The 53753-nt window shown below is 68.4% G+C and carries 59 protein-coding genes and 5 tRNA genes (1 of these 64 cut by a window edge); 34 read left to right on the forward strand and 30 right to left on the reverse strand.

Going from position 1 to position 53753, the window contains the following annotated elements; genetic code table 11:
* Positions 1-162 precede the first annotated feature (162 nt).
* Both CQ393_RS01635 and CQ393_RS01640 read left to right on the forward strand, forming a co-directional pair.
* On the forward strand, positions 163-1716 hold the full coding sequence (locus CQ393_RS01635; RefSeq protein WP_153189893.1) for a YdiU family protein: 1554 nt from the start codon (positions 163-165) through the stop codon (positions 1714-1716).
* 22 nt (positions 1717-1738) lie between these two features.
* Positions 1739-2269 carry an adenine phosphoribosyltransferase gene (locus CQ393_RS01640; RefSeq protein ID WP_153189894.1) on the forward strand — a complete coding sequence of 177 codons (531 nt, stop codon included), beginning with the start codon at positions 1739-1741 and terminating at the stop codon, positions 2267-2269.
* 103 nt (positions 2270-2372) lie between these two features.
* Here the strand turns inward: CQ393_RS01640 and dbpA are convergent, their stop codons facing one another.
* Together dbpA and CQ393_RS01650 are read right to left on the reverse strand one after the other, a co-directional pair.
* Positions 2373-3749 (reverse strand): ATP-dependent RNA helicase DbpA, encoded by a 1377-nt coding sequence (gene dbpA / locus CQ393_RS01645; RefSeq protein ID WP_153189895.1) that lies wholly within the window; start codon positions 3747-3749, stop codon positions 2373-2375.
* A 109-nt stretch (positions 3750-3858) separates the two neighbouring features.
* Positions 3859-4911, reverse strand: a complete 1053-nt coding sequence (locus CQ393_RS01650) for a YeiH family protein (protein WP_153189896.1) — start codon at positions 4909-4911, stop codon at positions 3859-3861.
* A 97-nt stretch (positions 4912-5008) separates the two neighbouring features.
* Between CQ393_RS01650 and CQ393_RS01655 the strand changes: the two genes are divergently transcribed.
* The 3 genes from CQ393_RS01655 to CQ393_RS01665 all read left to right on the forward strand — a co-directional run bounded on the left by CQ393_RS01655 (position 5009) and on the right by CQ393_RS01665 (position 8386).
* Positions 5009-5914 carry a LysR family transcriptional regulator gene (locus CQ393_RS01655; protein WP_153189897.1) on the forward strand — a complete coding sequence of 302 codons (906 nt, stop codon included), beginning with the start codon at positions 5009-5011 and terminating at the stop codon, positions 5912-5914.
* 26 nt (positions 5915-5940) lie between these two features.
* Complete coding sequence (locus CQ393_RS01660; protein WP_153189898.1) at positions 5941-7836, forward strand: ATP-binding cassette domain-containing protein; 1896 nt, start codon at positions 5941-5943, stop codon at positions 7834-7836.
* A gap of 124 nt (positions 7837-7960) precedes the next feature.
* Positions 7961-8386: a VOC family protein gene (locus tag CQ393_RS01665; protein ID WP_228114221.1), complete on the forward strand. Its 426-nt coding sequence runs from the start codon at positions 7961-7963 to the stop codon at positions 8384-8386.
* Positions 8387-8398: 12 nt separating this feature from the next.
* Here the strand turns inward: CQ393_RS01665 and CQ393_RS01670 are convergent, their stop codons facing one another.
* Together CQ393_RS01670 and CQ393_RS01675 are read right to left on the reverse strand one after the other, a co-directional pair.
* Positions 8399-8842, reverse strand: coding sequence for a barstar family protein (locus CQ393_RS01670; RefSeq protein WP_153189900.1), 444 nt, complete (start codon positions 8840-8842; stop codon positions 8399-8401).
* Positions 8839-9297 carry a ribonuclease domain-containing protein gene (locus CQ393_RS01675; RefSeq protein WP_153189901.1) on the reverse strand — a complete coding sequence of 153 codons (459 nt, stop codon included), beginning with the start codon at positions 9295-9297 and terminating at the stop codon, positions 8839-8841. The genes CQ393_RS01670 and CQ393_RS01675 overlap by 4 nt, the downstream gene beginning before the upstream one ends.
* Before the next feature lie 294 nt (positions 9298-9591).
* Here CQ393_RS01675 and CQ393_RS01680 point away from each other — a divergent pair, with 294 nt between their 5' ends.
* A complete protein-coding gene (locus tag CQ393_RS01680) occupies positions 9592-10203 on the forward strand; it encodes a superoxide dismutase (RefSeq protein ID WP_153189902.1) in 612 nt (203 codons plus the stop codon).
* Here CQ393_RS01680 and CQ393_RS01685 read toward each other — a convergent pair.
* Together CQ393_RS01685 and CQ393_RS01690 are read right to left on the reverse strand one after the other, a co-directional pair.
* On the reverse strand, positions 10182-10430 hold the full coding sequence (locus CQ393_RS01685; RefSeq protein ID WP_153189903.1) for a hypothetical protein: 249 nt from the start codon (positions 10428-10430) through the stop codon (positions 10182-10184). The two genes, CQ393_RS01680 and CQ393_RS01685, sit on opposite strands and share 22 nt — an antisense overlap.
* Positions 10431-10475: 45 nt before the next feature.
* Complete coding sequence (locus tag CQ393_RS01690) at positions 10476-11288, reverse strand: endonuclease/exonuclease/phosphatase family protein (protein WP_153189904.1); 813 nt, start codon at positions 11286-11288, stop codon at positions 10476-10478.
* Positions 11289-11424: 136 nt separating this feature from the next.
* Here CQ393_RS01690 and CQ393_RS01695 point away from each other — a divergent pair, with 136 nt between their 5' ends.
* Both CQ393_RS01695 and CQ393_RS01700 read left to right on the forward strand, forming a co-directional pair.
* The gene (locus tag CQ393_RS01695) at positions 11425-13020 is read left to right on the forward strand and encodes an oligopeptide:H+ symporter (RefSeq protein WP_153189905.1); all 1596 of its coding nucleotides are present in this window, start codon (positions 11425-11427) and stop codon (positions 13018-13020) included.
* Positions 13021-13022: 2 nt separating this feature from the next.
* Entirely contained in the window at positions 13023-13643 is a 621-nt protein-coding gene (locus tag CQ393_RS01700; RefSeq protein WP_153189906.1) for a rhomboid family intramembrane serine protease, read from the forward strand.
* A gap of 15 nt (positions 13644-13658) precedes the next feature.
* Here the strand turns inward: CQ393_RS01700 and CQ393_RS17995 are convergent, their stop codons facing one another.
* Complete coding sequence (locus CQ393_RS17995; protein WP_194269547.1) at positions 13659-13826, reverse strand: hypothetical protein; 168 nt, start codon at positions 13824-13826, stop codon at positions 13659-13661.
* Between the two features lie 203 nt (positions 13827-14029).
* Between CQ393_RS17995 and CQ393_RS01705 the strand changes: the two genes are divergently transcribed.
* The 3 genes from CQ393_RS01705 to cfa are packed head-to-tail and all read left to right on the forward strand — an operon-like array spanning position 14030 to position 16345.
* A complete protein-coding gene (locus tag CQ393_RS01705; protein ID WP_153189907.1) occupies positions 14030-14323 on the forward strand; it encodes a GNAT family N-acetyltransferase in 294 nt (97 codons plus the stop codon).
* A gap of 56 nt (positions 14324-14379) precedes the next feature.
* Positions 14380-15213: a DUF3298 and DUF4163 domain-containing protein gene (locus CQ393_RS01710; protein ID WP_153189908.1), complete on the forward strand. Its 834-nt coding sequence runs from the start codon at positions 14380-14382 to the stop codon at positions 15211-15213.
* A gap of 16 nt (positions 15214-15229) precedes the next feature.
* Positions 15230-16345, forward strand: coding sequence for a cyclopropane fatty acyl phospholipid synthase (cfa, locus tag CQ393_RS01715; RefSeq protein ID WP_153189909.1), 1116 nt, complete (start codon positions 15230-15232; stop codon positions 16343-16345).
* Between the two features lie 146 nt (positions 16346-16491).
* On the opposite strand, the gene CQ393_RS01720 is transcribed toward cfa, so the two are convergent.
* Positions 16492-18660, reverse strand: a complete 2169-nt coding sequence (locus tag CQ393_RS01720) for a M3 family metallopeptidase (protein ID WP_153189910.1) — start codon at positions 18658-18660, stop codon at positions 16492-16494.
* 173 nt (positions 18661-18833) lie between these two features.
* On the opposite strand from CQ393_RS01720, the gene CQ393_RS01725 reads away from it, so the two are divergent.
* Positions 18834-19292, forward strand: a complete 459-nt coding sequence (locus tag CQ393_RS01725) for a glutathione peroxidase (protein WP_153190080.1) — start codon at positions 18834-18836, stop codon at positions 19290-19292.
* Position 19293: 1 nt separating this feature from the next.
* Here CQ393_RS01725 and CQ393_RS01730 read toward each other — a convergent pair whose 3' ends face one another.
* The 8 genes from CQ393_RS01730 to sigJ form a co-directional block, all read right to left on the reverse strand.
* Entirely contained in the window at positions 19294-19584 is a 291-nt protein-coding gene (locus tag CQ393_RS01730) for a HigA family addiction module antitoxin (protein WP_153189911.1), read from the reverse strand.
* Positions 19584-19862, reverse strand: coding sequence for a type II toxin-antitoxin system RelE/ParE family toxin (locus tag CQ393_RS01735; protein ID WP_153189912.1), 279 nt, complete (start codon positions 19860-19862; stop codon positions 19584-19586). Before CQ393_RS01735 ends, CQ393_RS01730 begins: the two co-directional genes overlap by 1 nt.
* Before the next feature lie 75 nt (positions 19863-19937).
* A complete protein-coding gene (locus CQ393_RS01740) occupies positions 19938-20720 on the reverse strand; it encodes a ferredoxin--NADP reductase (protein ID WP_153189913.1) in 783 nt (260 codons plus the stop codon).
* 82 nt (positions 20721-20802) lie between these two features.
* Positions 20803-22674 carry an ABC transporter ATP-binding protein gene (locus CQ393_RS01745; RefSeq protein ID WP_153189914.1) on the reverse strand — a complete coding sequence of 624 codons (1872 nt, stop codon included), beginning with the start codon at positions 22672-22674 and terminating at the stop codon, positions 20803-20805.
* 49 nt (positions 22675-22723) lie between these two features.
* Positions 22724-23041, reverse strand: coding sequence for a BON domain-containing protein (locus CQ393_RS01750; RefSeq protein ID WP_194269548.1), 318 nt, complete (start codon positions 23039-23041; stop codon positions 22724-22726).
* Positions 23042-23102: 61 nt separating this feature from the next.
* The gene (locus tag CQ393_RS01755) at positions 23103-23747 is read right to left on the reverse strand and encodes a trimeric intracellular cation channel family protein (protein ID WP_153189916.1); all 645 of its coding nucleotides are present in this window, start codon (positions 23745-23747) and stop codon (positions 23103-23105) included.
* A gap of 93 nt (positions 23748-23840) precedes the next feature.
* Positions 23841-24290, reverse strand: a complete 450-nt coding sequence (locus tag CQ393_RS01760) for a carboxymuconolactone decarboxylase family protein (RefSeq protein WP_153189917.1) — start codon at positions 24288-24290, stop codon at positions 23841-23843.
* Between the two features lie 36 nt (positions 24291-24326).
* Positions 24327-25226: an RNA polymerase sigma factor SigJ gene (gene sigJ / locus CQ393_RS01765; RefSeq protein ID WP_153189918.1), complete on the reverse strand. Its 900-nt coding sequence runs from the start codon at positions 25224-25226 to the stop codon at positions 24327-24329.
* A gap of 232 nt (positions 25227-25458) precedes the next feature.
* On the opposite strand from sigJ, the gene CQ393_RS01770 reads away from it, so the two are divergent.
* The 3 genes from CQ393_RS01770 (at position 25459) to CQ393_RS01780 (ending at position 28118) form a co-directional block, all read left to right on the forward strand.
* Entirely contained in the window at positions 25459-26976 is a 1518-nt protein-coding gene (locus CQ393_RS01770; protein WP_343199451.1) for a fumarate hydratase, read from the forward strand.
* A gap of 72 nt (positions 26977-27048) precedes the next feature.
* Positions 27049-27369, forward strand: a complete 321-nt coding sequence (locus tag CQ393_RS01775; RefSeq protein WP_153189920.1) for a hypothetical protein — start codon at positions 27049-27051, stop codon at positions 27367-27369.
* Between the two features lie 110 nt (positions 27370-27479).
* Positions 27480-28118 (forward strand): glutathione S-transferase family protein, encoded by a 639-nt coding sequence (locus CQ393_RS01780; RefSeq protein ID WP_153189921.1) that lies wholly within the window; start codon positions 27480-27482, stop codon positions 28116-28118.
* A 55-nt stretch (positions 28119-28173) separates the two neighbouring features.
* Here the strand turns inward: CQ393_RS01780 and CQ393_RS01785 are convergent, their stop codons facing one another.
* From CQ393_RS01785 to CQ393_RS01800, 4 genes are all read right to left on the reverse strand, one after another.
* On the reverse strand, positions 28174-29283 hold the full coding sequence (locus CQ393_RS01785) for a sterol desaturase family protein (protein WP_153189922.1): 1110 nt from the start codon (positions 29281-29283) through the stop codon (positions 28174-28176).
* Positions 29284-29458: 175 nt separating this feature from the next.
* Positions 29459-29806 (reverse strand): arsenate reductase (glutaredoxin), encoded by a 348-nt coding sequence (gene arsC / locus CQ393_RS01790; protein ID WP_194269549.1) that lies wholly within the window; start codon positions 29804-29806, stop codon positions 29459-29461.
* 5 nt (positions 29807-29811) lie between these two features.
* Positions 29812-30951 (reverse strand): phospholipase A, encoded by a 1140-nt coding sequence (locus tag CQ393_RS01795; RefSeq protein WP_153189924.1) that lies wholly within the window; start codon positions 30949-30951, stop codon positions 29812-29814.
* A 117-nt stretch (positions 30952-31068) separates the two neighbouring features.
* Positions 31069-31554 (reverse strand): DUF456 domain-containing protein, encoded by a 486-nt coding sequence (locus CQ393_RS01800; RefSeq protein WP_153189925.1) that lies wholly within the window; start codon positions 31552-31554, stop codon positions 31069-31071.
* Between the two features lie 232 nt (positions 31555-31786).
* On the opposite strand from CQ393_RS01800, the gene CQ393_RS01805 reads away from it, so the two are divergent.
* Complete coding sequence (locus CQ393_RS01805) at positions 31787-31996, forward strand: cold-shock protein (RefSeq protein WP_054665365.1); 210 nt, start codon at positions 31787-31789, stop codon at positions 31994-31996.
* A gap of 78 nt (positions 31997-32074) precedes the next feature.
* On the opposite strand, the gene CQ393_RS01810 is transcribed toward CQ393_RS01805, so the two are convergent.
* Together CQ393_RS01810 and CQ393_RS01815 are read right to left on the reverse strand one after the other, a co-directional pair.
* The gene (locus CQ393_RS01810) at positions 32075-32554 is read right to left on the reverse strand and encodes a glycine zipper 2TM domain-containing protein (protein ID WP_153189926.1); all 480 of its coding nucleotides are present in this window, start codon (positions 32552-32554) and stop codon (positions 32075-32077) included.
* A 109-nt stretch (positions 32555-32663) separates the two neighbouring features.
* On the reverse strand, positions 32664-33095 hold the full coding sequence (locus CQ393_RS01815; protein WP_153189927.1) for a cytochrome c: 432 nt from the start codon (positions 33093-33095) through the stop codon (positions 32664-32666).
* Between the two features lie 75 nt (positions 33096-33170).
* On the opposite strand from CQ393_RS01815, the gene CQ393_RS01820 reads away from it, so the two are divergent.
* Positions 33171-33965, forward strand: coding sequence for a tRNA threonylcarbamoyladenosine dehydratase (locus CQ393_RS01820; protein ID WP_153189928.1), 795 nt, complete (start codon positions 33171-33173; stop codon positions 33963-33965).
* Positions 33966-34071: 106 nt separating this feature from the next.
* Here the strand turns inward: CQ393_RS01820 and CQ393_RS01825 are convergent, their stop codons facing one another.
* Positions 34072-34851: a TatD family hydrolase gene (locus tag CQ393_RS01825; RefSeq protein ID WP_153189929.1), complete on the reverse strand. Its 780-nt coding sequence runs from the start codon at positions 34849-34851 to the stop codon at positions 34072-34074.
* 3 nt (positions 34852-34854) lie between these two features.
* A complete protein-coding gene (locus tag CQ393_RS01830) occupies positions 34855-35085 on the reverse strand; it encodes a DUF6116 family protein (RefSeq protein ID WP_153189930.1) in 231 nt (76 codons plus the stop codon).
* A gap of 157 nt (positions 35086-35242) precedes the next feature.
* Here CQ393_RS01830 and CQ393_RS01835 point away from each other — a divergent pair, with 157 nt between their 5' ends.
* Positions 35243-36073, forward strand: coding sequence for a glycine zipper 2TM domain-containing protein (locus tag CQ393_RS01835; RefSeq protein ID WP_153189931.1), 831 nt, complete (start codon positions 35243-35245; stop codon positions 36071-36073).
* Between the two features lie 184 nt (positions 36074-36257).
* Here the strand turns inward: CQ393_RS01835 and ppsA are convergent, their stop codons facing one another.
* A complete protein-coding gene (ppsA, locus tag CQ393_RS01840) occupies positions 36258-38636 on the reverse strand; it encodes a phosphoenolpyruvate synthase (RefSeq protein ID WP_153189932.1) in 2379 nt (792 codons plus the stop codon).
* 194 nt (positions 38637-38830) lie between these two features.
* On the opposite strand from ppsA, the gene CQ393_RS01845 reads away from it, so the two are divergent.
* The 10 genes from CQ393_RS01845 to CQ393_RS01890 all read left to right on the forward strand — a co-directional run bounded on the left by CQ393_RS01845 (position 38831) and on the right by CQ393_RS01890 (position 47419).
* Positions 38831-39652 carry a pyruvate, water dikinase regulatory protein gene (locus CQ393_RS01845; RefSeq protein ID WP_153189933.1) on the forward strand — a complete coding sequence of 274 codons (822 nt, stop codon included), beginning with the start codon at positions 38831-38833 and terminating at the stop codon, positions 39650-39652.
* A gap of 46 nt (positions 39653-39698) precedes the next feature.
* The gene (locus tag CQ393_RS01850) at positions 39699-40181 is read left to right on the forward strand and encodes a DUF1249 domain-containing protein (RefSeq protein WP_153189934.1); all 483 of its coding nucleotides are present in this window, start codon (positions 39699-39701) and stop codon (positions 40179-40181) included.
* 131 nt (positions 40182-40312) lie between these two features.
* Positions 40313-40801, forward strand: a complete 489-nt coding sequence (locus CQ393_RS01855; RefSeq protein ID WP_153189935.1) for an 8-oxo-dGTP diphosphatase — start codon at positions 40313-40315, stop codon at positions 40799-40801.
* A 148-nt stretch (positions 40802-40949) separates the two neighbouring features.
* Positions 40950-41564 (forward strand): CDP-alcohol phosphatidyltransferase family protein, encoded by a 615-nt coding sequence (locus CQ393_RS01860; protein WP_153189936.1) that lies wholly within the window; start codon positions 40950-40952, stop codon positions 41562-41564.
* A 60-nt stretch (positions 41565-41624) separates the two neighbouring features.
* A complete protein-coding gene (gene phaE, locus CQ393_RS01865; protein ID WP_343199452.1) occupies positions 41625-42659 on the forward strand; it encodes a class III poly(R)-hydroxyalkanoic acid synthase subunit PhaE in 1035 nt (344 codons plus the stop codon).
* Positions 42656-43720, forward strand: a complete 1065-nt coding sequence (gene phaC / locus CQ393_RS01870; RefSeq protein ID WP_343199453.1) for a class III poly(R)-hydroxyalkanoic acid synthase subunit PhaC — start codon at positions 42656-42658, stop codon at positions 43718-43720. The genes phaE and phaC overlap by 4 nt, the downstream gene beginning before the upstream one ends.
* Positions 43717-44088 (forward strand): DUF5329 domain-containing protein, encoded by a 372-nt coding sequence (locus CQ393_RS01875; protein WP_153189938.1) that lies wholly within the window; start codon positions 43717-43719, stop codon positions 44086-44088. The genes phaC and CQ393_RS01875 overlap by 4 nt, the downstream gene beginning before the upstream one ends.
* A gap of 30 nt (positions 44089-44118) precedes the next feature.
* A complete protein-coding gene (locus tag CQ393_RS01880) occupies positions 44119-44574 on the forward strand; it encodes a hypothetical protein (RefSeq protein WP_153189939.1) in 456 nt (151 codons plus the stop codon).
* Between the two features lie 167 nt (positions 44575-44741).
* Entirely contained in the window at positions 44742-44957 is a 216-nt protein-coding gene (locus tag CQ393_RS01885) for a hypothetical protein (RefSeq protein WP_153189940.1), read from the forward strand.
* Between the two features lie 116 nt (positions 44958-45073).
* The gene (locus CQ393_RS01890) at positions 45074-47419 is read left to right on the forward strand and encodes a Tex family protein (protein ID WP_153189941.1); all 2346 of its coding nucleotides are present in this window, start codon (positions 45074-45076) and stop codon (positions 47417-47419) included.
* 130 nt (positions 47420-47549) lie between these two features.
* On the opposite strand, the gene CQ393_RS01895 is transcribed toward CQ393_RS01890, so the two are convergent.
* Positions 47550-47636 (reverse strand) — tRNA-Leu (locus CQ393_RS01895).
* 121 nt (positions 47637-47757) lie between these two features.
* Between CQ393_RS01895 and CQ393_RS01900 the strand changes: the two genes are divergently transcribed.
* Positions 47758-48129, forward strand: coding sequence for a response regulator (locus CQ393_RS01900; protein ID WP_153189942.1), 372 nt, complete (start codon positions 47758-47760; stop codon positions 48127-48129).
* 87 nt (positions 48130-48216) lie between these two features.
* Here the strand turns inward: CQ393_RS01900 and CQ393_RS01905 are convergent.
* The 4 genes from CQ393_RS01905 to CQ393_RS01920 form a co-directional block, all read right to left on the reverse strand.
* Positions 48217-48292 (reverse strand) — tRNA-Glu (locus tag CQ393_RS01905).
* Between the two features lie 51 nt (positions 48293-48343).
* Positions 48344-48419: transfer RNA gene (locus CQ393_RS01910), tRNA-Ala, on the reverse strand.
* Between the two features lie 139 nt (positions 48420-48558).
* Positions 48559-48634: transfer RNA gene (locus CQ393_RS01915), tRNA-Glu, on the reverse strand.
* 52 nt (positions 48635-48686) lie between these two features.
* Positions 48687-48762: transfer RNA gene (locus tag CQ393_RS01920), tRNA-Ala, on the reverse strand.
* 968 nt (positions 48763-49730) lie between these two features.
* Between CQ393_RS01920 and CQ393_RS01925 the strand changes: the two genes are divergently transcribed.
* From CQ393_RS01925 to CQ393_RS01945, 5 genes are all read left to right on the forward strand, one after another.
* Positions 49731-49898 (forward strand): hypothetical protein, encoded by a 168-nt coding sequence (locus CQ393_RS01925; RefSeq protein WP_153189943.1) that lies wholly within the window; start codon positions 49731-49733, stop codon positions 49896-49898.
* Positions 49899-49952: 54 nt separating this feature from the next.
* On the forward strand, positions 49953-50414 hold the full coding sequence (locus tag CQ393_RS01930) for a low affinity iron permease family protein (RefSeq protein WP_153189944.1): 462 nt from the start codon (positions 49953-49955) through the stop codon (positions 50412-50414).
* Positions 50415-51344: 930 nt separating this feature from the next.
* Positions 51345-52343: a DNA topoisomerase IB gene (locus tag CQ393_RS01935; protein ID WP_153189945.1), complete on the forward strand. Its 999-nt coding sequence runs from the start codon at positions 51345-51347 to the stop codon at positions 52341-52343.
* An 8-nt stretch (positions 52344-52351) separates the two neighbouring features.
* Positions 52352-52699 carry a hypothetical protein gene (locus tag CQ393_RS18150; protein ID WP_228114222.1) on the forward strand — a complete coding sequence of 116 codons (348 nt, stop codon included), beginning with the start codon at positions 52352-52354 and terminating at the stop codon, positions 52697-52699.
* Positions 52700-52744: 45 nt separating this feature from the next.
* Positions 52745-53753: the 5' portion of an SDR family oxidoreductase gene (locus tag CQ393_RS01945; protein WP_153189946.1), read on the forward strand. Its footprint extends 26 nt past the window's final position; 1009 of the gene's 1035 nt are visible here — the first part of the coding sequence; its start codon is at positions 52745-52747; its stop codon lies beyond the right edge, outside the window.

Consider the following 53753-nt stretch of genomic DNA (forward strand, 5'->3'; position numbering starts at 1 on the left):
TCCGGTACCCGTCCCAACCCTCGCTCCGTGCATCCGTGCCCGCACCAGCGCCATGGACGCTCCCGCGCATACGCCTCGGCAGCACGCGACTGCGGCCTTCCCGGTGGGAAGGGGAGCGGGCAACGCGGGCGGCGTTTCAGCGATGCGGTCTATGCTTGAAGCATGACTCCCCCCGTATTCGACAACCGTTTCCTGCGCGACCTGCCCGGCGATGCCGAAACCGGATCGCGCCGCCGCGAGGTCCTGGGCGCGGCCTGGTCGCCGGTGACGCCGACCCCAGTGGCGGCGCCGACGCTGCTGGCGTATTCGCCCGAAGTAGCGGCGTTGCTGGGCTTTGATGCGGAAACCGTGCGCACGCCCGGTTTCGCCGAGGTATTCGGCGGCAACGCGTTGTATGCCGGCATGCAGCCGTGGGCGGCCAACTACGGCGGCCACCAGTTCGGGCATTGGGCCGGGCAGCTGGGCGACGGTCGCGCCATTTCGCTCGGCGAGCTGCTGGCCGACGGCCGGCGCTGGGAACTGCAGCTCAAGGGGGCGGGGCCGACGCCTTACTCGCGTGGCGCCGATGGCCGCGCGGTGCTGCGCTCGTCGATCCGCGAATTCCTGTGCTCGGAGGCCATGCACCACCTCGGCGTGCCGACCACGCGCGCTCTGAGCCTGGTCGCCACCGGCGAAACCGTGGTGCGCGACATGTTCTACGACGGTCATGCGCGCGGCGAACCGGGCGCGGTGGTCTGCCGGGTGGCGCCTTCGTTCATCCGCTTCGGCAGTTTCGAGCTGCCGGCCGCGCGTGGCGACCTGGCGCTGCTGCGGCAACTGGTGGATTTCTGCATCGAGCGCGATTTCCCGCACCTGCAGCCCGGTCCCTCGCGCCGGGCCGACTGGTTCGCCGAGGTCTGCACGCGCACCGCGGCGATGGTCGCGCAGTGGATGCGGGTGGGCTTCGTGCACGGGGTGATGAACACCGACAACATGTCCGTGCTCGGCCTGACCATCGACTACGGCCCCTATGGCTGGGTGGAGGACTACGACCCGGACTGGACGCCGAACACCACCGACGCGCAGGGCCGCCGCTACCGCTTCGGTACGCAGATGCAGGTGGCGTACTGGAACCTGGTGCGGCTGGCGCAGGCGTTGTCGCCGCTGTTCGACGAGGTGGCGCCGCTGCAGGCGGGGCTGGACGTCTTCCAGGCGCGCTTCGCCGCCGAGGAGCGCGGCCACCTGGTCGCCAAGCTCGGCCTGGGCGCCTACCGCGAGGACGACGAGGCGCTGATGGTGCGGTTCCGGGAGCTGCTGCACGCCGGCGAGATGGACATGACCCTGGCGTTCCGTGCGCTGGCCGACGTCGATCCCGACCAGCCGGAGGCGGTGGCGCTGGAGGAGGCGTTCTATTCGCCCGGACGCCGCGCGCGGGTGATGCCGGACCTGCTGGACTGGCTGCAGCGCCACGCCGCGCGTGTGCGCGATGCCGGGCTGCCGGCCGGGGAGCGCCGCCGCATCATGCAGGCCGCCAACCCGAAATACGTGCTGCGCAACTGGCTGGCGCAGCAGGCCATCGACCGCGCCGAGCAGGGCGATGCCGCCGGCATCGCCGAGCTGCTGGAGGTGATGCGCCATCCCTGCGACGAGCAGCCCGGCCGCGAGGCGTTCGCGCGCCGGCGTCCGGAATGGGCGCGCGAGCGCGCCGGCTGCTCGATGCTGTCGTGCAGTTCCTGATCCTTTCCGGTTCAATGTCCCGATGACGAACACCCATCCCGACTGGTCCGGCGCGATCCGCGACGTGGCCGATTTTCCCAGGCCTGGCATCCGCTTCAAGGACATCACCCCGCTGCTGGCCGATGCCGCCGGTTTCCGCGCCGCAATCGCGGCGATGGCCGATCCGTGGCGTGCGGCCGGGGTGCAGGCGGTGCTGGGCGTGGAGGCGCGCGGCTTCATCCTCGGCGCCGCGCTGGCGCTGGAACTGGGCGCCGGCTTCGTGCCGGTGCGCAAGCCGGGCAAGCTGCCCGGCGCCACCCTGGTGCAGGAATACGCGCTGGAATACGGCAGCGACCGCATCGAGGTCTGCGCCGGCGCGCTTGCCGCCGGTACGCGGGTGCTGCTGGTGGACGACGTGCTGGCCACCGGCGGCACGCTCGCCGCGGCGCTGCTGCTGGCGCAGCGGCTCGAGGCCGAGGTGCTGGGCGCGGCGGTGCTGGTGGAACTGGACGGGCTGGGCGGCCGCCAGCGCTGGCCCGACGGCCTGCCGTTGCAGGCCACGCTGGTGTATTGAGCGCCGCCTCCTCGCGTAGGAGCGGCTTCAGCCGCGATGGGGCTTTCCTCGGTGAAGCCCTTTCGCGGCTGAAGCCGCTCCTACGGCGAAGCCGGGGAGCGGCTTACATCTTCCGCACGCGGAAGCGCTTGCCCTTGATCTTGCCGGCTTCCAGCTGCGCCACGGCCTTGCCGACGTGTTCGCGAGCGATGGCCACGTAGGAGCGGGTGGGGAAAATGTCGATCTTGCCGATGGCCTTGGCCGACAGGCCGGCGTCGCCGGTGAGCGCGCCGAGGATGTCGCCGGCGCGCAGCTTGTCGGTCTTGCCGCCGTCGATGCGCAGGGTGGTCATCGCCGCCTGCGGCAGCTGCTCCGGGCGCGCGGTGGCCAGCGGCGTCTTCTGCCAGTTCAGGGCGCTGCCCTGGTCGGTTTCCAGTGCGTCGGCGCGGTGGCGCTCGCGGCCGGCGACCAGGCTCAGCGCCAGGCCGCTGCGGCCGGCGCGGGCGGTACGGCCGACGCGGTGGCGGTAGGTGTCCAGGTCGCTGGGCATCTCGTAGTTGACCACCGCGGCCAGGTCTTCCACGTCCAGGCCGCGCGCGGCCACGTCGCTGGCGACCAGCACGTTGCAGCTGCGGTTGGAGAACTGCAGCAGCACCTCGTCGCGGTCGCGCTGCTCCATGTCGCCATGCAGGGCCAGCGCGGAGAAGCCGAACTGGCGCAGCGAATTGGCCACCTCATCCACGTCCTTGCGGGTGTTGCAGAACACCACCGCCGATTCGGGCGTGTACCTGAGCAGCAGGCCGGCCAGCGCCTTCTGCCGGTGCGCGGACTCGACCTCGAAGAACAGGTGCTGGATGGCCGGGGCTTCCTGCTGGCCATCGATGGTGACTTCCGCCGGTTCGTTGAGCAGGGCGCGGGCCAGCTCGCGGATCTCATCGGGAAAGGTCGCCGAGAACAGCAGGCTCTGGCGTTCGGCGTGGGTGCGGCCGGCGATCTCGCGGATCGGCTCCTCGAAGCCCATGTCGAGCATGCGGTCGGCCTCGTCGAGCACGAACGTGCGCACCTGGCCGAGGTTGAGCGCGCGCTTGCGCGCCAGTTCCTGCACGCGGCCGGGCGTGCCCACCACCACCTGCGGGTCGTGCGCTTCCAGCGAGGCCAGCTGCGGGCCCAGCGGCACGCCGCCGGTCAGCACCAGCAGCTTGAGGTTGGGAATGCCGGTGGCGAGCTTGCGCAGCTGCTTGCCGACCTGGTCGGCCAGTTCGCGGGTGGGGCAGAGCACCAGCGCCTGGGTGCGGATGGTGGCCGGGTCGAGCCGGTTCAGCAGGCCCAGGCCGAAGGCGGCGGTCTTGCCGCTGCCGGTGGGGGCCTGGGCGATCACGTCGCGGCCTTCCAGGATCGGCGGCAGGCTCAGCGCCTGCACCGGGGTCATGGCGGTATAGCCCAGCGCGTCGATGCCGGGAGCGAGGGCCGGGATCAGCGGCAGCGAGGAGAAATCGGTCATGCGGCATTTTCGCAGATGCCACGACGGAATGTAGGAGCGGCTTCAGTCGCGAAGGGGGACTTCGCGGGAAAGTCCTTTCGCGGCTGAAGCCGCTCCTACGGGAGCGCTCCTACAGGACGGCGCGTACGCCGAGGTTGATCAGCAGCCCGCCGCCCAGCAGCCAGGCGAACAGCAGCAGCGCCAGCAGCATCGGCCGGGTGCCGGCCTGGCGCAGGGCCGAGAAGTGGGTGGTCAGGCCCAGGGCCGCCATCGCCATCGCCAGCAGGGCGGTGTCCAGGTCGACCAGCGCGGCGACCAGGCGCGTGGGCAGCAGCTGCAGCGAGTTGAAGCCGACCATGGCGATGAAGCCGAAGGCGAACCACGGCACGGCGATCGTCGAGCGCGGGCCGTTGCCGGCGTGACGGCCGCGCGCCAGCAGCGCCGACAGCCCGACCAGGAACGGCGCCAGCATCATCACCCGCACCATCTTGGCGATGACCGCGGCATCGGCGGCCGGCTGGCCGATGGCGCGGCCGGCGGCCACCACCTGCGCCACTTCATGTACGGTGGAGCCGGTGAACACGCCGAAGCCGGTCTCGTCCAGCGGCATCCAGCCGGCGTGCACGCCCCACTGGTAGAGCAGCGGGTACAGGAACATCGCCAGCGTGCCGAACACCACCACGGTCGCCACGGCGACGGCCACCTGTTCGGCGCGGCCCCTGACCACCGGCTCGGCAGCCATCACCGCAGCGGCGCCGCAGATCGAACTGCCGGCGCCGATCAGCAGCGCGGTGCCGCGTTCCAGCCCGAGTACCCGGTGGCCCAGCCACCAGGCCAGGGCGAAGGTGGAGCACAGCACCAGCGCGTCGATCACCACACCGGTGGCGCCGACCTGGCCGACATCCTGCAGGGTCAGGCGCAGGCCGTAGAGGACGATGCCGGCGCGCAGCAGCGTGGCCTTGGAAAAGCCCACGCCGGCGGCTGCACGCGGCGCCAGCGTACCGTAGACGGTATTGCCCAGGGCGATGCCGATCACGATGGCCAGCGTCAGCGCGCCGATGCCCCGGGTCTGCAACCACGGCTGGGCGCCCAGCCAGAGGGACAGGCCGGCGATGGCGGCGGTCAGCAGCAGGCCGGGGAAGCGCGGGAGGGCCGGAGCCCGTCCTTGTACGGCGGTATTCATGACGGAGGGTTATCAGGAGGTGACCCATCCTGATTCCGACATGATAATTCGTAAAACAGATAATATTCGTACGAACAACCTGTTTTGCGGGTAGGTCATGCATCTCTCCCTGCGCCAGCTGCAGATCTTCTCCGCCATCGCCGAGGCGGGAACCACCACGGCCGCGGGCGAGGCCATCGGCCTGTCGCAGTCGGCGGTGAGCGCCGCGTTGAACGAGTTGGAAAGCCTGCTCGGCCGGGCGCTGTTCGACCGCGTCGGGCGGCGGCTGGCGCTCAACGGCCACGGTCGCGCGCTGCTGCCGGAGGCGCGTGCCCTGCTGGCGGGCATGGACGACATCGAACGCCGCTTCCGTCTGGGCGATGAAAGCGCCGCGCCGGTGCGCTGGCGGGTCGGCGCCAGCACCACCATCGGCAACTACCTGATGCCGGCGCGCATCGCCGACCTGCGCGACGGCAACGGCCAGGCCCGCGTCGATCTGGTGATCGGCAATACCCGCGAGGTGGCCGGTGCGGTGCAGCGGCTGGAGGTGGACATCGGCCTGATCGAAGGCCCATGCCACGAACCGGGGCTGGAGGTGGCGCCGTGGCGCGAGGACGAGCTCATCGTCGTGTTCGGTGACCGCCACCCGGACGCGGCCGCGCTGCGTGGAGGCGCGGACATGGCGCGGCTGCGCGCTGCCTGCTGGCTGCTGCGCGAGCCCGGCTCCGGCACTCGAGAGGCGGCCGAGCAGGCGCTGCTGCCACACCTGCACGGCTTCGCCGAGGTGCTGCAGCTCGGCGGTACCGAGGCGATCAAGCAGGGCGCGGTCGCCGGGCTCGGCCTGGCCTGCCTGTCGCGGCATGCGGTGGCCGACCTGATCGCGCTCGGCCGGCTGCACCCACTGGCCACGCCGCTGCCGCCGCTGCGCCGCCGGCTGTGGGCGGTGCGGCATCCCGGCAAGCGCGTGCCGGCCAGCCTGCGCCGCCTGCTGGCGCTGGACGGGGGCGTGTTCGCCGACGGCTGAGCGCGCGGCTCCCGTACAATGCGCGCATGCCTTTGATCACCCTGCAGAACGTCGACTACAGCGTCGGCGGCCCGTTGTTGCTGGAAAAAGCCGAACTGTCGGTCGAACCGGGCGAACGCATCGCCCTGATCGGCCGCAATGGCGCCGGCAAATCCACCCTGATGAAGCTGATGGCCGGCGAACTGAAGCCGGACGATGGCGAAGTGCGCCTCCAGCAGGGCGTGCGCGTCACCCGCCTGGAGCAGGAAGTGCCGCACGGCGCCGCCGGCAGCGTGTTCGACGTCGTCGCCGACGGACTGGGCGAACTGGGCCATTGGCTGGCCGAGTTCCACCGCCTGAGCCACGCCGAGGTGTTCGACGGCGATGCCATGGGCAAGGTGCAGGCGAAGATCGACGCGGCCGATGGCTGGGCGCTGGACCAGCGCGTGGCCGAGACCCTGACCAAGCTGGAGCTGGACGGCGAGGCCGAATTCGGCCGCCTGTCCGGCGGCATGAAGCGCCGCGTGCTGCTGGCGCGCGCGCTGGTGGCCGGCCCGGACGTGCTGCTGCTGGACGAACCGACCAACCATCTGGACATCGAGGCCATCGACTGGCTGGAAGGTTTCCTCAAGGGCTGGAACGGCTGCGTGGTGTTCGTCACCCACGACCGCCGCTTCCTGCGCGCGCTGGCCACCCGCATCGTCGAGATCGACCGCGGCCAGGTCACCAGCTGGCCGGGCGACTGGGCCAACTACGAGCGCCGCCGCGAGGAGCGCCTCAACGCGCAGGCACAGGAGAACGCCCGCTTCGACAAGCTGCTGGCGCAGGAGGAAGTGTGGATCCGGCAGGGCATCAAGGCCCGCCGTACCCGCGACGAAGGCCGCGTGCGCCGGCTCAAGGCCATGCGCAACGAGCGCAGCCAGCGCCGCGAGCTGGGCGGCAACGTCAGGCTGGAAGCGGCCGGCGGCGAGAACTCCGGCAAGAAGGTCATCGACATCAAGGACATGTCCTTCGCCTTCGGCGAGCGGGTGATGATCAGGGACTTCTCGACCACGATCCTGCGCGGCGACCGCATCGGCCTGATCGGCCCCAACGGCAGCGGCAAGACCACCCTGCTCAAGCTGCTGCTGGGCGAACTGCAGCCGGACAGCGGCGAGGTGCGCCAGGGCACCAACCTGCAGATCGCCTATTTCGACCAGTACCGCGCCACCCTGCGCGAGGACTGGAGCGCGATCGAGAACGTGGCCGAGGGCGCGGACTTCATCGACCTCAACGGCAAGCGCAAGCACGTGCATGCCTACCTGCAGGACTTCCTGTTCACCCCGGAACGCGCACGCGCGCCGATCACGCGGCTGTCCGGCGGCGAGCGCAACCGCCTGCTGCTGGCCAAGCTGTTCGCGCAGCCGTCCAACCTGCTGGTGATGGACGAACCGACCAACGACCTGGACGTGGAAACCCTGGAACTGCTGGAAGAGCTGCTGGGTGACTACACCGGCACCCTGCTGTTGGTCAGCCACGACCGCGACTTCCTCGACAACGTGGTCACCTCCACCCTGGTGCTGGAAGGCGAGGGCAGGGTGGGCGACTACGTCGGCGGCTATACCGACTCGCTGCGCCAGCGCCCGGCGCCGGCGCAGAGCGGCATGGCGGTGGCCAGGGCCTCGGCCACGGCGGTGCCTGCGGCGAAGCCGGCGGCCGCGCCGGTGGCCGAGGCCGCGACGACCAGGCGCAAGCTCAGCTTCAAGGACGCGCGCGAGCTGGAGCAGCTGCCGGCCAGGATCGAGCAGCTGGAACGGGACGTGGAAGGCCTGACCGGCGCGATGAACGACCCGGCGTTCTATACCCGCTCCAGCGCCGAAGTCACCGTGCACACGCAGCAGCTGTCCCGGGTGCAGGCCGAACTGGACGCGGCCTACGCGCGCTGGGAAGAACTGGACGGCTGAGCGCCGGCGGGAGTCCGGAAAGGCGCCGTGGTTGGCGGCCGCGCCTGCGGTCGCCATGTGACAATCCGGCCCTGAAGACACCGGCTGACGGCCGGGCTTCGCCGGTTTCTCCATGGAGCGCGTGATGGAACTGCCTTTCTCGGTGCAGCGCATCGACCATGTTGTCTTCCGCGTGCGCGACCTGCCGCGCAGCATCGCCTTCTACCGGTCCGTGCTCGGCTGCGAGGTGGTCAGGCAGCGCGAACACCTGGGCCTGGTCCATCTGCGCGCCGGCGCGTCGATGATCGATCTGGTCGGCGTGGACGGCGCCCTGGGCGCCCGCGGCGGCGACGCGCCGGGCGAGGGCGCGCGCAATGTCGATCACCTGTGCCTGCGCATCGAACCGTTCGACGAGGCGGATGTCGTCGCGCACCTGCGGCGGCACGGACTGGCGCCGCTGGGTGCGGCGGAGGTCAACTTCGGCGCCGAGGGCGACGGGCTGTCGCTGTATTTCGCCGATCCGGACGGCAACGTGATCGAGCTAAAGGGCCCGTCGCACCCGACGGCCTGAGGCAACTTCCGCTCAGGCCTCGTCCGGCGCCGCGGCGTCCCCGCCGCCGGGCAGTTCGAAGAACGCCCAGAACGGCACGTTGTCCGCGGCCCAGCTGGCCGCGGCTTCGGAGAGGACGTCCAGCAGCGTATCGAAATCGTCGGGGCTGGCCTGCCGCAGGTCGCCGGCATCGCCGAACAGCAGTGCGTAGCCGTTGGCAGGCAGCCAGGACAGGTCGCGCAGCGCGTCGGACAACGCGTCCCAGTTGCGGCCCCAGCCCGCAGGGAAATCCAGCTGGGTGCCGATGCGCAGCAGCAGGGTGCGCTTGTCCGTGCAGGCTTCCAGGTCCACGCGCAGCACCTTGAGCCCGGCATCGCGCGCGGCCGCGGCCAGCCCGCCGAGATCGCCGTGGCCCACGCCATAGACGCCGGCCTGGCCGACATCCTCCAGTCCCATGTCGAATCCGCTGTCGCTCATCGCGCGCCTCCATTGGCCGGGACCTCGAAACCGCGGAAGGTCTCGTAGTGGTCGTCGCTGTAGTACCAGGTCTCGGGCGGCTCGCCGCCGGTGACGATGCGGCGCGCGCCGCGGTGGTCCACGCCCGGCGTGCGCACCGTGTATTCGTGGTAATAGCCGCGCGGGCGCTGCGGCAGGCGCCGTTCGCGGTTGCCGAACACGCTGCCGTCCTGCCGGTGCGGGAACGGGCCGCCGCGCAGGATCAGCGCGATGGTGTCGTGCGCTTCCGGCGGCAGGAAGGCGGGCAGCGGGTCGGTCGCGCCGGGCTGGCGCGGCTCCTCGCTGACTGCCGGCGCCGCGGACCCGCCCAGCGAGGGCGCGAACTGCGGGGGCGGCGGCTGCTGCAGCGTGCGCATGGCCCACAGGCCGGCCACCAGCACGATCGCGGCGGTGAGCAGAAGCAAGGGTTTGCGCATGGAGCGTCGGCCTGGTTCGCGTGGAAGGCCCGATTATCGCGTCTGCGGCGGATTTTTCTTGAACGCGGGCCATCGGCGTGCGATGCCGGAAACCGCTCCAGGCGGTTGCCCGCACGCGCGGCCGGGCGGACACCCCGGCGTTTGCCGGCATCAACGCCGTTTGTACTCACGGCAGGACGAAGTTTCCTTTACATCGGCCTTGGTAAGTTGCCCGTTCCTGCCTACCATTGCCGGTGCATCATCCGGCAAGCGCCGGACAACGAATTCAGGCATAAAACCCCAAGGAGATTGCTCATGGCCTACACCCTGCCCAAGCTGCCCTACGCATACGACGCACTCGAACCGCACATCGACGCGGCCACGATGGAAATCCATCACACCAAGCACCACCAGACCTACATCAACAACGTCAACGCCGCGCTGGAAGGCACCGAGTACGCCGACCTGCCCATCGACGACCTGGTGCGCAAGACCAAGTCGCTGCCGGAGAACCTGCAGGGCCCGGTGCGCAACAACGGCGGCGGCCACGCCAACCACTCGCTGTTCTGGACGGTGATGTCGCCCAACGGCGGCGGTGCGCCGGTCGGCGAGGTGGCCAAGGCCATCGACCGCGACCTGGGCGGCTTCGATGCGTTCAAGGACGCCTTCACCAAGGCCGCGCTGACCCGCTTCGGCTCGGGCTGGGCGTGGCTGAGCGTGACCCCCGACAAGAAGGTGGTGGTGGAAAGCTCCGCCAACCAGGACAGCCCGCTGATGGACGGCAACACCCCGGTGCTGGCGCTGGACGTGTGGGAGCACGCCTACTACCTGAAGTACCAGAACCGCCGTCCGGAATACATCGGCGCCTTCTTCAACGTGGTCGACTGGAATGAGGTCGAGCGCCGCTACCAGGCCGCCGTGGCCTGATGCCGCGAGCGCCTGCCAGGCGGCAGGCGCTGCGTTTGGATATGACGCCGGGCGGAAACGCCCGGCGTCGTCGTGTCAGGGAACCGGTTGATCCGCAGTGGGCCGCCGATCAGCCGCAGCGTCGTCATCACGCCCAGCACCAGCGGCGACGTCGTATCCGCCGCGCCCCTGGCCAGCTCCACGGCCTGCCGGGCGACGTCGGCAAAACGGCGCACCTGGTAGAGCACGTCCAGCCCGTGCCGGCGGAGGCGGAAACGCCTGGCGTCGTCGTGTCAGGGAGCCGGTTGATCCGTGGTGGGGCCGCCGATCAGCCGCAGCGTCGTCATCACGCCCAGCGTGAGCGGCGTCGAATCCGCCGCGTCCGGGGCCAGCTCCACGGCCTGCTGGGCGACGTCGGCGAAACGGCGCACCTGGTAGAGCACGTCCAGCCCGTGCCGGCGCAGGTTGCCGCCGCTGGTGCCGGTCCCCAGCGAACGCCGCGGGGAAGGATTCCGCCGCGCCGGCTGGAAACCGGGCAGCTGCCTGACCAGTTCGTCGGTGGAGGCGGCGAACTCGCCCACCACGAGCGAGGGCTGGTCGTCGTCGGTGGCGCCGATCCAGGCGAGCAGGTCCGCGGCCTGCTGTGCGCGCACGCCGTCGCCGCCGTCGGCGACGATCCGCGCGATGTAGATGTTGACCGCCTGGCGGTCCAGCCGCGCGCGCTGCATGCCGGCGGCGGTCAGCTGGCCCTGGCCGTGCAGCAGGGTGATCCCGTCCTCCAGCACGTCCAGGCCGGCCAGCACGACGCTGCCGCGGCGTAAGGGGTGGCTGGGCGGGTCGGCGGTGATGAACTCGCAGCTGTACCTGAGCCGGCTGGCCAGCCAGCACGCGGTATCGGGGGTGTCGGGCGAGCGCTGCACGTCCTGCACCACGATCACGTCCGGATGCAGGTCTGCCAGCAGGGCCAGGATGCGTTCGCGCTGCTGCTTCCACTGCGCGCCGTCCTGGGGCAGGTGCAGGCTGGCGATGCGCAGCACCGGCGTGGCGGGCGTGGCGACCGCGGCGAACGACATGGCAAGCAGCGCCAGACAGCCCCAGTGCTTCATCGCGACAACCCGTACGGACAGGCGGCCATGCTAGCGTGCGGCCCTGTCGAGGAGCCGTGCAGGCGCCGGCGGCGGGCGCGGGGGCGGCCGCTTGCGTTACGCTTGCCACCTTTGCACCTGCAGGATCGCCTTACAGATGACGAGCAACGACGTGGCAGCAGTGCCCGCCGGCAAGGGCGGGATGCCCCGCCAGATTCCCTACATCATCGGCAACGAAGCCTGCGAGCGCTTCAGCTTCTACGGGATGCGCAACATCCTGGTGCAGTTCCTGATCACCTCGCTGCTGCTGCAGGAGGTCACCGCCAGCGGCCGCGCCGGCGAGGCCAAGGACATCATGCACAGCTTCATGATCGGCGTGTACTTCTTCCCGCTGCTCGGCGGCTGGCTGGCCGACCGCTTCTTCGGCAAGTACCACACCATCCTCTGGTTCAGCCTGATCTACTGCCTGGGCCACCTGTGCCTGGCGCTGTTCGAGGACAGCCGGCAGGGCTTCTTCCTCGGCCTGGGCCTGATCGCGCTGGGCGCCGGCGGCATCAAGCCGCTGGTGGCCTCGTTCATGGGCGACCAGTTCGACCAGTCGAACAAGCACCTGGCCAAGATCGTGTTCGACGCCTTCTACTGGATCATCAACTTCGGCTCGCTGTTCGCCTCGCTGCTGATCCCGCTGGCGCTGAAGAACCTGGGCCCGCAGTGGGCCTTCGGCATCCCGGGCATCCTGATGTTCGTGGCCACCTTCGTGTTCTGGCTGGGGCGCCGGCGCTACGTGCTGGTGCCGCTGCCGCCGAAGGACCCGCATTCGTTCGCCAACGTGGTGCGCACCGCGCTGCTGGCGCGGGCGCCGGGGCAGGGCAACGCCGGCCTGCTGGTGGCGCTGGCCGGCACCGCGCTGGCGTTGTGGGCGCTGGCGCTGGCGGCGATGACCCTGGCCGGCCTGCGCGAAGGCGGGCTGGGCGTGGTGATCTACCTGTGCCTGGCGCTGGTGGCGCTGCTGGCCGGCATCGGCGGCGGCACCATGCTGCAGCTCGAACGCGCCCGCGGCGCGCATCCGGACGTCGCGGTGGAAGGCGTGCGCTCGGTGCTCAAGGTGCTGGTGATCTTCGCCCTGACCACGCCGTTCTTCTCGCTGTTCGACCAGAAGGCCTCGACCTGGGTGCTGCAGGGCCAGCAGATGGCGATGCCGACCTGGTTCACCGCCTCGCAGATGCAGGCGGTCAACCCGCTGCTGGTGATGATCCTGATCCCCTTCAACAACCTGGTGCTGTACCCGGCGCTGCGCCGCTTCGGTTTCGAGCCGACCGCGCTGCGGCGCATGACCGCCGGCATCGCCTTCAGCGGCGTGGCCTGGGTGGTGGTGGGCGGCCTGCAGGTGGTGATGGACGGCGGCAACGCCATGTCCATCTTCTGGCAGATCCTGCCGTATGCGCTGCTGACCTTCGGCGAGGTGCTGGTGTCGGCCACCGGCCTGGAGTTCGCCTACAGCCAGGCGCCGGCCTCGATGAAGGGCGTGGTGATGAGTTTCTGGAACCTGACCACCACCATCGGCAACCTGTGGGTGCTGCTGTCCAACGCGGCGGTGCGCAACCCGGTGGTGACCGAACGCATCGCCGGCACCGGGCTGAGCGAGGCGGCGTTCCTGATGTTCTTCTTCGCCGGTTTCGCCTTCGTGGCGGCGCTGGCGTTCGGCCTGTACGCGCGCCGCTACAGGATGGTCGACAACTACCGGGCAGCCTGAGCATGCAAGGACCGATAACCCTGCTGTTGATCGCCGTCACCGGCCTGGTCTCGTGGCTGGCCTTCAGCAACCGCAAGCTGGCCGACCGGCTGGTCCTGTGGCCGCCGGCCGTGGATCGCCACCGCCAGTACGACCGGCTGGTGACCTATGGCTTCATCCATGCCGATTTCGCCCACCTGCTGTTCAACATGGTCACGCTGTTCTTCTTCGGGCGGCTGATCGAGCAGATCATGCTGCGGGTGACCGGCAACTGGTGGACCTACCCGCTGTTCTACCTGTCGGCGCTGGTGGTCTCGATCCTGCCCAGCTACCTGAAGAACCAGAAGAACCCCAACTACCTGAGCCTGGGCGCGTCCGGGGCGGTGTCGGCGGTGCTGTTCGCCTTCATCCTGATCTCGCCGTGGTCGCTGATCTTCGTATTCTTCATCCCGGCCCCGGCCATCCTCTACGGCGTGTTCTATATCGGCTACAGCATCTGGATGGACAGGCGCGGCGGCGACAACGTCAACCACAGCGCGCACCTGGCCGGCGCCGCGTTCGGCGTGATGTTCATGTTGTTCATGGAGCCGCAGGTGCTGCAGGTGTTCCTGGAGCAGCTGATGAACCCGCGCTTCGGCCGCTGACCGCGGTGGCTGCTGTCAGGCCGGATAGGCCTGCAGCAGCCGCGCATGGATTTCCTCTTCGATCTTCTGGAATTCCCAGCTGGCGGTGTCGCCGGCGATGGCGAGCTGGAACAGGCCTTCCAGCAGGATCGCGTCGTGGTCGTCGGCGGGGCGCGGGCGCAGGGCGTCGAAGGGAGCGGACATGGGGCGGGGGAGTAGAAGCGTCCGGCGCTGGAGCAAGGCGCATGCCAGCTGCCGCTGTCCCTGAGACAGCGGGGGACAGGCGATGCGATGCCGGCCAATCGTGTCGCAAAGTGACGTCCGGCGGCGACGACCTTGCGCCTTTCACGTCACGCCCGCACGCGCCCGCGGCACAATGGGCGCGTCCAGCCAGGGGGAACCGCCGCATGACCCGCACCGATCCCGCGCTTCCGGATGTCGCACACGATCCGGCCGCGCATCGTTTCTCGCTCGCCGTCGATGGCCACCAGGCCGTGCTCGACTACCTGCTGCGCGACGGCGCGATGGCCATCACCCACACCGGCGTGCCCGAGGCGATCGGCGGGCGCGGCATCGCCGCGCAGCTGACCCGCGCCGCGCTGGCGCATGCGCGCCGGGCCGGCATCAAGGTGCTGCCCGAGTGCAGCTACGCGGCGGCCTTCATGCAGCGCCATGGAGAATACGCGGACCTGCTGGGATAATCCGCGCCGGAGGCGGTTCCGGGCGGAACCGCGCGATCCATCGAAAAGGAAAGGACATGAACAGGTTGGGACAGGGAGCCTGCGCGGCGGCATTGGTCGCGCTGGCGCTGGCAGGATGCAGGAAGGACGATGCGCAGGCGCCGGTGGCGGCCACCGACCAGGCGCCGGCCGTGGAGACGCCGGTGGACGGCGCGCCCGCGGCGGTGGAGTTGCAGGACGTGATCCAGACCAATGCGCGCTACGTGCTGGGCATCAGCTATCCGCCTGCGGTCAACAAGTATCCCGGCCTTGCCCAGGCCCTGTCCGACTATGCCGGCCATGCCAAGGCCGAACTGCTCAAGGCGGTGGACGAGCTCGGCAACGACACGCCGACCGCGCCGTACGAACTGTCGCTGGCCTTCGACATGGAAGTAGACACGCCCAAGGTCGTGGCGGTTTCGGCAGAGGGCAGCAGCTATACCGGCGGCGCCCACGGCCAGCCGCTGGTGGCGCGCTTCGTCTGGTTGCCGGAGAAGGAGCAGCTGCTCACCGCGCAGGCGCTGATCGATTCGCCCAAGGGCTGGCAGGCGGTCAGCGACTACACCAGCGACACGCTGCTGGCGCAGGCGATGGCGCGCGCGCAGGGCGAGGACATGACGCCCGAGGAGCAGCAGGCGCAGGTGCGCAACCTGTCCAAGATGATCGACGAGGGCACCGCGCCGGAAGCGGCCAATTTCGCCCAGTTCCAGCCGGTGATGGATGCCGCCGGCCGCATCGCCGCGCTGCGCTTCGTATTCCCGCCGTACCAGGTGGGTCCGTATTCGGACGGCACGCAGACCGTGGAGGTGCCGGCGGCCGTGCTGCTGCCGCACGTGGCGGCCGACTACCGGGAGCTGTTCGCACACCCCTGAACCGTGGAGGCCAGCGATGGAGGCAGGGCTGCAACGACGCGTCGAGGCACTGCTGCACGAGGCGGACGTCACCCCCGGCGGGGGACGGCCGCAGGACATCGACATCCTCGATCCGCGCTTCCACGCGCGGGTGCTGGCCGAAGGCTCGCTCGGCCTGGGCGAGAGCTACATGGACGGCTGGTGGCGGGCGCATTCGCTCGATACCTTCCTCACCCACCTGCTGGCGGCGCGGCTGGACGAGCGCGTGCACGGCGGCGGCGAAGTCTGGGACGCGCTCAAGGCCAGACTGTTCAACCTGCAGGCCGGGCAGGGCAGCTATGAAGTCGGCAAGCGCCACTACGACCTCGGCAACGACCTGTACCGGGCGATGCTCGGCAAGCGGCTGGTCTACAGCTGCGGTTACTGGCGCCACGCCGGCAACCTCGACGATGCGCAGGAAGCCAAGCTCGACCTGATCTGCCGCAAGCTCCGCCTGCGCCCGGGCATGCGCGTGCTGGACATCGGCTGCGGCTGGGGCGAGGCGCTGAAGTACGCGGCGCAGCGTCATGGCGTGGAAGGCGTGGGCGCGACCATCTCGCAGGAACAGGCCGAATTCGCGCGCGGGTTGTGCGCGGGCTTGCCGGTGCAGATCCGCCTGCAGGATTACCACGAACTGGACGAGCCGTTCGACGCGATCCTGTCGGTGGGCATGTTCGAGCATGTCGGCGTCAAGAACTACCGCAGCTACTTCGAGGTGGCGCGGCGCTGCCTGCGCGAGGACGGGCTGTTCCTGCTGCACAGCATCGGCGGCAATGTCAGCCGCGACCGCACCGATCCGTGGATCGCCCGCTACATCTTCCCCAACTCGATGCTGCCATCGGCCGCGCAGATCACCGCGGCGATGGAAGGCCTGTTCGTGCTGGAGGACTGGCACAACTTCGGCACCGACTACGACCGCACCCTGCAGGCGTGGCGGGCCAACGTGGAAGCGGCCTGGGACCGGCTCGACCCGCGCTACGACGAGCGCTTCCGGCGCATGTGGCGTTTCTACCTGGCCGGCTCGATGGCGAGCTTCCGCACCCGCCACGCGCAGCTGTGGCAACTGGTGCTGTCCCCGCGCGGCGTGCCGGGCGGGTATATCGCGCCGCGATAGGTCGCAGGACGCGGGAGGGCGCTGGCCGCGGCTGAGGCATCGCCTGCGCAATGTTCCCGGTGGTTTGGTTTTCCCGCCATGGATCGCGGCAATAAAAAAGCCGCCCGGGCAACCGGGCGGCTTCATGCTCGCGGCGAAGCGGAGGCTTACTTGCCTTCGGCGCCGGTCAGGCCACGCTTCTCCAGCAGCGGCTCGATCTGCGGATCGTGGCCGGCGAAGTTGCGGAACAGCTCCATCGCATCGACGCTGCCGCCGCGCGACAGCAGGGTCTTGCGGAAGTGGTCGCCGTTGGCGCGCGACAGGCCGCCGTGGTCGCGGAACCACTTCTGGGTGTTGGCGTCGAGCACTTCGGACCAGATGTAGGCGTAGTAGCCGGCCGAGTAGCCGCCCATGATGTGGCTGAAGTAGGTGGTGCGGTAGCGCGGCGGCACCGGCGCATAGTAGATGCCGTCCTTGACCAGCGCTTCATGCTCGAATTTGACCACGTCCTGCGGGGCCGGGACCTGGTCGACGCCGATCTGGTGCCAGCTCTGGTCCAGCATCGCCGCGCCGAGGTATTCGGTGGTGGCGAAGCCCTGGTTGAACTTGGACGCGGCGATCACCTTGTCCAGCAGCGCCTGCGGCATCGCCGAACCGTTCTGGTAGTGCTTGGCGTAGTTGGCCAGGATGCTCGGCTCGTCGGCCCACATCTCGTTCACCTGCGACGGGAACTCGACGAAGTCGCGCGGCACGGCGGTGCCCGAGAAATACGGGTACTTCACGTTGGAGAACATGCCGTGCAGGGCGTGGCCGAACTCGTGGAAGGTGGTGGTCACCTCGTCCCAGGTCAGCAGCGTCGGCTTGCCGGCCGGCGGCTTGGGGATGTTGAGGTGGTTGGCCACCACCGGCTTGTCGCCGGTCAGGCCCGACTGCGACACATAGGCGTTCATCCACGCGCCACCGCGCTTTGACTCGCGCGCGTACGGGTCGAAGATGAAGATCGCCAGCTGGCTGCCGTCGGCGTCGAACACGTCGTACACGACCACGTCGTCGTGGTACACCGGCAGGTCGGTGCGCTGCTTGAAGCTCAGGCCGAACTCCTTGCCGGCGGCGAAGAACACGCCGTTCTCCAGCACGTTCTTCAGTTCGAAGTAGGGCTTGAGCTGCGATTCGTCGAAGTTGTACTTGGCCTGGCGCACCTTCTCGCTGTAGAAGGCCCAGTCCCACGGCTGCAGTTCGAAGCCGGGCTTGCCGGCGGCCTTCTGCTCGGCGTCGATCATCGCCTGCAGGTCGGCGGCTTCGCGCTTGGCGTTGGCGACGGCGGCCGGGGCCAGCTGGCCGAGCATGGCGTTGACCGCTTCGGGAGTCTTGGCGGTCTGGTTGCCCAGGCCATAGGCGGCGTAGTTCGGGAAGCCCATCAGCGCGGCCTTCTGCGCGCGCAGGGTCATGATGCGCGAGACCAGCGCGGTGTTGTCGTACTCGCCGCCCTTGCTGCCGCGCGACACCGAGGCTTCGTAGATCTTCTGGCGCAGCTCGCGGTTGGTCAGATTGGTCAGCGCCGGCTGGCCGGTGGTGTTGAGCAGGGCGATGACGTACTTGCCGTCCAGCTTGCGGGCCTTGGCGGCCTCGGCAGCGGCGGCGATCTGCTCGGCCGACAGGCCGTCCAGCTGCTTGGCGTCGTCGACTACGATGTACGACGCATTGACCTCGGCCAGCACGTTCTGGCTGAACTTGGTGCCCAGGTTGGCCAGCTCGGCGTTCATTTCCTTGAGCTTGGCCTTGTCCGCGTCGGACAGCTTGGCGCCGGCGCGCACGAAGTTGTCGTGGTACTTCTCGACCAGGCGCAGGCCCTCGGCGTCCAGGCCCAGCTTGGCGCGGTTGTTGTAGAGCGTCTGGATGCGCGAGAACAGCTTGCCGTTGAGGTTGATGGCGTCGCTGTGCGCGGCGAACTTCGCCGAGTACTCGGCCTGCAGCTTCTTGCGCGCGTCGTTGGTGTCCGCGCCGATCAGCGAGAAGAACACGGTGGTGGCGCGGTCGAGGATGGCGCCGCTGTTCTCCAGCGCGATCAGGGTGTTGTCGAAGGTCGGGGCCGCCGGGTTGTTGGCGATAGCCTCCACTTCCTTGAGCTGCTGCGCCATGCCGGCGTCGAAGGCCGGCGCGAAATCGGCGTCCTTGATCCTGTCGAACTGCGGGTAGTGCAGCGGCAGCGGACTCTCGGCGAAGAACGGATTGGCCTGCTGGGCGGCTTGGCCGGCGGCGGCGTTCGCGGTCAGGCTGTAGGCCGGCAGGGCGACGCCCAGGGACACGGCGAGGGCGAGAGCAAGGCGGGTGTTCAAGTCGGAAACTCCGGAAATACTGAACCGGCAGGGTAACCCGGGGGCGGCGGCGGGCGGGTGTGTCGAATGGCAGGGTTGCGGCGTCACGCCAGCTGTTGCAAACCCTTGCCGGCGATGGCGTACGCTGGGGTTCCCGCCTGGAGCCCGCCGTGACCGTCGCCACCGATTTCGAGCTGACCGCGCTGGACGGCACGCCGCTGCCGCTGGCCGCCCATGCCGGCAAGGTGCTGCTGGTGGTGAACACCGCCTCGCGCTGCGGCTTCACCGCGCAGTACGCCGGGCTGGAGCGGCTGTGGCGCCAGTACGCGGCGCGCGGCCTGGTGGTGATCGGCTGCCCCTGCGACCAGTTCGGCCACCAGGAGCCGGGCGAGGAGGCGGCGATCCAGGCGTTCTGCCGGCTGGATTACGGCGTCAGTTTCCCGATGTCGGCCAAGCTGCGGGTCAACGGCGCCGACGCGCATCCGCTGTGGCGCTGGCTGCAGCGCGAGAAGCGCGGCGCGCTGGGCATCGCCGCGATCAAGTGGAATTTCAGCAAGTTCCTGGTCGGCCGCGACGGCCGGGTGATCGCCCGCTACGCGCCGACCGCGCGCCCGGAATCGCTGGAAGACGACATCCGGGCGGCGCTGGGCTGAGTCAGGCCACCAGTTCCAGCCGACGGACGTTCTTCAGGTCGACATGTTGGCGGGCCACCCACAGATCGTGGGCATCCTGCATCGCCAGCCAGCTTTCCGGGCTGCGGCCCAAGGCCTTGGACAGGCGCAGCGCCATTTCCGGGCTGATCCGGCTGCTGCCGTTGAGCACGCGGCTGAGCGTGGAGGCCGCGACCCCCAGCTTCTCGGCCAATTCGCGGCCGCTGATGTCGTTGGGTTCAAGGTAGACGCCGGTGATGAACTCACCGGGATGCGGGGGATTGTGCATGTTCATCAGTGGCAGTCCTCATGGTCCAGCACATAGGCATTGCCGTCCTTGAACTCGAAGGTGATGCGCCAGTTGCCGTTGACGGCAATGGACCAGCGCCCTTTCGTTCCACCTTTCAGCGAGTGCAGGCGGAACCCGGGGACGTCCATGTCCTCGATGGTCTGTGCGGTATCGAGTGCGATCAACTGGAGGCGCAGACGCTTTCCGTGGCTGGCCTGCACGCCTGCGGTGTTCCCTGTCTCGAACAGACGGCGCAGTCCCTTGTGCCGGAACGATTTGATCATGCGGCCGAGCATAGCATGTTGCGCATTGCGCAACATGCTGGCGACAGGGATTCAATGGATGAATCCCCTGCAGGCCTATTTTTCGACGAAGGCGCGCTCGAACACGTAATGCCCCGGCGAGCCGATGCGCGGGGATACCTCGAAACCGCGCGCGTCCAGCACGGCGCGCAGGTCGGCCAGCATCTGCGGGCTGCCGCAGATCATGAAACGGTCGTTGGCCGGGTCGAACGGTGGCAGGCCGAGGGTCTCCGGCATCTGTCCGGTTTCCATCAGCGTGGTCAGGCGGCCGTGGTTGCGGAACGGTTCGCGGGTGACGGCCGGGTAGTACAGCAGCTTGTCGCGGACGATGTCGCCGAGGATCTCGTCCTCGAACAGGCCTTTCTCGAAATAGTCGCGGTAGGCCAGGTCCTGCTCGAAGCGCACGCCGTGGCAGACGATGACCTTCTCGAAACGCTCGTAGGTCTCCGGGTCCTTGACGATGCTCAGCCACGGCGCCAGGCCGGTGCCGGTGCCAAGCAGGTAGAGATGCTTGCCCGGATGCAGGTCGCTGATCAGCAGGGTGCCGGTGGGCTTCTTGCCGATCAGGATCGTATCGCCGACCTTCAGGTGCTGCAGGCGCGAAGTGAGCGGACCGTCCTGCACCTTGATGCTGAAGAAGTGCAGCTGCTCTTCCCAGTTGGCGCTGGCGATGGAATAGGCGCGCATCAACGGGCGGGCGCCCTCGTTTTCCAGCCCGATCATCACGAACTGGCCGTTCTCGAAGCGGAAACCATTGTCGCGGGTGGTGGAGAAACTGAAGTAGGCGTCCGTCCAGTGGCGGACTTCGAGCACCGTTTCGGTGCCAAAAGCGGAAGACATGCGGCGGTTCGTGTGGGGATCGACCCGCGCATTCTAGCCGATATTTGCCAAATGAGATTGAATCTCATCTTTAGGATGGCCGTCAGCGGTAGCCGGCCGCCTGCAGTTCGAACAGCTCGGCGTAGCGCCCGCCCTGGGCGATCAGTTCGGCGTGGGTACCGCTGGCCTCGATGCGGCCGTCGGCCAGTACCAGGATGCGGTCGGCCATGCGCACCGAGGAGAAGCGGTGCGAGATCAGCACGGCGGTGCGCTGGTCGGACAGTTCCTTGAAGCGCTGGAACACCTCGAACTCGGCGCGCGCGTCCAGCGCGGCGGTGGGCTCGTCGAGGATCATCACCTGCGCGTCGCGCATGTAGGCGCGGGCGATGGCGATCTTCTGCCATTGCCCGCCGGACAGGTCCACGCCACTCTTGAAGCGGCGCCCGATCAGCTGCGCGTAGCCGCCGGGCAGGCTTTCGATCACCTCGTCGGCCAGCGCGCGGCGCGCGGCGTCGCGGATGCGCGGCTCGTCGTCCAGCGCCTCGACCAGGCCGACGCCGATGTTCTCGCCGGCCGACAGGTGGTAGCGCACGAAGTCCTGGAAGATCACGCCCATGTTGGCGCGCAGGTCGTCCAGGTCGTAGTCGCGCAGGTCGCGGCCGTCGAGCAGGATGCGGCCTTCGTCGGGGTCGTAGAGTCGCGCCAGCAGCTTGACCAGGGTGGTCTTGCCGGCGCCGTTCTCGCCGACCAGGGCGATCACCTCGCCGGCGCGCAACCGGAAGTCGAGATGGCGCACGGCCCAGCGCTCGGCGTCGGGATAGCGGAAGCCGACGTTCTCGAACACGAAGCCCTCGCGGATCGGCCGTGGCACCGGCAGCGCGTCCGCACGCGAGCGGATCTCCGGCTCGATGGCGAAGAACGAGAACAGGTCGTCCAGGTACAACGCCTGCCCGGCGACCTGGGAGAAGCCGGTGAGCAGGCCTTCCAGCAATTGACGCAGGCGCAGGAAGCTGCCGGACAGGAAGGTCAGGTCGCCGATGCTGAAATCGCCGCGGATCGTGCGCCAGGCGATGTAGGCGTAGGCGGCGTAGTAGCCCAGCGTGCCCAGCGCCGCCAGCAGGGTGCCCCAGAAGGCGCGCTTGCGCGCCAGCGTGCGGTTGGCGCGGTAGAAGCGTTCGGCCAGCAGCCTGTAGCGGTCGATCAGGAAACGGTGGAGGTTGAAGATCTTCACCTCCTTGGCGGTCTCCACGCTGGCGCCGACCTGGCGCAGGTAGTCGAGCTGGCGCCGTTCCGGGGTCCAGCTGTAGTTGAGCGAGTAGCCCAGCGTGTTGAAGTGCGATTCGCCGAGGAAGGCCGGCACCAGCGCCACCGCCAGCAGCGCGATCAGCCAAGGCGCGTAGGCGACCAGGCCGGCGGCGAAACTGATCACGGTGACCACGTCCTGCGCCTGGCCGAGCAGCTGGCTCATCAGGTTCATGCGGCCCATGGTCTGGCGCCGGGCGCGGTCGAGCTTGTCCTGCAGTTCCGGGTCCTCGAAGTCCTCCAAGTCCAGTTCGGCGGCGTGCTCCATCAGGCGCACGCTGGTGGCGTTGGTGAACAGTTCGGACAACAGGGTGTCGGCGTAATTGACCAGCCGCCCCAGCAGGTCCGAACCGATGGCGATGCCCAGTTCCAGCGCCAGCAGTTCCAGCAGCATGTCGAGGTGGCCGCTGGCCAGCGCCTCGCCCAGCGGCGGCATGGCGCCGGCCCCGGCCAGGCGCACGGCCTCGTCGATGATCAGCTTGCCCACGTACAGCATCGCCACCGGCAGCAGCGCGCGCACCAGGCGCAGGCACAGGCTGGTCAGGGTCAGGGCGGGGCTGGTCTGCCATATCTGCCGCAGGAACGGCGGCAGGTTGCGCATGGCGTTCATGCGCTCGCGGAAGCTGGGACGCTTGCCGGCGGTGGAGGCGGGAGCGGACGACGCGTGCGGCATGCGGGACTCGGACGGCGGGGCAGGGGCAGATTACCGCGTGTGCGCGGGGTCAGCCGTTCCCGTCCAGATCGATGTCGCCCATCCGCGGCGCGTCCTCGCCCTCGGGATTGTCGCGCACGGCACGGCCGCGCGGGCCGAACGAGCGCTCTCCGCCGTCGACGTTGAGGTGGTTGCGTACGCCGCGTACGCCTTCGATGGCGGCCACCTGCGCTTGCACCTGTTGCTTCGTCTCCGCGTCCGGCACGTCGCCGGACAGGGTGACGTGGCCGTCCTGGACCTGCACCAGCACCTGCGAGGACCGGCCCTGCGCACCCAGTGTGCGCACCACATCGTCGCCGATCAGCGTGTCCGAACGTTCCGCGGCCATGGCCGTCTCCTGCGGGAAGGAAGTGCCACCATGGCGCAGGCGCCGTGAGCGCCTTGTCACCTCAGCGGCGCGGACCTTCCGGCGGCGGCGGGTCGGAGGACTGCAGCGCCACCGGCAGGTGCCAGCCATAGTGCATGGCCATCATGCGCAGCCCGAAGCACAGCGCGGCACCGGCCAGCGCGCAGGGCAGGGCGGGCAACCCCAGCCAGTGGCCGAGCGCCACCACCGCCGCACCGGCCAGCGCCGCCACCGCGTACAACTCGGCCTGCAGCACCAGCGGCACCTGCGCCAGCAGCACGTCGCGGGCGATGCCGCCGCCGATGCCGGTGAGCATGCCCAGCGCGGCGGCCATCGGCGGGGCGATGCCGAAGGCCAGCGCCTTCTGGGTGCCGGCCACGGCGAACAGCGCCAGGCCCATCGCGTCGAACATGCGCACCGGGTACTGCAGGCGTTCGATCAGCGGCGCCCAGAAGAAGGTGACCACGCCGGCCAGCAGGGTGATGGCCGGATAGCGCCAGTCGCCGATCGCCGCCACCGGGGTGGCGCCGATCAGCAGGTCGCGGGTGATGCCGCCGGCCAGCGCGGCAGCGAAGGACAGCACCAGCACGCCGAAGATGTCCAGCCGCCGGCGCACGCCCATCGTCGCGCCGGACAGCGCGAAGACGAAGGTGCCGATGAGGTCGAGGATCAGTACCAGGGTTCCCATGCGGCCGTATTGTGCGGCCTGCCGCCGGCGGCGGCCATCGGAACGGGCCGATGGCCGCGCCGTTCCTCCTTGTCGCAGGCGGTGCTGGCCGGGTCAGGGCAGCGGCGGCAGCAGGCCGGCGCCGAGGCGGTTCCAGGCATTGATCACCGCCACAGCCATGCTCAGGTCGCTGATGCCTTTCTCGTCGAAATGCGGCGCCAGCGCGTCGAACGCGGCCTGCGGTGGCGCGCCGTCGGGCAGGCGGGTCAGGGCTTCGGCCCAGCCCAGCGCGGCCCGCTCGCGTTCGTCGAAGAAGCGGCTTTCGTGCCAAGCCGGCAAGGTGTCCAGCTTGCGCGGTTCGATCCCGGCCTTGCGCAGCGAGGTGGCATGCATGTCCATGCAGTAGCCGCAGCCGTTGATCTGCGAGACGCGCAGGAACACCAGCTCCAGCAGGTCATGCTCCAGCGACGCCGAATGCACGGCCTGGCTGGTCGCCAGCAAGCCCTTGAACGCATCGGCGGCCAGGCGGGTGTAGGGGACGCGGGGAGAAGAAGTGCTGCTCATCGGGGATACTCCAGTTGGCGGCCGCAGCGGCCGTCTTCATTGCAGGGACGCGCCCGCGTCGTCGGCCGTGACAAGGGCGCGCAGCTTGTGCGGATTGAGCACGCTGTAGATGCGCGCGATGCGGTCGCCATCGACCACGACGGTGGTGACCGAATGCAGGTGGTCGCCATCGAAGCGCAGGATCGCCGGTTCGCCGTTGACGCTGCCCAGCCGCGCCGGATGGGCGCCGCCGCGGCGCGCGATCGCCCAGAACAGCAGGCCGATGCGTTCGGCGCCTAGCAGCGGCCGGATCGCTGCGGTGACCACGCCGCCGCCATCGGAAATCAGCTGCGCGTTGGCGTGCAGCAATGCCTGGATGGCTGCGCTGTCGCCCTGCTGTGATGCCTCCATGAACCGGGCCAGCAGCCGCCGGTGCTGGCCGGCATCGGCGGAAAAGCGCGGCCTTCCCTCTTGCAGGCGCCTGCGCGCGCGGTGCACCAGCTGGCGGCAGTTGGCTTCGCTGTGGCCGAGCAGGCCAGCGATGAGCGCGTAGTCGTGGTCGAAGGCCTCCTTGAGCAGGAAGGCGGCGCGTTCCTCCGGGCCGAGCTGTTCGAGCAGAGCCAGGAAGGCCAGCGAGATGTCCTCGGCCAGTACATGGACCTGCGCGGGGTCCGGCACAGGCGGAAGATCCGCGGCGATGTGCAGCGGCTCCGGCAGCCAGGGCCCCACGTAGTCCAGGCGCTGGCGGGTGGCCGCGCGCAGCCGGTCCAGCCCGAGCCGGGTGGTGGCGGTGACCAGCCAGGCCTCCGGATCGGCGATGGCCGCGGTGTCGGCGCCGGCCCAGCGCAGCCAGGCGTCCTGGACCACGTCCTCGGCGTCGGCGCGGCTGCCGAGCAGGCGGTAGGCCAGCGCCAGCAGGCGCGGGCGGTGGTGCTGGAAGGTGTCGGTCATGTCCATGCGGGGAGGACGCGGCAGCGCGTGCCGGCGTGACAACGGGAAGCCGTTACTTTGCCCCAGCGGCAGGCCGGCCGCGGACAATGCGTTACAGCGCGGTCATGGACGGCAGGGCGGACAGGAAACCGCCGGGAGCGGTTTCCAACATCGCGCAGCGATGGCCCGCAGAGGGCGCCCGCCATGGATGGCAGGGCGTAAAATGCCCGGCTCAACCCCCGCCAGCCTCGAGCAAGCCGTGACATCGATCAAGCAGGAAGACCTCATCCAGTCCATCGCCGACGCGCTGCAGTACATCTCGTACTACCACCCGGTCGACTACATCAAGAACCTCGCCGCCGCCTACGAGCGCGAGGAGTCGCCGGCCGCGAAGGAAGCGATGGCGCAGATCCTGATCAACTCGCGCATGTGCGCCGAGGGCCATCGCCCGATCTGCCAGGACACCGGCATCGTCACCGTGTTCCTCGAGATCGGCATGAACGTGCGCTGGGACGACGCCACCATGGGCGTGGAGGACATGGCCAACGAGGGCATCCGCCGCGCCTACGCCTACCCGGACAACAAGCTGCGCGCCTCGGTGCTGGCCGATCCGGCCGGCAAGCGCACCAATACGAAGGACAACACCCCGGGCGTGGTCAACGTGAAGGTGGTGCCGGGCGACACCGTCGAGGTGATCGTCGCCGCCAAGGGCGGCGGCTCGGAAGCCAAGAGCAAGTTCGCCATGCTCAACCCGTCCGACTCGATCGTCGACTGGGTGCTCAAGACTGTGCCGACCATGGGCGCCGGCTGGTGCCCGCCGGGCATGCTCGGCATCGGCATCGGCGGCACCGCCGAGAAGGCGATGCTGCTGGCCAAGGAAGCGCTGATGGAGCCGATCGACATCAACGACCTCAAGGCCCGCGGCGCCTCCAACCGCGCCGAGGAACTGCGCCTGGAGCTGTACGACAAGGTCAACGCGCTGGGCATCGGCGCGCAGGGCCTGGGCGGCTTGACCACGGTGCTGGACATCAAGGTCAAGGACTACCCGACCCACGCCGCCAACCTGCCGGTGGCGATGATCCCCAACTGCGCCGCTACCCGCCACGCGCACTTCACCCTGGATGGCAGCGGCCCGGTGATGCTGGACCCGCCGTCGCTGGAGGACTGGCCGCAGATCACCTACGACGCCTCCAAGGGCACCCGCGTCGACCTGGACACCATCACCCCGGAAGAAGTCGCCAGCTGGAAGCCGGGCCAGACCCTGCTGCTCAACGGCAAGCTGCTGACCGGCCGCGACGCCGCGCACAAGCGCATGGTCGACATGCTCAACAAGGGCGAGCCGCTGCCGGTCGACCTGAAGGGTCGCTTCATCTACTACGTGGGCCCGGTCGATCCGGTGCGCGACGAGGTGGTGGGCCCGGCCGGCCCGACCACCGCCACCCGCATGGACAAGTTCACCCGCCAGATCCTGGAACAGACCGGCCTGCTGGGCATGGTCGGCAAGGCCGAGCGCGGCCCGGCGGCGATCGAGGCCATCCGCGACAACAAGTCGGCCTACCTGATGGCGGTGGGCGGCTCGGCCTACCTGGTGTCCAAGGCGATCAAGGCCTCCAAGGTGGTCGGCTTCGCCGACCTGGGCATGGAGGCGATCTACGAGTTCACCGTGCAGGACATGCCGGTGACCGTGGCGGTGGATTCCACCGGCGAGTCGGTGCACAGGACCGGCCCGCGCGAATGGCAGGCCCGCATCGGCAAGATTCCGGTGGTCGTGGAATAAGACGCCGCCGCCAGGGTGGCAGCGAAGCAGCCCGGGCGTATGCTCGGGCTGTTCCCATTTGGGGTTGTGGACATGCGTACAGGGCTGTGGGCGGGTCTGGTCGGCGTATCGCTGCTGCTGGCGGCATGCTCCGGCGCCGGGGGCTGGCGCGATGCGCCACGCGACGATCCCGCCGCCTGCGTGAGCTATTGCCAGAAGGCCTATGACCTCTGCAGCGCCAATCCGCGCAGCTATGGCGATTGCGGCGAGGCGAACCGCAACAACCAGTGCGACAGGATCACCAACCCCGAGCTGCGCGGAGCCTGCCAGACCTCGCAGGCGTTCTGCCAGAACCGCTCGGCGGCCGCGGTCTGCGGCGAGAGGTTGAACAGCTGCATGTCCAGCTGCAACTGAGGCGCCTTCGCCGGGCGAACGCCCGCCGCGGGCCCATGGCGCGGTCCGGCCGGGCAATGCGGCAGCCGCTCCAGCGCTAAGATGTGGCACCGCCTGCGAGGGAGAGCCCCATGTCTGTCGTCCTGTACGGATCGCAAAGCACCGCCTCGCTGGTCGTGCACTGGCTGCTGATCGAGCTGGGCATCGAACACGAACTGCACCAGCTAGATTTCGAGCGGCGCGAGCAGAAGTCTCCCGGCTATCTCGCGATCAATCCGGCAGGGCGCGTGCCGACGCTGCTGATCGATGGCCAGGTGCTCACCGAATCGGCGGCCATCGCCATGCACCTTGCCGACTTGCATCCGCAGGCCGGGTTCGCGCCGCCTGCCGGCACTCCGGCGCGTGGCGACTACTACCGCTGGATGTGCTTCTGCGTCTACACGCTGATGCCGGCCTACCGCGCGTGGTTCTACCCGCATGAGCCGGCCGGCGAGGCGGCTGTCGACGCGGTGAAGGAACGTGCCCGCGTGCAGCTGGAGGCGGCCTGGCAACAGGTGGCCGACCACCTGCAGGACGAGCAGGGGCCGTACATGCTGGGCGCGCAGGTCTCGGCGGTGGATTTCATGCTGGCCATGCTGATGCGCTGGTCGCGCAACATGCCGTGCCCGACCGATGCCTGGCCCGCGCTGGCCGCGCATGCGCGGCGGATGAAGGATCGTCCCGCGCTGGCGGAGGTCTACCGCCGCGAGGGCATCGACGACTGGACCTGAGGTACGGCGCCAGCCTTCCCTCGGGGAGAAGCGGTGGCCCTTACCCGCAGGTGCGTCAGTCCACGTAGTCGTCGAACTTGCGGCCGCCCTGGAACGGCATCACGTGCTGCCGCACGATGCCCTTGGGCACCGTCTCCAGCTTCATCACGCCATATTCCTGCGGCCACTGCGCCTGGTCGCGCGGCAGCTTGAACGTGCCCATCAGCATGTCCACCAGCGGCAGGTGGATGGCGTAGTTCACGTCGATGTATTCCTTCTGCCGGGCGTGGTGCCAGTGGTGATAGCGCGGCAGCACCACCAGGTATTCCAGCCAGCCGAAGCGGATGCCGAGGTTGGCATGGGCCAGCACCGCCTGCAGGCCGACCAGGATCACGTAGGCGTTCACCGCCGGGGTGGAGAAGCCCAGCACCAGTAGCGGCAGCAGCACCGCGCTGCGGGTCATGACGATCTCGATGAAATGGATGCGCGAGCCCGCCAGCCAGTCCATGTGCCGGCTGGAGTGGTGCACGGCATGGAAGCGCCACAGCCACGGGACGTTGTGGTACGCGCGGTGCAGCAGCGCCTGCGCCATGTCGGCCACGAACACCGCGATCAGGAACTGCGCCCACACCGGCAGCGACTGGATCGCCGCCTTCAGCGACGGGAACGCGGCCAGCCCGGCGATGGTGGAGGTGGAGGCGGTGACCAGGATCAGGATGAACTGCACCAGCACGTGGCTCATGAAGAAATAGGCCACGTCGGTACGCCAGCCGGGGCGCAGCGGCGACAGCGCGCGCTTGCCCATATAGCGTTCCAGCGGCACGAACACCAGCGCCGAGAAAAACAGCGACAGCACGAACCAATCCAGCCCGAGCGAATAGGGCGTCTGGCCGATGGCGTCGAACTGCACGTTGGTGCCGCCCAGCAGCACCGCCAGCGTCGCGCTGCCGACGCCGATGGCGGCGATGCGCTTGTTGCGGTCGCGCAGGATGGCCAGCGTGCCGAGGATGAAGGCGGCGGACAGCCCGACCAGCAGCAGGTGGCGGGCGAACTGCTCGTTGTAGACGGCGCGGAACTCGCGGCTGGTCAGCAGCTCGGGGAAGTGGAAGCAGGCCACCGCCATCAGGCTCAGCACCCCCAGCAGCGCGGAGGCATAGGCGAAGAAGGAACGGTGCGGTCGGGCCATGCGCGGACTTCCTGTCGAAGATGGCCGGATTCTGCCTGCGCGCAAGGAACGGCGACAAGCCCGGCCATGCCACGCCCGGTGTGTAGGAGCGGCTTCAGCCGCGAAGGGGCTTTCCCGGCATCCCCGGTAGAGCCCCTTCGCGGCTGAAGCCGCTCCTACGGCATTGCTGATGGGCTCACAGCAGCGTGCGCACCGTCTCCGGCGGGCGGCACAGCGCGGTGCCCTTGGCGGTGCGCACGATCGGCCGGTTGATCAGCACCGGATGCATCGCCATCGCCTGGACCAGCGCGGTCTCGTCGTCGAGCCGGTCGGCCAGGCCCAGCTCGGCGTAGACGGCCTCCTTGCTGCGCAGCAGGTCGCGCGCGGGAATGCCCATTTCGTCCAGCAGCTGGCGCAGCGTCGCCGGATCGGGCGGGTCGGCGAGGTAGTCGACGATCTCGATGTCGGCGCCGGCCTCCTGCAGCAGGGCCAGCGCGCCGCGGGAATTGGAACAGCGGTTGTTGTGCCAGATCGTCGCTTTCATCGCGGTCAGAACCATTCCAGCAGCGAGATGCCGACGCCGACATAGGTGGCACGGTGGTTGTAGTCGATCATGCTTTCGCCGTAGCCGTCGAACACCTGCACGTGCCCGCGCAGCAGCCGGTTGAGCGGGAAACCATAGTCCACCTGCACCGAGCCGTGCGAGCGTTCGCCGCCGCGCAGCGAGTGGCGCGCGGTCACCGAGAACTCGTGTCCGTTGCGGTTGTAGACCAGGGTGGCGTCGCCGCGGCCGGTGAAGTCCTCGATGTCCGGGTTGTTGTCGTCCCGGGCGTTCTCGGGGATGCGGTACCAGGGCCGCAGCATGATCGCCCAGTTCTCCCGGTCCAGGCCGACGTTCAGGATCACCCGGTTCCAGCTGCGCGACAGCGGATCGCTGCGGCCGTTGGACTGGTGGTTGAGGCTGATGCCGGTTATGCGCCCGTTCCAGCCGAACAGCGAATAGCCGTTGCGGAAGACCAGCATGGCTTCCGGTTCGTAGTTGGTCTCGCGGAACGGCCGCGAGATCTGGCTGTTGTAGGCCTGCCAGTGCGAACTCTGGGTATAGCCGACCCAGACGTCGCCGTTGTCGCCGAACAGGTTCTCGGCGACCTTGGTCTTGAAGCTGAGCTGGAACTTCAGCTCGGTGTTGTCCAGCTCCTCCGCTTCGGTGGCGGTATTGGCGGGATTGGGCGAATGCGGCATCCGGTTCGGCTTGCTGCTCCAGAACGCGGGCAGCAGGTAGACCGGCTTGTAGGCGCGCAACTGGTACAGGCCCAGCTTGGAATCCTTGGCCAGTTCCCAGCGGCTGTCCAGCATCGAGCCGCGGCCGGCGTTGGCCACCGCCGACGCGAGGTCGTCGTGGGCGAAAAGCTCGTTGCGCCGCGGCAGCGGCTGGTCCAGCTCCTTGGCGCTGGCCTTGGCTTCCTTGAGCGTCTGCTGCGCGGCGCTGGCGGCGGCGTCCGCCGCCCGGGTATCGGCCGGCGCGCGGCCCAGCGCGCGGTCGTAGCAGCTCAGGCGGGCGGCATCGGAGTCCAAGGCGAAACAGGCCTGTGGCGAGGCCGGCGTGGCGATCGATTCCTGCGCCAGCGCGGTGGCGGAGCAACCCGACAGGGCGAGCAGCAGGACAGGGCGGGCGCGGTAGGTATGCATGCGGCGACGGTCATCCGGACGTGGGGGAAGGGCGCCCTGCACCCAGGGCGGGGTCCATCCGGCGGGATTGTCGGTCATTGCCGTGTGCAGCGGGAGTCATGGCCGCCCGCCGCTGGTTCAGACGAACCAGGCGAGGGCGAAAATGCCCAGCATCGCCACCGCCAGGCCGAGCTTGAGCGCCACCCCCAGCACGATGCCCAGCCAGGTGCCGATGCCCACCTTCGTTGCCCGGCCCAGCTGGCGGCCATGCAGGTACTCGCCGAGCAGCGCGCCCACGAAGGGGCCGGCGAACAGGCCGATGGGCATGAAGAACAGCCCGGCCACGGTGCCCACCAGCGAGCCGACCAGCGCCAGCCGGCTGGCGCCCAGCCGCTGCGCGCCAAGGGTGGTGGAAAGCACGTCGACCACGATGGAGATCGCGGTCAGCACCCCCAGGACCACCAGCGGCAGCCAGCCGACGCGTGCGAACCCGTCCGTCCAGGCCGCGACCAGCAGGCCGGCGAACACCAGCGGGATTCCGGGGAGCGCGGGTAGGACCACGCCGGCGATGCCGACGATCACCAGCAAGGCCGCTAGCAGATAAAGTATGAATGAATAGTCCATGTAGGTCGCGCAGGGTGTCCAAAAGGGGTTGACAAGATTGTCTTGGCCCGATTGATTTTTGGTTATGGCCGGGTTAAGTTTCAGCCGCTGAGCTTGGCAAGGTCACCGTGAATCGTGGCCTGATGGGTAGATCGCATGATTTGCTGCATCGTTACACCTCGCTTCCTCCTTGCAGTCAGCCGCCTCCAGGGGCGTATCCATCAAACGAGAGAGCAACAGGGAGTCAGTCGAGATGTCCGATCGCGAAACCGGCATTGTCAAGTGGTTCAACGACGCCAAGGGCTTCGGCTTCATCAGCCGCGAAAATGGCGAAGACGTGTTTGTGCACTTCCGCGCCATCCAGACCCAGGGCTTCAAGAGCCTGAAGGAAGGCCAGAAGGTCACCTTCACCGTGGTGCAGGGTCAGAAGGGCCTGCAGGCTGACGCCGTGCAGCCGGTCTGAGACCGCCCCACACAGTTGCGGAAAGAAAAGGCCCGCGCGAGCGGGCCTTTTCCATTCCGCGACCGGACGTGCGACCGGTCAGCGCAGCACCACGCGGCCATTGACCACGCGCACGTACGTGTTCTCGCGCACGCCGCCGAGGTCCTTCTGGTTGACCACGATCACGCGGCCATCGTCCATGCGCACCTGGATGTCGTAGGAATCGCCGGTGACATTCTGCTGGATCTTGTTGCCTGCCACCGCGCCGGCGGCGGCGCCGGCCGCGGCGGAGATGTTCTGGTTGCCCTTGCTGCCGCCGGTGTGGCTGGAGATCTCGTGCCCGGCCACTGCGCCGACGATGCCGCCGAGGATCGCACCCGTCGCCGAGGGCGCGGTGCGGCCCGAGGCCACCGTATCGATGCGGGTGACGATGCCGCAGTCGGCGCAGCGGGCGTTGTTGTAGCCGCCGTTGTTGTAACCGCCGTTGTTGTAGCCACCGCCGCTGTAGCCGGGGGAGGTGGCGCAGCCCGCCAGGGCCAGGCTGGCGATGGCGCCCGCAGCGATCAACTGGATCTTCATGGTGATTCTCCTTGCCAGAGGGATAGCGGGTATGGCCATACCCGGCACGGTGAATCCTCCCTTTTCACGCGTGAATGGCGGGCCAACCGCGCGTGAAACGCAAGTCGATTCAGCGGAAATCCTGGTGGCAGGCCTTGCAGTCGTTTCCAAGCTGTTCAGTGACCGCGGCCAGGGCGGTGCAGTCGGCCGGCGCCGCAGCCAGGGCGTCGTTCAAGGTGGCGCGGAAACGGCTGGCATGCTGCTGGAAGCGGGGATCGTCGCGCAGGCCGGCGAAGGCCAGGTCCAGGTCGTTGGACAGGGCGCGCAGAGTCTGCAGACGCGGCAGAGTGTCGTTGACCGTGCAGCGGTTCTGCTTGCGGCTGTCGTTGAGCATCTGCGACTGGCGCGCCATGACGTGCATCAGGCTGCCGGGGAACGGGTCCTGCCGTGCCTGGATGGCGCGCATGGCCATGACGGCGGCCACGATGCCGATCAGCAGGCCGGCGATCAGCACGAACAGGTAGCGGGATGCGTTGGACGGGGTGCGGCTGGGTTCGGTCATGGCCCTGGCTCTGCTTGTGGGATGCGGCGATGGTACGACGCGCAGCGCGTTTCCGGCCACGGTTAAAATGCGCGCATGAAAGAACAACTGCGCGAACGTTTCGCCGGCATCGACCGGTTGTATGGCGCCGGCTCGATCGAGCGGCTGTCCGCCTGCCGGGTCGCGGTGGTGGGCATGGGCGGGGTGGGGTCGTGGGTGGTCGAGGCGCTGGTGCGCTCGGCGGTCGGCCACCTGACCCTGATCGATGCGGACGACATCTGCGTGTCGAACACCAACCGGCAGCTTCCGGCGATAGCGGGCCAGTACGGGCGCAACAAGGCGGTGGCCATGGCCGAGCGCTGCCGCGCGATCAACCCCGACGTCGGGGTCGAGGCGGTGGAGGCGTTCCTGACCGGCACCAACATGGCCGAGCTGTTGGACCGCGGCTTCGACCTGGTCATCGACGCCTGCGACAGCTTCCGGGTGAAGGTCGAGACCATCGCCTGGTGCCGCCGCCGCAAGCTGCCCCTGATCACCGTGGGCGCGGCCGGCGGGCGCACCGATCCGACCCTGGTACGGGTGCGCGACGTCTCGCGCACCGAACACGACGCGATGCTGGCGCTGATCCGCAAGAAGCTGCGCGCTGAGTTCAACTTCCCCAAGAATCCGCAGCGCTACTTCGGCGTGCCGGCGGTGTATTCGCTGGAGAACGTGAAGTATCCGCAGGCCGATGGCAGCGTCTGCGGGCTGCGGCCCAACCTGGGCGCCGACGCGGCGCTCAAGCTCGATTGCGGCGCCGGCTTGGGGGCGGCCACACACATCACCGGCGCGTTCGCCTTCGCCGCGGTCGGCAAGGCGTTGGAGATGCTGCTCAAGCCGAAGGCACGCTGATCGCCCCTCCCGTAGGAGCGACTTCAGTCGCGACAGCGGCTTTGCGACGGCGCAAGCCGCCTGCGTGGACCATGACGGGAAAGCCCCGTCGCGACTGAAGTCGCTCCTACGGGGATGGCGAGTCCGGCAGGTCGAACAGGCGCCGTGCGTTGGCGGTGGTCTGCGCGGCCACCTCTTCAACCGGTTGCCCGCGCAGACCGGCGATGACCGCGGCGATGGCGGGCAGGCGCGCCGGTTCGTTGCGCTGGCCGCGGATGCCGGCATCGGGCTGGTCCGGCGCGTCGGTTTCCAGCAGCAGGAATTCCAGCGGCATCGTCGCTGCCAGCGCGCGCAGGCGGTTGGCGCGCGGGTAGGTGACCGGCCCGCCCAGTCCGAGCAGGAATCCCATGTCCCACAGCTGCCGGGCCTGTTCCGGGCTGCCGGAAAAACTGTGCACGACGCCGCGCAGGCCGCCGATGCGCCTCAGGGTGTGGATCACCTCCTCCACCGCGCGGCGGGCGTGCACGATCACCGGCAGTCCGAACTCCCGCGCCAGCTGCAGCTGCGCGTCGAAGTAGCGGCGCTGGGCGGCGGCGTCCAGGCCTTCCACGAAGAAATCCAGCCCGCATTCGCCGACGGCGCAGGGGCGCTCGCGCTCCAGCCAGTCGCGCAGCTCGTCCAGATGCTCTGGTCGATGCGCGGCCAGGAACATCGGGTGCAGGCCGTAGGCCGGGTGCAGCGCACTGTCGCCGGCGCAGGCCTGCCGCAGGCCCGGCCAGCTGGCCGCCGTGATCGCCGGAACCACCATCGCGGCCACGCCCGCGGCCCTGGCGCGGGCAACCATGGCATCGCGGTCGCCATCGAACTCGGGCGCATCCAGATGGCAATGGCTGTCTACCAGCTGCATCGGTCAGCGCTTGCGCGGAAGCGCGGGAGGTTCAGTGGGGGCAACCGGATCCTTGCGGCGCTTCCAGTTGGCCAGCAGCAGGGTGCCCAGGCCGAACAGGATCTCGTCGACGAAGGGCACCGGATCGGGCAGCAGCATGCTCAGCGCGAACAGCGCCGCGGTGATCTTGAACAGCGTGGGATAGCGCAACCGGCGGGCCCATTCCATGAAGGACAGCAGCACGGGACTGGACATGGCGGATTCCTGGAGGCGACGGAATGTCGACAGGCGCTCATATTGCGGCAAGCCGGCGGCTTTACGAGAGGCGGGTACGACGGGGGATGCCTTCGTTCAGGTTTGCCGTGCTGGAATTGCCCCAGTCAACAGGCGGGCGACCCGCACGGAGCAGACGATGAAGAGCAATACGACTACCGTTCTGGTGGCTGCCGGCGCCCTGCTGGTAGGCGGCATCGCCACCGCGGCGTTCATGAGCGGCCGTGGCACGAGCGCGTCGCCGTCCCCCGTGCAGCCGGCACAGCCGGTGCTGGACACCACACCGCTGGCCGACGATGCCGCTGCCGGCAACGCGGTCGCTCCGCGCGAGGCGACGCTCGAATACGCCGACGTGCTCAAGGTCGCGCCGATCAGCCGCAGCGAACCGGCCTATGCCACCGTGATCGGCACCGAACCGGTACGCCAGACATCGACCACGACGGTGCCGCGCGAAGTGTGCGAGGACGTGGTGGTGGAGGAGCGGCTGCCCGAACGCGACGGCAACGTCGGCGGCACGGTCGCCGGCGCGGTCATCGGCGGCCTGCTGGGCAACCAGGTGGGCAAGGGCAACGGCCGCAAGGCCGCGACCGCGGCCGGCGCGGTGGCCGGCGGCGTGATCGGCAACCAGGTCGACAAGCGCCACGTCGGCGGCCGCGTCGTGCAGCGCACCGAGCGCCAGTGCCATACCGAACAGACCGCGTCGGAATCCTCGCGCGTCACCGGCTACAACGTCACCTACCGCAAGGCCGATGGCAGCACCGGCACCATGCGCATGGACAAGCAGCCGGGCAACCGCGTCGCCCTCGGCAACGCCAGCCGCACCGTCGGTTACGACGTCACCTATCGCTTCAACGGCCAGGAGAAGACGGTGCGCATGGACGACAAGCCGGCCAGCGACCGCCTGCCGGTCATCGACGGCCAGGTCGTGACGCAGACGGCGGCCGTGGATACCGGCAGCAACCGCCAGTAACAGCACGGTTTTCCGCGAGCCCCTCTCCCGCGGGGAGAGGGGGCGGGGTGAGGGCAGGGCGAAGCCCTTTGACGCTTGGCCGCAAGTTCTCCACCCCGGCAGCGCGCCACGAAAAACCAGCGCAGACGAAAAAGCCCCGGTTTTCCAACCGGGGCTTCTTCTTTTCCGGCGACCGCAACGACGCTTACGCGCCGGCTTTGCTCTTGGCCAGGCGCAGCCAGGTGTCGACCACCGTGTCCGGGTTCAGCGACACCGATTCGATGCCTTCCTGCATCAGCCACTCGGCCAGGTCCGGATGGTCGGACGGGCCCTGGCCGCAGATGCCGACGTACTTGCCCTTGGCGCGGGCGGCCTTGATCGCCATCGACAGCAGCTTCTTCACCGCCGGGTTCCGCTCGTCGAACAGGTGGGCGACGATCGACGAATCGCGGTCCAGGCCGAGCGAGAGCTGGGTCAGGTCGTTGGAGCCGATGGAGAAGCCGTCGAAGATATCCAGGAACTCGTCGGCAAGCAGCGCGTTGGACGGCACCTCGCACATCATGATGATCTTCAGGCCGTTCTCGCCCTGGCGCAGGCCGTTCTGGGCCAGCACCTCGACCACCTTGCGGCCTTCCTCCAGCGTGCGCACGAACGGGATCATGACCCACAGGTTGTCCAGGCCCATCTCGTTGCGCACGCGCAGCACGGCCTGGCACTCCAGCGCGAACGCTTTGGCGAACGACGGATCGACGTAGCGGCTGGCGCCGCGGAAGCCGATCATCGGGTTCTCTTCGTGCGGCTCGTAGTTGCTGCCGCCGATCAGGTTGGCGTACTCGTTGGACTTGAAGTCCGACAGGCGCACGATCACCGGGTTCGGCGCGACCGAGGCGGTGAGGGTGGCGATGCCCTCGGCCAGGCGGTCCACGTAGAAGCTCACCGGGTCCCTGTAGCCGGCGATCTTCTCGTCGATCTTCTTCTTCGTCGCCGCGTCCTGACGGTCGTATTCCAGCAGCGCGTTCGGGTGCACGCCGATGTGACTGGCGATGATCATCTCCAGGCGCGCCAGGCCGATGCCGGCGTTCGGCAGCTGGCCGAAGTCGAAGGCGCGTTCCGGGTTGGCCACGTTCATCATGATCTTCAGCGGCGCCGGCGGCATGTTGCCCAGGTCGGTGGTGGCGCGCTCGAAGCCCAGCGTGCCCTCGTAGATGAAGCCGGTATCGCCTTCGGCGCAGCTGACGGTGACTTCCTGGCCGTCGGCGATGACCTGGGTGGCGTTGCCCGAACCGACCACGGCCGGCACGCCCAGCTCGCGGGCGATGATCGCGGCGTGGCAGGTGCGGCCGCCGCGGTTGGTGACGATGGCCGAGGCGCGCTTCATCACCGGCTCCCAGTCGGGGTCGGTCATGTCGGCGATCAGCACGTCGCCGGGCTGCACGCGGTTCATGTCGTCCAGGGTCTTGACCACGCGGGCCACGCCGGCGCCGATCTTGGCGCCGACGGCGCGGCCTTCGGCCAGTACTTTGCCGCCCTTTTCGGTCAGCGCGAAGCGCTCGATCTGGGTGGCGTGGCTGCGCGACTTCACCGTCTCCGGGCGCGCCTGCACGATGAACAGCTTGCCGCTGACGCCGTCCTTGGCCCACTCGATGTCCATCGGGCGGCCGTAGTGCTTCTCGATGGTCAGCGCCTGGCGCGACAGCTCGGCCACGTCCTCGTCGCTGATCGAGAAGGTGGTGCGCAGCTCGGTCGGGGTGTCCTCGATCTTGACGCGCTCGCCGGGGACGTCCGAATACACCATGCGGATCGCCTTGCTGCCGAGCGCGCGGCGCAGGATCGCCGGCTTGCCGGCCTGCAGGGTGGGCTTGTAGACGTAGAACTCGTCCGGGTTGACCGCGCCCTGCACGACCATCTCGCCCAGGCCGAAGGACGAGGTGACGAACACCACGTCGCGGAAGCCGGATTCGGTGTCCAGGGTGAACAGCACGCCCGAGGAACCCACGCCCGAGCGCACCATCAGTTGCACGCCGGCGGACAGGAACACGTCCTCGTGCTTGAAGCCGTGGTGCACGCGGTAGGCGATGGCGCGGTCGTTGTACAGCGAAGCGAACACTTCCTTGACCTTGTGCACGACATCGTCGGCGCCGGTGACGTTGAGGAAGGTTTCCTGCTGGCCGGCGAAGGAGGCATCGGGCAGGTCTTCGGCGGTGGCCGAGGAACGCACCGCCACCGCCACCTCGCCGCCGCCGTTGTCGGCGCACAGGCGGGCGTAGGCGTCGCGGATGTCCTTGTCCAGCGCCGGCTGCAGCGGGGCGTCGATCACCCAGCCGCGGATCTCCCCGCCGGCGGCGGTCAGCGCGTTGACATCCTCCACGTCCAGCGTCGCCAGCCGGTCGAAGATGCGCTTGGACAGGTCGTTGTGGGCGATGAAATCCTTGAACGCTTCGGCGGTGGTGGCGTAGCCGCCCGGCACCGAGACTCCCAGGCCGGCAAGGTTGCCGATCATCTCGCCGAGCGAGGAATTCTTGCCACCCACGCGGGCCAGGTCGGCCAGGCGCAGCTCATGCAACCACAGGATGTTCTCGTTCAAGCGCGATGCTCCGTTGAGGCCATCGCCCGAGGCGGGCTGGTATGGCCACGTCCGTAGGAAGAAGCCAATATGATGCAGTGCACACCTAGGCGGCACAAGCTTGTGACATTACTTTGTCTTGTGCTTGTCTTTCCCGAGACAGAAGCTGGCCATACGGCCGGCTCCGGGGCCAACCATCCTCCAAGGAGTCCTGCATGACGGCGATCCGGCCGGTGTTCTATGTATCCGACGGCACCGGCATCACTGCCGAGACCGTGGGCCACAGCCTGCTGACCCAGTTCTCCGGGTTCAGTTTCGTGACCGATCGCATGTCGTTCGTGGACGATACGGACAAGGCGCACGAAGCGGCCCGCCGCATCCGCGCCGCGGGCGAGCGCTACCAGGTGCGGCCGATCGTGGTCAGTTCCTGCGTGGACTCGGCGCTGGCCCGGATCCTGGAGGAGAGCGGGGCGCTGGTGCTGGACGTCTTCGTGCCGTTCATCGGCCCGCTGGAGCAGGAACTGGCGGCCGCGCGCCATTCCAAGATCGGCCAGGCCCACGGCATGGTGGATTTCGACACCTACCACCGCCGCATCAACGCCATGAACTTCGCCCTCAGCCACGACGACGGCATCGCGGTGAACTACGACGAGGCCGACGTGGTGCTGGTGGCGGTGTCGCGCGCCGGCAAGACCCCGACCTGCATCTACCTGGCGCTGCACTACGGCATCCGCGCGGCCAACTACCCGTTGACCGAGGAGGATCTGGAGAGCGACCGCCTGCCGCCACGCCTGCGTCCGTACCGCAACAAGCTGTTCGGCCTGACCATCGATCCGGAGCGCCTGCAGCAGATCCGCCAGGAACGCCGGCCCAATTCCCGCTATGCCAGCGCCGAGGTCTGCCGCCGCGAAGTAGCCGCGGCCGAAACCATGTTCCGCATGGAGCGCATCCCGACCCTGAGCACCACCCACACCTCGATCGAGGAGATCTCCAGCAAGGTGCTGGGCACGCTGGGGCTGCAGCGGGAGATGTTCTGAAACCGCGCCGCATGCCGCGGCGATGCCCGCCGTGTACGATCACCCCATGACCCAGGCCCTTTCCCGCGTCGATCGCATCCCCCGGCTCAGTCGGCTCGGCTGGCTGATGGGGCTGTACGCGGAGAACTACCTGCACCTGATGCGGCTGTTCGCGCCGGACCATCTGCGCGAAGGGCGCTACGCCTCGTCTATCGGCGACGGGCTGGACCTGTACCTGGAAGTGATCGAGTGCCACCGCTACACGGTCGAACTGCGGATGACCTACGGCATCCTCGATCCGCTGACCGGCGAGCCCGATCCGTCGGCCTACGTGCGCCTCTACCGCGATGCGCGGCAGGTGGAGACCACGCACTGCTATGTCGGGCGGCGCTGGCAGGACGTGGTGGGCATGTACCCGCCGGCGGACGAACTGGTCAGCCATCGCCTGCGCATGAACACCTTCCTCGGCAAGTGGCTGGAATACCTGGCCGAGCGCGGCCATGGCGTGGCCACGCTGCGCCGCCTCGATGAAACCAGCGTCCTGATGTGAACCCGTAGGAGCGCACCTTGGTGCGCGACGGGGCATTGCCGGGAAATCCCCATCGCGCACCAAGGTGCGCTCCTACGGGAGCCGATGCGATCGGTCATACTGCGCGCTTTCGCCGTGCGTTTCCGATACCGATGCCCTATACCCCGATTCTTGCCACCTTGGGCTATGTGCTGTCCGAGGACGGCTCCCAGGCCCTGATGATCCACCGCAATACCCGTCCCGGCGACCTGCACCTGGGCAAGTACAACGGGCTGGGCGGCAAGATGGAGCCCGACGAGGACGCGCTGGCATGCATGCACCGCGAGATCCGCGAGGAAGCCGGCATCGAATGCGGCACCACGCGCCTGCGCGGCACCATCAGCTGGCCGGGGTTCGGCAAGCACGGCGAGGACTGGTTCGCCTTCGTGTTCGTGATCGACGACTGGACCGGCACGCCGCTGCAGTCCAACCCGGAAGGCACGCTGGAATGGGTGCCGCTGGACCGGCTCGAATCGCTGCCGCTGTGGGAGGGCGACCGTCATTTCCTGCCGCTGGTGTTCGATGCCGATCCGCGTCCCTTCCACGGCGTGATGCCGTACCAGGATGGCCGCATGCAGTCGTGGAACTACACCCGGCTGTAGGATCTGCCGCCGTCACGCCACGACGCCGGCGGCCGGCGTGCGAGGTGCGCATTGCATCGCCCGGCCGCACGCGCGCCATGCGTCTGCTGCATGGCCGTATTCACGCCGACCGCGCTACGCTGGCGCGGCCATGATCCGGAAACCCGACATGAAACGTCACTTCTCCATGCTGCGCGAGTTCCAACTCGCCGACTGGTTCACGCTGGGCAATGCGTTCTGCGGCACCGGCGCGGTGTTCGCGGCGATGCGCTTCCTGCAGGACGGCCAGCGCGGTTTCCTGCTGTTCGGCATGGCGCTGATCCCGCTGGCATTCGTGTTCGATGCGCTGGACGGCCGGATCGCACGCTGGCGGCAGTCGTCCTCGACCCTGGGCCGCGAACTGGATTCGCTGGCCGACGTCATCTCCTTCGGCGTCGCGCCGGCCGCGCTGGCCTATGCCTGCGGCATGCAGGGCGGCTGGGACTGGCTGGTGCTGAGCTATTTCGTCTGTTGCGGCGTCAGCCGGCTGGCGCGCTACAACGTGACCGCCGAGGAGATCGCCGGCGATTCGGACAAGGTGCCGTACTTCGAAGGCACACCGATTCCCACCAGCCTGGCGCTGGTGATCCTGCTGGCCGTCGCCGCGCATTTCAATGCGATCGGCGGCGCCTTGTGGGGCGGAGTCTGGCAACTGGGGCCGTGGCAGCTGCATCCGCTGGTGCTGCTGTTCGCGCTGTCCGGTTCGCTGATGATCAGCAAGACCCTGCATATTCCCAAGCCCTGACCGCCGCAGCGCGGCCGCATTGCTATCATCGCGCGACGACGGCGAAGCAGGGCGATGGCAGTGGCGGACGACAATGACAGCAAGGGTTTCGACGCCAGCCTGAAACGCTCCTGGGAAGCGTGGCTGCAGGCCATGGGCCAGGGCGGAGCGGCAGCCGCCGGCGACCTGCCGCCATGGCGGGAAGGCATCGAACAATGGGCGCGGCTGGTCGGCGCCGACGCCGCCCCGCAGGTGCAGGAACTCGGCGCGCGTTTCCAGCAGCAGGCCGGCGACTGGCTGGGCACGATGCAGCAGGTCGCGGCCCGTTTCGCCGGCCGCGACACCAGTGCCGGCGAGGTCGCCGGCGCCTGGCGCGAGGCCGTGCAGGGGCAGGGCGATGCGATGCTGCGCTGGATGCTCGACGCGGCCAAGGGCGGCAACGCCTTGGGCGACCAGCCCTGGATCCGCAGCTTCGCTCAGGCGCTGCAGTCCGGCTTCGGCGAGGCCGACTGGCTGAATGCGCCGGCCTTCGGCCCTGGCCGCGAACACCAGGTGCGCTGGCAGGCGCTGCTGCGCACGCAGCGCGAGTACCAGGCGCGCATGGACGCCTACGTCGAATCGATCCGCGGCGTGCTCGACGACGCGTTCCGGCGTTTCGAGGCGAAGCTGGCCGGGCACGACGCGCCCGGCAGCCAGCTCACCAGCGCCCGCGCGATGTTCGACCTGTGGATCGACGCGGCCGAGGAGGCCTATGCCGCGGTCGCCATGTCCGAGGATTTCCAGCGCATCTATGCCGACCTGGCCAACACCCAGATGCGCCTGCGGGCCGCGACCCGGCAGGAGCTGGAACGCGCCTGCGAGTTGATGGGCGTGCCGACGCGTACCGAGATGGATGCCGCGCACCGTCGCATCGCCGAACTGGAGCGCTGGGTGCGGCGCATGGCGGCCGGCAGGGCCGAACCTGCTCCCGCGCCCGGAACGCGCGCGGCCGGCAAGGCGGAAAAGAAGCAGCCCGCTTCGGCGCCGAAAGCGAAGACGGCGGCCAAGCCCGGCAAGACCGCTGCAAAGAAGGCCGCGTCCCGCCCTGCGGCGCCGCGGCGCGGAGGCAAGGCGTGAAGGGGCCGCTGGGGTTCGGCATGGACGATCTGCTGCAGGAAACCCTGCAGCTGCAGCGCAAGCTGGCCGATGGGCTGAAGCTGCTGCCGGACGTGGAGGATGTGGGTTACGGCGTCACCGAGCGCGAGGAAGTCTGGAGCGACGGCAAGGTCAAGTTGTACCGCTTCGTCGGCGCGCAGCCGCCGTCCGGACAGCCGCCGCTGCTGATCGTCTATGCGCTGGTCAACCGGCCCTACATGGTTGACCTGCAGGATGGCCGCTCGCTGGTGCAGAAACTACTGGCCGCCGGCCAGGACGTGTACGTGCTGGACTGGGGCTATCCCGACCGCTCCGAGCGTTTCCTGACGCTGGAGGACTACCTGCTGCGCTATGTCGACGGCGCTGTCGATCACCTGCATGCGCTGTACGGCGGCCCGCCCAACGTGCTCGGCATCTGCCAGGGCGGCGTGTTCTCGCTGTGCTACGCAGCGCTGCGCCCGCACAAGGTGCGCAACCTGGTCACCATGGTCACGCCGGTGGATTTCCATACGCCGGACAACATGCTCTCGCACTGGGCGCGGCACGTGGACGTGGATCTGTTCGTCGACACGCTGGGCAATGTCCCGGCCGACCTGATGAATGCCAGCTACCTGATGCTCAAACCGTTCCGGCTCAACGTGCAGAAGTACGTGGGGCTGGTGGACATCCTCGACGACAGGCAGGCGCTGGAGGATTTCCTGCGCATGGAGAAATGGATCTTCGATTCGCCGGACCTGGCCGGCGAGGCGTTCCGCGAGTTCGTCAAGCAGTTCTACCAGGCCAATGGCCTCATGCACGGCAGCATCCGCATCGGTTCGGAGACGGTGGACCTGGCACGGCTGCGGATGCCGGTGCTCAACATCTACGCCGAACAGGACCACCTGGTGCCGCCGATGGCCTCGAAAGCGTTGCGCGGGCGGACCGGCACTACCGACTACACGGAACTGGGTTTCCGCGGCGGCCATATCGGCATCTATGTATCGGCGCGGGCGCAGCGCGAAGTGCCCAGCGCCATCCATGACTGGCTGAGCGAACGCGCATGAAGCGCCGCCTCTTCCTTGCGGCCGCCTTCGTCCTGGCGCTCGCGTCCGCCACTGCCGTCGCCGCGCCCGGCGCCAGTGTCCAGCGCGAGATCGGCGGCCTGATGCAGGCGCTGGAGGCGTCCGGCTGCCGTTTCCAGCGCAACGGCAGCTGGTACGGCGCCGGCGAAGCGCGCCGCCACCTGCAGCGCAAGTACGAGTACCTGGTTAAGCGCGACCTGGCCGATACCGCCGACCTGTTCATCGAGCGTGCCGCCAGCCGCAGCAGCATCAGCGGCAAGCCTTACCGCGTTTCGTGCCCCGGACAGGCCGAGCAGGACGCCGCGCCCTGGTTCCAGCAGCAGTTGGCCAGGCTGCGCGGCCGCGAATGATTCCGCTGCAAGGCCAGGGCAGGACAGGGCATGCATGAACGCGCTGCGGCGTGGACCTTTCGCCTGGCCTGCGTGCTGGGTGCGCTCTGGACATCGCCTAATACCCTGATCGGCCTGGTGGCCGGACTGGCGGGGATGCCGGCCGGCGCCCGTGCGCGCTGGAGCCGCCGCGACTGCGCGCTGGTGTTCCATCGCTGGCCTTGGGGACCGGGCGGCGCGATCACGCTCGGCATGGTGATCCTGCATACCGGCGACACGCTGGATGCGCGCTGCACGACCTACGAACACCGCGCCGGCCGCTGCCGGCATCCGCAGGTCCGGCTTGGCGACCATGAACGCGCACACGTGTTCCAGTACATGGCGCTGGGGCCGCTGTTTCTGCCGGTCTACCTTCTGTGCGGCGGCGTCAGCGTGCGCAATCCCTTCGAGCGTGCCGCCGACCGCTATGCGCTGCTGGGCCGCGGCTGGTGGCCGGGCGTTTCCTGAGCCTGCGTCTTCGCCGGTCCGCACGGTGGCGTATCCGCCGATGCGCGGCGCGGTTGCGCCGAACCGCAATGCGATCGTCATGAATCGCCAACTTCCCTTGAACATGGCGGTAACGCAGGCGCGGCTAAAGTGGGTTCGTTACAGACGCAACAGGAGTACCGGTCACCATGGCAATCGTTCTTTATATCGGTGGCAGCAAGGATGGTAAAAAGGGCGTGGTGCCCTATGGCTTCAGCAAGACCCGCATGGATACCGACCAAGGGCCGGAGATCTATGTCGAACGGATGATGGACGTGACCGGCAAGGGCCGCATGCGGGTGATGGTGCTGGAAACCCTGCGCGACGACATCGCCTTCCAGCGCCTGAGCCGGCATCTGGGCTAGTGGCCCGGGCGCCCGGCGGCGCGAGGCAGGCTGGCGCCGGGCTGTCAACGGCTTTCCCCTCCCGGGACGCGCTGCCAGAATGCAGGCTTCCCGAGTAGCGGCAGCCCCTGGATTCCATGCAAGACAGCAAGCTCGCGCAGCAGATCGCGCAGACCATCGCCGAGGAGATCGGCGCTCAGCCCGCACAGGCCAAGGCCGCCATCGCGCTGCTGGACGAAGGCGCCAGCGTTCCGTTCATTGCGCGCTACCGCAAGGAAGTGACCGGCGGCCTGGACGACACCCAGCTGCGCAACCTGGAAACGCGCCTGATCTACCTGCGCGAACTGGAAGACCGCCGCGCGGCGGTACTGGCCAGCATCGCCGAGCAGGGCAAGCTCAACGACGAACTGCGCAACGAGATCCTGGGCGCCGATACCAAGAGCCGCCTGGAAGACCTGTACCTGCCGTACAAGCCCAAGCGCCGCACCCGCGCGCAGATCGCCCGCGAGGCGGGGCTGGACCCGCTGGCCGACGGCCTGCTGGCCGATCCCACGCGCGATCCGCAGGCCTTCGCCGCCGGTTTCGTCGATGCCGACAAGGGCGTGGCCGACGCCAAGGCCGCGCTGGAAGGCGCACGCGCCATCCTGATGGAGCGTTGGGGCGAGGACGCGGCGCTGGTCGGCGAGCTGCGCCAGTGGCTGGGCGAGGTCGGCGTGATCCGCGCCCGCGTCGCCGAGGGTAAGGAAACCGAAGGCGCCAAGTACCGCGATTACTTCGAGCACGCCGAGCCGCTGGCGAAGATTCCCTCGCACCGCCTGCTGGCGCTGTTCCGTGCGCGCCGCGAGGAGATCCTGTTCCTGGAACTGGACCCGGGCAACGATGCCGACGCCGGCCACCGGTACGCCGAAGGCCGCGTCGCGCGCAGCGCCGGTATTGCTGAGCAGGGGCGGGCGGCGGACCGCTGGCTGCTCGACGCCTGCCGCCTGACCTGGCGCGCCAAGCTGCACATGCACCTGCTGCTGGACCTGTTCAACCAGGCCCGCGAGAAGGCCGAGGCCGAGGCCATCGCCGTGTTCGGCGACAACCTCAAGGACCTGCTGCTGGCCGCGCCGGCCGGCCCCAAGACCGTGCTCGGCCTGGACCCTGGCATCCGTACCGGCTGCAAGATCGCCGTGGTCGACTCCACCGGCAAGCTGCTGGCCACCGAGACGATCTACCCGCACGAGCCCAGGCGCCAATGGGAGCAGTCGCTGCAGACGCTCAGGCACCTGTGCGCCAAGCACGACGTCGAACTGATCGCCATCGGCAACGGCACCGCCAGCCGCGAGACCGACAAGCTGGCCGGCGAGGTCATCAAGGCCTGCGACAACCCGAAGCTGCAGAAGGTCGTGGTCAGCGAAGCCGGCGCCTCGGTGTACTCGGCCTCCGAGTTCGCGGCCAGGGAGTTTCCCGGCCTGGACGTCTCGCTGCGTGGCGCGGTGTCGATCGCGCGGCGCCTGCAGGATCCGCTGGCCGAACTGGTCAAGATCGAGCCCAAGGCGATTGGTGTGGGCCAGTACCAGCACGACGTGGACCAGTTCCGCCTGGCCAAGGCGCTGGACGCGCGCGTGGAGGACTGCGTCAACGCGGTCGGCGTGTTCGTGAACACCGCCTCGGCCGCGCTGCTGTCGCGCGTGTCGGGCCTGTCGTCGACCGTGGCCGAGAACATCGTGCGCCACCGCGACGAGAACGGGCCGTTCAGGCGCCGCAAGGACCTGCTCAAGGTGCCGCGCCTGGGCGACAAGACGTTCGAGCAGTGCGCCGGCTTCCTGCGCATCGCCGATGGCGACGAGCCGCTGGACGCCTCGGCCGTGCATCCGGAAGCCTATCCGGTGGTCGAGCGCATCGTCGCCGCGGCGCAGCGGCCGATCAAGACGCTGCTCGGCGACGGCAGCTACCTGCGCGGCCTGAAGGCCGAGCAGTTCACCGACGAGACCTTCGGCGTGCCGACCGTGCGCGACATCCTCAAGGAACTGGAGAAGCCCGGCCGCGACCCGCGCCCTGAGTTCATGGCGGCGCGCTTCGCCGAGGGCGTGGAGGACATCAAGGACCTGCGCGAGGGCATGGTGCTGGAAGGGGTGGTCAGCAACGTCGCTGCCTTCGGCGCGTTCGTCGACATCGGCGTGCACCAGGACGGGCTGATCCACATCTCCGCGCTGTCGGACACCTTCGTCAAGGATCCGCGCGACGTGGTCAAGGCTGGCGACATCGTCAAGGTGAAGGTGCTGGAGGTCGACGTCGCCCGCAAGCGCATCGCGCTGACCCGGCGCCTGGACGACAGCCCGGCGCCGGCCAAGCGCCCCGACAGGAACGCGGGGCAGGGCAACGCTCCACGGCGCGACGGCGGCCGCAACGAGCCGCCGCGCGGCGCGCGTCCCGGCAGCGCCGCGCCGCCGGCGAACAATGCCCTGGCCGAGGCCTTCGCGAGGGCGCGCCGCAGCTGATGCGGTGCTGATGGCTGGAATGCTTCAGGGAAGGCCCCGTACGCGGGGCCTTTCTTTTGCCGGGGACCCCGCCGTGCCGATGGCGAGGCAACAAAAAAGCCAGGCTGCGAGGCCTGGCTTTCTGCGGTGCTGGTGCCGAAGGTGGGACTCGAACCCACACGCTTTTAAGGGCGGCGGATTTTGAGTCCGCTGCGTCTACCGATTCCGCCACTTCGGCTGGCAGGGGCGAAAGTATAGCGGACGCTCCTGCGGATGGGCAGGTCCATGCCGGTGTTTTTCGCAAAGTCCGCAAGGGGCGCGATGGCTATACTCCGGTAATCCGGGACAAGGGAAGTGCGATGGAGCCGCTGCATTCCATGCGGGTGATGATCGTGGAGAACGACGATCTGAACGCGACGCTGCTGCAACTGCAGCTCGAACGCGAGGGCCTGCAGGTCGTGGGTGTCGCCGGGACGGTGCAGCATGCCCTGGGCATGATCGACGAACTGCAGCCGCAACTGGCCTTCCTGGACTTCTGGCTGGCCGGCGACGAGGACAGCACCTCGGTCGCCGAAGCACTCGCGGCGCGCGGGATTCCCTTCCTCGTGGCCACGGGCATGGAAACCTCGCAGCTGCCTGCCGTGTTCGATGCGGGCGTCAAGCTGTCCAAGCCCTATGTCGGCAGCGATCTGCGCAGGGCGTTGTCCATGGCGCTGCGGCCGGCGGAGTGAGGTGGGTTGCGGCGGGCGTATCTTTATTCCTGCGCGTAATTACTGCATGCAACAAAAAAGCCCCGCCATGGCGGAGCTTCCTTGAATTGGCGTCCCCACGGGGATTCGAACCCCGGTCGCCACCGTGAAAGGGTGATGTCCTAGGCCTCTAGACGATGGGGACGCGTAACTTCATCGGTTTTTTCGACAATCCAGACGGCCTAATGTCCGGATTTGGTGGAGCCAAGCGGGATCGAACCGCTGACCTCCTGCATGCCATGCAGGCGCTCTCCCAGCTGAGCTATGGCCCCGTATCCAAATTTTCGAGCGCGGAATGATACCGGACTCTTCGTTGGAGTGGAAGCTTTTTCTTCTTCCCGTTGCCCTTGGGTGGGCAGCTTCTCCAACAAAAAAGACCCTGATGAAACGGGGTCTTTGTTTTACGATGAATGGCGTCCCCACGGGGATTCGAACCCCGGTCGCCACCGTGAAAGGGTGATGTCCTAGGCCTCTAGACGATGGGGACGCGTAACTTCATCAAGTTTTTTCGGCTATCCGAACGGCCTAATGTCCGGATTTGGTGGAGCCAAGCGGGATCGAACCGCTGACCTCCTGCATGCCATGCAGGCGCTCTCCCAGCTGAGCTATGGCCCCGTTGTTGCCGAGAAAGAAATGATAGCGGGGCTTTTCAGGCCTAGCAAGCCATTTGTGAAAAAAAATCTTCACGTATGCCAGGGGCTGTCGGCCGACATGGGAGAGAGGGTGGTACCGACCCATGGCTCCGTATTTCCGCCGATGTTCCGGTGTTCTGCTTCCTCCCATGCTGGATACGACACAGGCAGGCGGGAGTGCGGGATGGCGACGAGTGGATTTCTTTTGCTGCTGGCGGTGGTGGGCACGCAGGCGATCACGCCAGCGCAGGTGTTCAAGTGCGTGGATGGCGGCCAGGTGGCCTATCAGTCGATGCCGTGCGACGGTCTGTCGGCAAAGACATGGGTGGTCCCCCATCAGGCGCCACCGGTTCCATCCCGTGCGGAGACAGGGACACGGCCGGCTGTAAGGACGGGGCCGCGACCGCGACGTTCGGATGTCTCCGGCGTCCTTCGACGCGCAAGGCCAACCGTCGATGCGTGCACTAGGGCGCGACAGGGGCGGGATGCGGCCTATCGCAAGGCGGGCCTGAAACGTGGGTTCGCCTTGTCCAGCCTCTGGGACAACCGGGTTCATGATGCGTGCCGGTAGTCCGGTGGGCCAGCCTGCCATGGCTGCTGACGAGGTAGCCGTGGCGGGGCGGACATAACGGCGTATGGAAGCCCATCGCCTGTACGACTTTCGTGACAGATGCTTGTGCTTGCTGTGCCGTAACCGTTCGCCGGCGTTCTACGGCGCGTCCTGTACCTGCAAATCTCGTCGGAAGGAGGGCAGGCGGCCGGTTTTTCATTCGCCGAAATCGCTGCGGCGCCGGGATCTGCCGGGCCGTTGATCCACTCATCTACCGAAGGAGGCAATACAGGGTACGAACCTGTGAACCCTGCCATTTCAAGGTAGTGCTCCACCGCCAGCGAACCGTGCGATGCGTGCCGCGTCCGCAGGTTGTGGTGCGGCGACGCCATGGCGCTCACGTGACCTGCACCGATCTTTCCCTTGCTGGTCACGGGCCGGGAGCTATAGCTGTCTCCCGGCCGCAACCGCAGGGAACAGAAATGAAGCGGATGTTCTTTCTGGCGTTTTCATCGATGTTCTACATGTCCCTGGGAGCGCTGGCGGTCGTCGTGGCGCAGTCGATCTGATTCCATGCCAAAGGACGCGCCTCCAATGTCGCCGTCATCCACCTTGGGGGCATCATGCTGAAGAGGAAGTTTGGGCGGATAGCGTCCGCTACGGCGATGGCCGCTGGATCGTTCGGGGCATTCGCGATCGCCGCGGGAGTCGTCGTCGCCTGGGCGGTGACCGGGCCAATGTTCGATTTCAACGATACCTGGCTGCTGGTGATCAACACCGGTACGACCATCGTCACCTTCCTCATGGTGTTCCTGATCCAGCATACGCAGAACGCCGATACCGCCGCGGTGCACATCAAGCTCGACGAACTGATCCGGGCGACCAAGGCCGCCAACAACGAGCTCCTCAACCTGGAGGAGCTGGATCAGGAACAACTGGAGGAGATACGGAGCCGGTACGCGGAGCTGGCCCAGACCGCCGCGCACCTGAAGGCGAAGAAGAGCCGCTGCATGCCTGACATCGAGTCCTCAGTGTTCTGCCGCTCGACTGAGCCATTTCGGCTACTCGACATTGGAACTCGATAGCAGATGCCATTGCGCTGGTAGCGGGCCTGTTCGCAGGGGACTGCCTTCCGGAAATGTGCGTGAATCGTTTCCACTGGCGAAGTGCTCGCGAAGCCTCTGAGTCCAGTCTTGCGAAGCTTGGCCGTTCCGCCTGGATATGAGCTCGCCGCTTGCGTTGGGTGTTGGAGGAGGCGAGGTGGGTCCCGACGGCGTCAGAGAAGCGTGGCGCCGGTATTTCTCCAGTGTTCCGGCATGTGGCTATTGTTCCGGCCTGCAGCGTGGTTGCTGTCGAAAGGCGCGTTTGCTGGCAGAAGGCGCATGCCTGCCACGGTCAAGCGTGGTCCGGAAAACACGCCGATGGAGGAAGCCCGCTTGCCGCATGTGGCGCATACCGGGATTACCGCCCCCATGCTCTTGGGCGCATGAGCGGAGTCTCCCGGCTCCTTGAATTCACCTGCATCCGGCAACGGCGAACATGTCCGACGACCCTCGTCATCAAGGGCGATGCAGAGCGCCCGTTGCGTGTCTGAAAGGGACGGGCATTGGAGCATCTCCGGGAGATAAGGGCTTTGAAGCATCAAGCAGCATCGGCTGGCGGAAACGCGAACAAGTCCCGGGCACCTGCCGCCGGCCTATGCCCGTGCGGGGGCACGCCATTTTTGAAAAACGCACACGGGCGAAAGGCGCACACGGGCGAAAAGCGCAATGGCCTCCGGGAATTTTCAGAACCTTGACGCGACACATTGCACTCTCGGCGTCGGATGAAACGAGGTGCTCCTTGAATGAAACGAAACAGGTTTGCCGCGCGCCATTGGTTGCTCCTGCTTGGCGTCGTGCTGGTACTCGTGCTCCTGCTCGCCATTCCCCCATGGTGAGTGGCATGCGCGCGTGGTGCCGGTGGCGGCCGCTCGTCGCCAACGACACCGGGACCCACCTTGGACGCTGTCCGCCATGAGCGGAGGGCTGCGCCACGTCCGCGACGGGCAGCCGGGTATCGCCCGGCTGCGTTCGGGCAAGGGGTTCCGCTACGTGGACCGCGAAGGCGCGCCGGTACGCGACGCGGCCACCCTGCAGCGGATCCGCGGTCTTGCGATTCCTCCGGCCTATACCGATGTCTGGATATGCACGGCCGCCGACGGGCATCTGCAGGCGACCGGGCGCGACGCCCGCGGACGCAAGCAGTACCGCTACCATCCGGACTGGGTGCGGCAGCGCGGCCAGGACAAGTTCGCCCGCATCCTGGCGTTCGGCAAGGCGTTGCCGACGCTGCGGCGACAGGTGCGCAGGCATCTGGCGCTGCCGGGGCTGCCGCGCGAGAAGGTGCTGGCGCTGATCGTCTCGGTCATGGGCAGGACCTATGCCCGCGTCGGCAACATGGCGTACGCACGCAGCAACCATTCCTATGGGCTGACCACCCTGCACGCGCGGCACGTGAGCCTGGCCGGTCCGGACGCGGCGCAGATCCGCTACACCGGCAAGTCCGGGCGGCTGCAGGTGCTGCGGATCGACGACGTACGCCTGGTCGGACTGATCCGCCGCTGCCACGACCTGCCGGGAAAGATGCTGTTCCAGTACCTGGACGACGATGGCCAGGTGCGGCCGGTCGACTCGGGCGACGTCAACGACTACCTGCGGCAGGCCACCGGCGACGATTTCAGCGCCAAGGATTTCCGCACTTGGGGCGCGACCTTGACCGCCCTCATGGAACTGGCGCAGCTGCCGGTCCCGGAGGACGCGGGCGAACCGCAGCGCGTTGCGCTGCAGAACCAGGTGATCGCGTCGGTCGCCGACCTGCTGGGCAACACGCCGGCGGTCTGCCGCACGTCCTATATCGACCCGTGCGTTTTCGATGCCTGGCGCGCCGGGCGCCTGGAGCCGCTGCGTGCGCTCCGCGGCGTCCGGCAGCTGGAGGCCGCGGCGCTGAAACTGCTGCGCGCCTGCCACAGGTGACCGACGGCGTGGCGTTCGACGTCTCGACGGAACGGAGGAATGCGCGCCGCCATGCACGCCGCTTCCACGTCCTTTCACGGCCTGGCATCGGGGACACCCCGGAGAATCGGGGCTCGATCACGGTGGAGGACCGGGCCATGGCGACCTGCGACGTCTGCGGAAACAGCTATGCGAACAGCTTCACCGTCACCCAGGGCGCGCTGACGCGCACGTTCGATTCCTTCGAATGCGCGATCCATGCGATGGCGCCGCGCTGTGCGCACTGCCGCTGCGCGGTCATCGGCCACGGCGTGGAAGCCGGGGGCACGGTGTACTGCTGCGAGCACTGCGCCCGCCACAGTCACAAGGGCGAATAGGGCCGGCGCACGCCACCTCCACGAATCCAACCGGGAGCATGATCCATGGCAGCCAGAAAGAAACCCCCCGCCAGCGTTTCCGCACCCGCGGCCAGCAAGGCGGCGAAGAAGGCCTCCGGCCAGGCGGCCGAACGTACCGCCGAGCGCCAGCGCGGCCTGCAGGAAAAGGCGAAGAAGCAGGGCGCAAAGAAGCCGGAACCGGGCAAGGACGGCGTGCAGGCCGGCAGCCGCCGCCAGCCGGCGAAGATGCCGGCGCAGAGCCTGGAAAAGCCCGGCAACGAGCATGAGCTGCAACTGGCTCCCCGCTACATGGCGCCCGACTACAAGGGCAGCGGCAAGCTGCAGGGACTGCGCGCCCTGATCACCGGCGGCGACTCGGGCATCGGCCGCGCCGTGGCCATCCTTTTCGCGCGCGAAGGCGCCGACGTGGCGATCCTCTACCTGGACGAGCACGAGGACGCGCAGGTCACCCGCAAGGCGGTGGAGGAGGAGGGCGGGCGCTGCATCGCCATCAGCGGCGACGTGCGCGATCCGGCGTTCTGCACCCAGGCGGCCAGCCAGGTGCGCCAGGCGCTGGGCGGCATCGACATCCTGGTCAACAACGCCGCCTTCCAGCTGCACTGCGACCGCCTGGAGGACCTGGCCGACGCGCACCTGCAGGAGACCCTGCAGACGAACATCGCCGGCTACATCCAGATGGCGCGCGCGGTGCTGCCGTACATGGGCCAGGGCGCCAGCATCATCAACACCGGTTCGGAAACGGCGCTGTTCGGCAGTCCGTCGCTGGTCGACTACTCCGCCACCAAGGGCGCGATCCATGCCTTCACCAAGGCGCTGGCCGCGCAGCTGCTGGGCCGCGGCATCCGCGTCAACTGCGTCGCGCCGGGGCCGGTGTGGACGCCGTTGAATCCGGCGGACAAGGACGCGCCGGAGGTGGCGAAGTTCGGCCGGGACAGCGATATGGGCCGGCCGGCGCAGCCGGAGGAACTGTCGCCGGCCTACGTGTTCCTGGCCTCGCCGGTGACCGCCAGCTACGTGAGCGGCGCGATCCTGC

This window comes from Stenotrophomonas sp. MYb238 (genome assembly GCF_009496535.1).
Classification (GTDB): Bacteria; Pseudomonadota; Gammaproteobacteria; order Xanthomonadales; family Xanthomonadaceae; genus Stenotrophomonas.

Excerpts from the sequence above, each read along its gene's own strand:
- CQ393_RS01635 (WP_153189893.1), top strand. The coding sequence starts at position 163 with ATGACTCCCCCCGTATTCGACAACCGTTTCCTGCGCGACCTGCCCGGC.
- CQ393_RS01640 (WP_153189894.1), top strand. The coding sequence starts at position 1,739 with ATGACGAACACCCATCCCGACTGGTCCGGCGCGATCCGCGACGTGGCC.
- dbpA (WP_153189895.1), bottom strand. The coding sequence starts at position 3,749 with ATGACCGATTTCTCCTCGCTGCCGCTGATCCCGGCCCTCGCTCCCGGC.
- CQ393_RS01650 (WP_153189896.1), bottom strand. The coding sequence starts at position 4,911 with ATGAATACCGCCGTACAAGGACGGGCTCCGGCCCTCCCGCGCTTCCCC.
- CQ393_RS01655 (WP_153189897.1), top strand. The coding sequence starts at position 5,009 with ATGCATCTCTCCCTGCGCCAGCTGCAGATCTTCTCCGCCATCGCCGAG.
- CQ393_RS01660 (WP_153189898.1), top strand. The coding sequence starts at position 5,941 with ATGCCTTTGATCACCCTGCAGAACGTCGACTACAGCGTCGGCGGCCCG.
- CQ393_RS01665 (WP_228114221.1), top strand. The coding sequence starts at position 7,961 with ATGGAACTGCCTTTCTCGGTGCAGCGCATCGACCATGTTGTCTTCCGC.
- CQ393_RS01670 (WP_153189900.1), bottom strand. The coding sequence starts at position 8,842 with ATGAGCGACAGCGGATTCGACATGGGACTGGAGGATGTCGGCCAGGCC.
- CQ393_RS01675 (WP_153189901.1), bottom strand. The coding sequence starts at position 9,297 with ATGCGCAAACCCTTGCTTCTGCTCACCGCCGCGATCGTGCTGGTGGCC.
- CQ393_RS01680 (WP_153189902.1), top strand. The coding sequence starts at position 9,592 with ATGGCCTACACCCTGCCCAAGCTGCCCTACGCATACGACGCACTCGAA.
- CQ393_RS01690 (WP_153189904.1), bottom strand. The coding sequence starts at position 11,288 with ATGAAGCACTGGGGCTGTCTGGCGCTGCTTGCCATGTCGTTCGCCGCG.
- CQ393_RS01695 (WP_153189905.1), top strand. The coding sequence starts at position 11,425 with ATGACGAGCAACGACGTGGCAGCAGTGCCCGCCGGCAAGGGCGGGATG.
- CQ393_RS01700 (WP_153189906.1), top strand. The coding sequence starts at position 13,023 with ATGCAAGGACCGATAACCCTGCTGTTGATCGCCGTCACCGGCCTGGTC.
- CQ393_RS17995 (WP_194269547.1), bottom strand. The coding sequence starts at position 13,826 with ATGTCCGCTCCCTTCGACGCCCTGCGCCCGCGCCCCGCCGACGACCAC.
- CQ393_RS01705 (WP_153189907.1), top strand. The coding sequence starts at position 14,030 with ATGACCCGCACCGATCCCGCGCTTCCGGATGTCGCACACGATCCGGCC.
- CQ393_RS01710 (WP_153189908.1), top strand. The coding sequence starts at position 14,380 with ATGAACAGGTTGGGACAGGGAGCCTGCGCGGCGGCATTGGTCGCGCTG.
- cfa (WP_153189909.1), top strand. The coding sequence starts at position 15,230 with ATGGAGGCAGGGCTGCAACGACGCGTCGAGGCACTGCTGCACGAGGCG.
- CQ393_RS01730 (WP_153189911.1), bottom strand. The coding sequence starts at position 19,584 with ATGAACATGCACAATCCCCCGCATCCCGGTGAGTTCATCACCGGCGTC.
- CQ393_RS01735 (WP_153189912.1), bottom strand. The coding sequence starts at position 19,862 with ATGATCAAATCGTTCCGGCACAAGGGACTGCGCCGTCTGTTCGAGACA.
- CQ393_RS01740 (WP_153189913.1), bottom strand. The coding sequence starts at position 20,720 with ATGTCTTCCGCTTTTGGCACCGAAACGGTGCTCGAAGTCCGCCACTGG.
- CQ393_RS01745 (WP_153189914.1), bottom strand. The coding sequence starts at position 22,674 with ATGCCGCACGCGTCGTCCGCTCCCGCCTCCACCGCCGGCAAGCGTCCC.
- CQ393_RS01750 (WP_194269548.1), bottom strand. The coding sequence starts at position 23,041 with ATGGCCGCGGAACGTTCGGACACGCTGATCGGCGACGATGTGGTGCGC.
- CQ393_RS01755 (WP_153189916.1), bottom strand. The coding sequence starts at position 23,747 with ATGGGAACCCTGGTACTGATCCTCGACCTCATCGGCACCTTCGTCTTC.
- CQ393_RS01760 (WP_153189917.1), bottom strand. The coding sequence starts at position 24,290 with ATGAGCAGCACTTCTTCTCCCCGCGTCCCCTACACCCGCCTGGCCGCC.
- sigJ (WP_153189918.1), bottom strand. The coding sequence starts at position 25,226 with ATGGACATGACCGACACCTTCCAGCACCACCGCCCGCGCCTGCTGGCG.
- CQ393_RS01775 (WP_153189920.1), top strand. The coding sequence starts at position 27,049 with ATGCGTACAGGGCTGTGGGCGGGTCTGGTCGGCGTATCGCTGCTGCTG.
- CQ393_RS01780 (WP_153189921.1), top strand. The coding sequence starts at position 27,480 with ATGTCTGTCGTCCTGTACGGATCGCAAAGCACCGCCTCGCTGGTCGTG.
- CQ393_RS01785 (WP_153189922.1), bottom strand. The coding sequence starts at position 29,283 with ATGGCCCGACCGCACCGTTCCTTCTTCGCCTATGCCTCCGCGCTGCTG.
- arsC (WP_194269549.1), bottom strand. The coding sequence starts at position 29,806 with ATGAAAGCGACGATCTGGCACAACAACCGCTGTTCCAATTCCCGCGGC.
- CQ393_RS01795 (WP_153189924.1), bottom strand. The coding sequence starts at position 30,951 with ATGCATACCTACCGCGCCCGCCCTGTCCTGCTGCTCGCCCTGTCGGGT.
- CQ393_RS01800 (WP_153189925.1), bottom strand. The coding sequence starts at position 31,554 with ATGGACTATTCATTCATACTTTATCTGCTAGCGGCCTTGCTGGTGATC.
- CQ393_RS01805 (WP_054665365.1), top strand. The coding sequence starts at position 31,787 with ATGTCCGATCGCGAAACCGGCATTGTCAAGTGGTTCAACGACGCCAAG.
- CQ393_RS01810 (WP_153189926.1), bottom strand. The coding sequence starts at position 32,554 with ATGAAGATCCAGTTGATCGCTGCGGGCGCCATCGCCAGCCTGGCCCTG.
- CQ393_RS01815 (WP_153189927.1), bottom strand. The coding sequence starts at position 33,095 with ATGACCGAACCCAGCCGCACCCCGTCCAACGCATCCCGCTACCTGTTC.
- CQ393_RS01820 (WP_153189928.1), top strand. The coding sequence starts at position 33,171 with ATGAAAGAACAACTGCGCGAACGTTTCGCCGGCATCGACCGGTTGTAT.
- CQ393_RS01825 (WP_153189929.1), bottom strand. The coding sequence starts at position 34,851 with ATGCAGCTGGTAGACAGCCATTGCCATCTGGATGCGCCCGAGTTCGAT.
- CQ393_RS01830 (WP_153189930.1), bottom strand. The coding sequence starts at position 35,085 with ATGTCCAGTCCCGTGCTGCTGTCCTTCATGGAATGGGCCCGCCGGTTG.
- CQ393_RS01835 (WP_153189931.1), top strand. The coding sequence starts at position 35,243 with ATGAAGAGCAATACGACTACCGTTCTGGTGGCTGCCGGCGCCCTGCTG.
- CQ393_RS01845 (WP_153189933.1), top strand. The coding sequence starts at position 38,831 with ATGACGGCGATCCGGCCGGTGTTCTATGTATCCGACGGCACCGGCATC.
- CQ393_RS01850 (WP_153189934.1), top strand. The coding sequence starts at position 39,699 with ATGACCCAGGCCCTTTCCCGCGTCGATCGCATCCCCCGGCTCAGTCGG.
- CQ393_RS01855 (WP_153189935.1), top strand. The coding sequence starts at position 40,313 with ATGCCCTATACCCCGATTCTTGCCACCTTGGGCTATGTGCTGTCCGAG.
- CQ393_RS01860 (WP_153189936.1), top strand. The coding sequence starts at position 40,950 with ATGAAACGTCACTTCTCCATGCTGCGCGAGTTCCAACTCGCCGACTGG.
- CQ393_RS01875 (WP_153189938.1), top strand. The coding sequence starts at position 43,717 with ATGAAGCGCCGCCTCTTCCTTGCGGCCGCCTTCGTCCTGGCGCTCGCG.
- CQ393_RS01880 (WP_153189939.1), top strand. The coding sequence starts at position 44,119 with ATGCATGAACGCGCTGCGGCGTGGACCTTTCGCCTGGCCTGCGTGCTG.
- CQ393_RS01885 (WP_153189940.1), top strand. The coding sequence starts at position 44,742 with ATGGCAATCGTTCTTTATATCGGTGGCAGCAAGGATGGTAAAAAGGGC.
- CQ393_RS01890 (WP_153189941.1), top strand. The coding sequence starts at position 45,074 with ATGCAAGACAGCAAGCTCGCGCAGCAGATCGCGCAGACCATCGCCGAG.
- CQ393_RS01900 (WP_153189942.1), top strand. The coding sequence starts at position 47,758 with ATGGAGCCGCTGCATTCCATGCGGGTGATGATCGTGGAGAACGACGAT.
- CQ393_RS01930 (WP_153189944.1), top strand. The coding sequence starts at position 49,953 with ATGCTGAAGAGGAAGTTTGGGCGGATAGCGTCCGCTACGGCGATGGCC.
- CQ393_RS01935 (WP_153189945.1), top strand. The coding sequence starts at position 51,345 with ATGAGCGGAGGGCTGCGCCACGTCCGCGACGGGCAGCCGGGTATCGCC.